This window comes from Lelliottia sp. RD5, assembly GCF_056032945.1.
Map to the genome: position 1 here is coordinate 115344 of NZ_JBVYHQ010000006.1, position 57671 is coordinate 173014.

General features: G+C 53.8%; 50 protein-coding genes and 1 riboswitch (2 of these 51 cut by a window edge). Of the genes, 29 read left to right on the forward strand and 21 right to left on the reverse strand.

What is annotated here, in order from left to right:
* The 5 genes from rapA to araB form a co-directional block, all read right to left on the reverse strand.
* Positions 1–2194: the 5' portion of an RNA polymerase-associated protein RapA gene (rapA, locus tag AC0LWE_RS17720; RefSeq protein ID WP_219347067.1), read on the reverse strand. Its footprint begins 713 nt before the window's first position; 2194 of the gene's 2907 nt are visible here — the first part of the coding sequence; the start codon lies at positions 2192–2194; its stop codon lies beyond the left edge, outside the window.
* Positions 2195–2323: 129 nt separating this feature from the next.
* Positions 2324–4681, reverse strand: a complete 2358-nt coding sequence (gene polB, locus AC0LWE_RS17725; RefSeq protein ID WP_219347066.1) for a DNA polymerase II — start codon at positions 4679–4681, stop codon at positions 2324–2326.
* Between the two features lie 120 nt (positions 4682–4801).
* Positions 4802–5497, reverse strand: a complete 696-nt coding sequence (araD, locus tag AC0LWE_RS17730) for an L-ribulose-5-phosphate 4-epimerase (protein WP_131487385.1) — start codon at positions 5495–5497, stop codon at positions 4802–4804.
* Positions 5498–5548: 51 nt separating this feature from the next.
* Positions 5549–7051 (reverse strand): L-arabinose isomerase, encoded by a 1503-nt coding sequence (araA, locus tag AC0LWE_RS17735; RefSeq protein WP_059180142.1) that lies wholly within the window; start codon positions 7049–7051, stop codon positions 5549–5551.
* A 10-nt stretch (positions 7052–7061) separates the two neighbouring features.
* The gene (araB, locus tag AC0LWE_RS17740; protein ID WP_219347065.1) at positions 7062–8771 is read right to left on the reverse strand and encodes a ribulokinase; all 1710 of its coding nucleotides are present in this window, start codon (positions 8769–8771) and stop codon (positions 7062–7064) included.
* A gap of 337 nt (positions 8772–9108) precedes the next feature.
* On the opposite strand from araB, the gene araC reads away from it, so the two are divergent.
* Complete coding sequence (gene araC, locus AC0LWE_RS17745; protein ID WP_059180140.1) at positions 9109–9951, forward strand: arabinose operon transcriptional regulator AraC; 843 nt, start codon at positions 9109–9111, stop codon at positions 9949–9951.
* Positions 9952–10079: 128 nt separating this feature from the next.
* Positions 10080–10847 carry a DedA family protein gene (locus tag AC0LWE_RS17750; protein WP_174342580.1) on the forward strand — a complete coding sequence of 256 codons (768 nt, stop codon included), beginning with the start codon at positions 10080–10082 and terminating at the stop codon, positions 10845–10847.
* Between the two features lie 178 nt (positions 10848–11025).
* Here AC0LWE_RS17750 and thiQ read toward each other — a convergent pair whose 3' ends face one another.
* The 4 genes from thiQ to sgrR all read right to left on the reverse strand — a co-directional run bounded on the left by thiQ (position 11026) and on the right by sgrR (position 16110).
* Entirely contained in the window at positions 11026–11733 is a 708-nt protein-coding gene (gene thiQ, locus AC0LWE_RS17755; RefSeq protein ID WP_202668175.1) for a thiamine ABC transporter ATP-binding protein ThiQ, read from the reverse strand.
* Complete coding sequence (gene thiP, locus AC0LWE_RS17760) at positions 11717–13327, reverse strand: thiamine/thiamine pyrophosphate ABC transporter permease ThiP (RefSeq protein WP_219347064.1); 1611 nt, start codon at positions 13325–13327, stop codon at positions 11717–11719. Before thiP ends, thiQ begins: the two co-directional genes overlap by 17 nt.
* On the reverse strand, positions 13303–14286 hold the full coding sequence (gene thiB / locus AC0LWE_RS17765; protein WP_219347063.1) for a thiamine ABC transporter substrate binding subunit: 984 nt from the start codon (positions 14284–14286) through the stop codon (positions 13303–13305). Before thiB ends, thiP begins: the two co-directional genes overlap by 25 nt.
* A 31-nt stretch (positions 14287–14317) precedes the next feature.
* Positions 14318–14418: riboswitch (TPP riboswitch) on the reverse strand.
* A gap of 36 nt (positions 14419–14454) precedes the next feature.
* The gene (sgrR, locus tag AC0LWE_RS17770; protein ID WP_216980493.1) at positions 14455–16110 is read right to left on the reverse strand and encodes an HTH-type transcriptional regulator SgrR; all 1656 of its coding nucleotides are present in this window, start codon (positions 16108–16110) and stop codon (positions 14455–14457) included.
* An 88-nt stretch (positions 16111–16198) separates the two neighbouring features.
* On the opposite strand from sgrR, the gene sgrT reads away from it, so the two are divergent.
* Together sgrT and AC0LWE_RS17780 are read left to right on the forward strand one after the other, a co-directional pair.
* Positions 16199–16351, forward strand: coding sequence for a glucose uptake inhibitor SgrT (sgrT, locus tag AC0LWE_RS17775; RefSeq protein WP_072241948.1), 153 nt, complete (start codon positions 16199–16201; stop codon positions 16349–16351).
* A 117-nt stretch (positions 16352–16468) separates the two neighbouring features.
* On the forward strand, positions 16469–17647 hold the full coding sequence (locus tag AC0LWE_RS17780; protein WP_059180240.1) for a sugar efflux transporter: 1179 nt from the start codon (positions 16469–16471) through the stop codon (positions 17645–17647).
* A gap of 71 nt (positions 17648–17718) precedes the next feature.
* Here the strand turns inward: AC0LWE_RS17780 and leuD are convergent, their stop codons facing one another.
* The 5 genes from leuD to leuL all read right to left on the reverse strand — a co-directional run bounded on the left by leuD (position 17719) and on the right by leuL (position 22577).
* Positions 17719–18324, reverse strand: a complete 606-nt coding sequence (gene leuD / locus AC0LWE_RS17785; RefSeq protein ID WP_059180134.1) for a 3-isopropylmalate dehydratase small subunit — start codon at positions 18322–18324, stop codon at positions 17719–17721.
* 10 nt (positions 18325–18334) lie between these two features.
* On the reverse strand, positions 18335–19735 hold the full coding sequence (gene leuC, locus AC0LWE_RS17790) for a 3-isopropylmalate dehydratase large subunit (RefSeq protein WP_474265963.1): 1401 nt from the start codon (positions 19733–19735) through the stop codon (positions 18335–18337).
* A 2-nt stretch (positions 19736–19737) separates the two neighbouring features.
* On the reverse strand, positions 19738–20829 hold the full coding sequence (gene leuB / locus AC0LWE_RS17795; protein ID WP_059180132.1) for a 3-isopropylmalate dehydrogenase: 1092 nt from the start codon (positions 20827–20829) through the stop codon (positions 19738–19740).
* Positions 20829–22400 (reverse strand): 2-isopropylmalate synthase, encoded by a 1572-nt coding sequence (leuA, locus tag AC0LWE_RS17800; RefSeq protein ID WP_202694396.1) that lies wholly within the window; start codon positions 22398–22400, stop codon positions 20829–20831. Before leuA ends, leuB begins: the two co-directional genes overlap by 1 nt.
* 90 nt (positions 22401–22490) lie before the next feature.
* The gene (gene leuL / locus AC0LWE_RS17805; protein WP_106379788.1) at positions 22491–22577 is read right to left on the reverse strand and encodes a leu operon leader peptide; all 87 of its coding nucleotides are present in this window, start codon (positions 22575–22577) and stop codon (positions 22491–22493) included.
* Between the two features lie 632 nt (positions 22578–23209).
* Between leuL and leuO the strand changes: the two genes are divergently transcribed.
* The 23 genes from leuO (at position 23210) to mutT (ending at position 50456) form a co-directional block, all read left to right on the forward strand.
* Positions 23210–24154 (forward strand): transcriptional regulator LeuO, encoded by a 945-nt coding sequence (gene leuO, locus AC0LWE_RS17810; RefSeq protein WP_059180239.1) that lies wholly within the window; start codon positions 23210–23212, stop codon positions 24152–24154.
* A gap of 386 nt (positions 24155–24540) precedes the next feature.
* Entirely contained in the window at positions 24541–26265 is a 1725-nt protein-coding gene (ilvI, locus tag AC0LWE_RS17815) for an acetolactate synthase 3 large subunit (protein ID WP_219347062.1), read from the forward strand.
* Between the two features lies 1 nt (position 26266).
* A complete protein-coding gene (gene ilvN, locus AC0LWE_RS17820) occupies positions 26267–26758 on the forward strand; it encodes an acetolactate synthase small subunit (protein ID WP_012016034.1) in 492 nt (163 codons plus the stop codon).
* Positions 26759–26936: 178 nt separating this feature from the next.
* On the forward strand, positions 26937–27941 hold the full coding sequence (gene cra, locus AC0LWE_RS17825; RefSeq protein ID WP_012016035.1) for a catabolite repressor/activator: 1005 nt from the start codon (positions 26937–26939) through the stop codon (positions 27939–27941).
* A 600-nt stretch (positions 27942–28541) separates the two neighbouring features.
* Positions 28542–29000, forward strand: coding sequence for a division/cell wall cluster transcriptional repressor MraZ (gene mraZ, locus AC0LWE_RS17830; protein ID WP_012016036.1), 459 nt, complete (start codon positions 28542–28544; stop codon positions 28998–29000).
* Positions 29001–29002: 2 nt separating this feature from the next.
* Positions 29003–29944: a 16S rRNA (cytosine(1402)-N(4))-methyltransferase RsmH gene (rsmH, locus tag AC0LWE_RS17835; protein WP_219347061.1), complete on the forward strand. Its 942-nt coding sequence runs from the start codon at positions 29003–29005 to the stop codon at positions 29942–29944.
* The gene (gene ftsL / locus AC0LWE_RS17840; RefSeq protein WP_014068894.1) at positions 29941–30306 is read left to right on the forward strand and encodes a cell division protein FtsL; all 366 of its coding nucleotides are present in this window, start codon (positions 29941–29943) and stop codon (positions 30304–30306) included. The genes rsmH and ftsL overlap by 4 nt, the downstream gene beginning before the upstream one ends.
* Positions 30307–30321: 15 nt before the next feature.
* The gene (locus tag AC0LWE_RS17845) at positions 30322–32088 is read left to right on the forward strand and encodes a peptidoglycan glycosyltransferase FtsI (protein WP_219347060.1); all 1767 of its coding nucleotides are present in this window, start codon (positions 30322–30324) and stop codon (positions 32086–32088) included.
* Positions 32075–33562 (forward strand): UDP-N-acetylmuramoyl-L-alanyl-D-glutamate--2,6-diaminopimelate ligase, encoded by a 1488-nt coding sequence (gene murE, locus AC0LWE_RS17850; RefSeq protein WP_059180127.1) that lies wholly within the window; start codon positions 32075–32077, stop codon positions 33560–33562. The genes AC0LWE_RS17845 and murE overlap by 14 nt, the downstream gene beginning before the upstream one ends.
* Positions 33559–34917: a UDP-N-acetylmuramoyl-tripeptide--D-alanyl-D-alanine ligase gene (gene murF, locus AC0LWE_RS17855; RefSeq protein WP_202668181.1), complete on the forward strand. Its 1359-nt coding sequence runs from the start codon at positions 33559–33561 to the stop codon at positions 34915–34917. The genes murE and murF overlap by 4 nt, the downstream gene beginning before the upstream one ends.
* Positions 34911–35993 (forward strand): phospho-N-acetylmuramoyl-pentapeptide-transferase, encoded by a 1083-nt coding sequence (gene mraY / locus AC0LWE_RS17860; RefSeq protein ID WP_012016042.1) that lies wholly within the window; start codon positions 34911–34913, stop codon positions 35991–35993. Before murF ends, mraY begins: the two co-directional genes overlap by 7 nt.
* A gap of 2 nt (positions 35994–35995) precedes the next feature.
* Complete coding sequence (gene murD, locus AC0LWE_RS17865) at positions 35996–37312, forward strand: UDP-N-acetylmuramoyl-L-alanine--D-glutamate ligase (RefSeq protein WP_202668182.1); 1317 nt, start codon at positions 35996–35998, stop codon at positions 37310–37312.
* A complete protein-coding gene (gene ftsW / locus AC0LWE_RS17870) occupies positions 37312–38556 on the forward strand; it encodes a cell division protein FtsW (RefSeq protein WP_059180124.1) in 1245 nt (414 codons plus the stop codon). Before murD ends, ftsW begins: the two co-directional genes overlap by 1 nt.
* Positions 38553–39617, forward strand: coding sequence for an undecaprenyldiphospho-muramoylpentapeptide beta-N-acetylglucosaminyltransferase (gene murG / locus AC0LWE_RS17875; protein ID WP_202668183.1), 1065 nt, complete (start codon positions 38553–38555; stop codon positions 39615–39617). Before ftsW ends, murG begins: the two co-directional genes overlap by 4 nt.
* Before the next feature lie 58 nt (positions 39618–39675).
* Positions 39676–41151, forward strand: coding sequence for a UDP-N-acetylmuramate--L-alanine ligase (gene murC / locus AC0LWE_RS17880; RefSeq protein WP_059180122.1), 1476 nt, complete (start codon positions 39676–39678; stop codon positions 41149–41151).
* Positions 41144–42064, forward strand: coding sequence for a D-alanine--D-alanine ligase (locus AC0LWE_RS17885; protein WP_202668184.1), 921 nt, complete (start codon positions 41144–41146; stop codon positions 42062–42064). The genes murC and AC0LWE_RS17885 overlap by 8 nt, the downstream gene beginning before the upstream one ends.
* 1 nt (position 42065) lies before the next feature.
* Positions 42066–42914, forward strand: coding sequence for a cell division protein FtsQ (gene ftsQ, locus AC0LWE_RS17890; RefSeq protein ID WP_059180120.1), 849 nt, complete (start codon positions 42066–42068; stop codon positions 42912–42914).
* Entirely contained in the window at positions 42911–44167 is a 1257-nt protein-coding gene (gene ftsA / locus AC0LWE_RS17895) for a cell division protein FtsA (protein WP_012016049.1), read from the forward strand. The genes ftsQ and ftsA overlap by 4 nt, the downstream gene beginning before the upstream one ends.
* Before the next feature lie 112 nt (positions 44168–44279).
* Positions 44280–45431 carry a cell division protein FtsZ gene (gene ftsZ / locus AC0LWE_RS17900; protein ID WP_006173842.1) on the forward strand — a complete coding sequence of 384 codons (1152 nt, stop codon included), beginning with the start codon at positions 44280–44282 and terminating at the stop codon, positions 45429–45431.
* A 101-nt stretch (positions 45432–45532) separates the two neighbouring features.
* On the forward strand, positions 45533–46450 hold the full coding sequence (gene lpxC, locus AC0LWE_RS17905; protein ID WP_131487545.1) for a UDP-3-O-acyl-N-acetylglucosamine deacetylase: 918 nt from the start codon (positions 45533–45535) through the stop codon (positions 46448–46450).
* Positions 46451–46727: 277 nt separating this feature from the next.
* Positions 46728–47231, forward strand: a complete 504-nt coding sequence (gene secM, locus AC0LWE_RS17910) for a secA translation cis-regulator SecM (RefSeq protein WP_219347059.1) — start codon at positions 46728–46730, stop codon at positions 47229–47231.
* Positions 47232–47291: 60 nt separating this feature from the next.
* Positions 47292–49997, forward strand: coding sequence for a preprotein translocase subunit SecA (gene secA, locus AC0LWE_RS17915; RefSeq protein WP_059180118.1), 2706 nt, complete (start codon positions 47292–47294; stop codon positions 49995–49997).
* A gap of 57 nt (positions 49998–50054) precedes the next feature.
* Entirely contained in the window at positions 50055–50456 is a 402-nt protein-coding gene (mutT, locus tag AC0LWE_RS17920; RefSeq protein WP_059180117.1) for an 8-oxo-dGTP diphosphatase MutT, read from the forward strand.
* Positions 50457–50489: 33 nt separating this feature from the next.
* Here the strand turns inward: mutT and yacG are convergent, their stop codons facing one another.
* The 3 genes from yacG to coaE are packed head-to-tail and all read right to left on the reverse strand — an operon-like array spanning position 50490 to position 52057.
* On the reverse strand, positions 50490–50684 hold the full coding sequence (yacG, locus tag AC0LWE_RS17925; protein WP_059180116.1) for a DNA gyrase inhibitor YacG: 195 nt from the start codon (positions 50682–50684) through the stop codon (positions 50490–50492).
* Positions 50685–50693: 9 nt separating this feature from the next.
* Positions 50694–51437 carry a cell division protein ZapD gene (gene zapD / locus AC0LWE_RS17930; RefSeq protein ID WP_059180115.1) on the reverse strand — a complete coding sequence of 248 codons (744 nt, stop codon included), beginning with the start codon at positions 51435–51437 and terminating at the stop codon, positions 50694–50696.
* On the reverse strand, positions 51434–52057 hold the full coding sequence (coaE, locus tag AC0LWE_RS17935) for a dephospho-CoA kinase (RefSeq protein ID WP_059180114.1): 624 nt from the start codon (positions 52055–52057) through the stop codon (positions 51434–51436). Before coaE ends, zapD begins: the two co-directional genes overlap by 4 nt.
* A 228-nt stretch (positions 52058–52285) precedes the next feature.
* On the opposite strand from coaE, the gene AC0LWE_RS17940 reads away from it, so the two are divergent.
* A complete protein-coding gene (locus tag AC0LWE_RS17940; protein WP_059180113.1) occupies positions 52286–53329 on the forward strand; it encodes a GMP reductase in 1044 nt (347 codons plus the stop codon).
* Positions 53330–53361: 32 nt separating this feature from the next.
* Here the strand turns inward: AC0LWE_RS17940 and hofC are convergent, their stop codons facing one another.
* The 4 genes from hofC to nadC all read right to left on the reverse strand — a co-directional run bounded on the left by hofC (position 53362) and on the right by nadC (position 57461).
* Positions 53362–54558 carry a protein transport protein HofC gene (gene hofC, locus AC0LWE_RS17945; RefSeq protein WP_059180112.1) on the reverse strand — a complete coding sequence of 399 codons (1197 nt, stop codon included), beginning with the start codon at positions 54556–54558 and terminating at the stop codon, positions 53362–53364.
* Entirely contained in the window at positions 54548–55933 is a 1386-nt protein-coding gene (gene gspE, locus AC0LWE_RS17950; protein WP_059180111.1) for a type II secretion system protein GspE, read from the reverse strand. Before gspE ends, hofC begins: the two co-directional genes overlap by 11 nt.
* A gap of 11 nt (positions 55934–55944) precedes the next feature.
* Positions 55945–56382 carry a prepilin peptidase-dependent pilin gene (gene ppdD / locus AC0LWE_RS17955; RefSeq protein ID WP_012016060.1) on the reverse strand — a complete coding sequence of 146 codons (438 nt, stop codon included), beginning with the start codon at positions 56380–56382 and terminating at the stop codon, positions 55945–55947.
* Positions 56383–56567: 185 nt separating this feature from the next.
* On the reverse strand, positions 56568–57461 hold the full coding sequence (gene nadC / locus AC0LWE_RS17960) for a carboxylating nicotinate-nucleotide diphosphorylase (RefSeq protein ID WP_059180110.1): 894 nt from the start codon (positions 57459–57461) through the stop codon (positions 56568–56570).
* Between the two features lie 87 nt (positions 57462–57548).
* On the opposite strand from nadC, the gene ampD reads away from it, so the two are divergent.
* A protein-coding gene (ampD, locus tag AC0LWE_RS17965; protein ID WP_059180109.1) for a 1,6-anhydro-N-acetylmuramyl-L-alanine amidase AmpD crosses the window boundary here: on the forward strand, positions 57549–57671 show its start. 441 nt of this gene lie beyond the right edge of the window; the window shows 123 of its 564 coding nt (coding positions 1–123); the start codon lies at positions 57549–57551; its stop codon lies off the right edge, out of view.

Below are 57671 nucleotides of genomic sequence, written 5' to 3' on the forward strand. Positions count from 1 at the left end.
CGTCCTGGTTAATCCCCACGATATCAAACAGGTTCATCGCGAAGCTGATCAGGCTGGTATCGTCATCTTGTTCTTCAATGCTTTCTGCCAGGGCTTGTGCTTTCTCGCCGCCGTTGGAGTGGATCTCCAGCAGACGGTCACGACCCTGCTCCAACTGAATTTTCAGCGCATCGTGTTTTTCGCGACAGGTTTTAATCAGATCGTCAAAGCCGTCGGTATTTTCCGGCGATGCCAGATAGCCAATCAAATCACTGTGCACCTGATCGTAAATGGTGCGTCCGGTCGGGCAGGTATGTTCAAACGCATCCAGCCCTTCGTGGAACCAACGCACCAGCACGGACTGCGCGGTATTTTCCAGGTACGGGACGTGGATTTGAATATCATGCGCCTGGCCAATACGGTCCAGACGGCCAATACGCTGTTCCAGCAGATCCGGGTTAAACGGCAGATCGAACATCACCAGTTTGCTGGCGAACTGGAAGTTACGGCCTTCTGAACCGATTTCGGAACACAGCAGTACCTGCGCGCCGCTGTCTTCTTCGCCAAACCATGCCGCCGCGCGGTCACGTTCGATGATAGACATCCCTTCGTGGAACACCGCCGCGCGAATACCTTCTCGCTCGCGCAGGACCTGTTCCAGCTGTAGCGCGGTGGCTGCTTTGGCGCAAATCACGAGCACTTTCTGCGAACGATGCGCGGTCAAATAGCCCATCAGCCATTCAACGCGTGGATCGAAGTTCCACCAGGTTCCGGTATCGCCTTCAAACTCCTGATAAATCTGCTCCGGATACAGCATATCGCGAGCGCGTTCTTCAGCACTTTTACGCGCACCCATAATTCCAGAAACTTTAATCGCCGTCTGATATTGCGTCGGCAGGGGCAGTTTGATGGTGTGCAGTTCGCGTTTCGGGAAACCTTTGACACCATTACGGGTGTTACGGAACAGCACGCGGCTGGTGCCGTGGCGGTCCATCAGCATGGAAACCAGTTCCTGACGCGCGGCTTCAGCGCCGTCACGATCGCTGTTGGCCGTCTGCAAAAGCGGCTCAATATCCTGTTCACCAATCAAATCGCTCAACGTATTAAGCTCATCGTTGGAAAGATGTTTGCCAGCCAGCAGCAGGGCGACCGCATCGGCCACCGGACGGTAATTCTGCTGTTCTTCAACAAACACGTCAAAATCGTGGAAACGGTTGGGATCGAGCAGGCGCAAGCGCGCGAAATGGCTTTCCAGTCCCAGCTGTTCTGGCGTTGCCGTCAGAAGCAGAATACCAGGGACGCGTTCCGCCAGTTGTTCAATCGCCATGTACTCGCGGCTTGGGGCGTTTTCGCTCCAGACCAGATGGTGCGCTTCATCGACGACCAGCAGATCCCACTCAGCATCGCAAAGATGCTCAAGGCGCTGCTTGCTGCGACGCACAAAGTCCAGGGAGCAAATCACCAGTTGTTCGGTTTCGAACGGGTTCTCAGCGTCGTGCTGGGCTTCGGCATAACGCTCGTCATCGAACAGGGAAAAACGCAGGTTAAAGCGGCGCAGCATTTCGACCAGCCACTGGTGTTGCAGGGTTTCAGGCACCACGATCAGCACACGTTCCGCGGCACCAGATAGCAACTGTTGGTGCAAAATCATGCCCGCTTCGATGGTTTTACCCAAGCCTACTTCATCCGCCAGCAGCACGCGCGGCGCGTGACGACGCCCTACGTCGTGAGCGATGTTGAGCTGATGCGGAATCAGACTGGTGCGCTGTCCACGCAGGCCGCTCCACGGCATGCGGTACTGTTCGCTCTGGAACTTGCGTGCGCGATAGCGCAGTGCGAAGCGGTCCATACGGTCAATCTGGCCGGCGAACAGGCGATCCTGAGGCTTGCTGAACACCAGACGGCTATCGAGCATTACTTCGCGCAGCATGACGTCTGCTTCATCGGTGTCTAAACGCGTTCCGATATAGGCGAGCAGCCCGTTTTCTTCTTTTACGTCTTCAATCTTCAGCTGCCAGTCTTCATGGCTGGTGACGGTGTCGCCCGGATTAAACATGACACGGGTAACAGGGGAGTCATTGCGTGCATACAGACGGTTTTCACCGGTTGCAGGGAACATAATAGTGACCATTCGCGCATCCAGCGCCACTACCGTTCCTAATCCGAGTTCGCTTTCTGTATCGCTGATCCAGCGTTGACCAAGTGTAAAAGGCATAGTTGTTCGGCTCTAATCTTTAATTGCAGGCAATAGTTCAACCGCCGTCGCAGAATGACGGCCATCGAAAAATGGGTCCGGGAATGGAAAGGGCGCTATGGTACTGGATGAAGGCGTTTTCGTCACGCGTCAAAATAGCCCAAGTTGTCCTGTCATGAGTGTAGCAAAATCATCGTCGACGAAAGGTAAAATTCCATCGGCGACGGGCATAAGCTGTCGCGTGAGGTAGTGATCGTAGTCGAGCGGCGACTGTTGATAATCCACGGGCTCCGGGCCGCTGGTGGTCCACACGTACTTAATGGTCCCCCGATTTTGATACTGCGGCGCGCGGCCACGGCGCACGTTTTCCTCATCCGCCAGACGCGCTGCGCGAACGTGCGGAGGCACATTACGCTGGTACTCTTCCAGCGGGCGGCGCAGGCGCTTGCGATAGACCAGTTGGCTGTCCAGCTCGCCGGCCATCAGGCTGGCAATCGTCTCGCGGACGTAATCCTGATACGGCTCGTTGCGAAACACGCGCAGATACAGCGTTTGCTGGAACTGCTGCGCCAGCGGCGTCCAGTCGGTACGCACGGTTTCCAGGCCTTTAAATACCATGCGTTGCTCTTTGCCTTCCTGAATTAACCCTGCATACCGTTTCTTGCTGCCCTGTTCAGTGCCGCGAATTGTCGGCATCAAAAATCGACAAAAGTGGGTTTCGAATTCCAGTTCCAGCGCGCTGGTTAAGCGCTCTTTTTGCAAATGGTTATGCCACCACTCGTTCACGAAAGAGACCAGATGTTTGCCGATTTTCGCGGCGTCCTCTTCGCTGTGCGCCCCTTTTAGCCAGACGAACGTCGAGTCGGTATCACCGTAAATCACGTCATAGCCCTGCGATTCCACCAGCGCTTTGGTCTGGCGCATAATTTCGTGTCCACGCATAGTGATCGACGAGGCCAGACGCGGATCGAAGAAGCGGCAGGCGCTGGTCCCCAGCACGCCGTAAAAAGCATTCATAATGATCTTCAGCGCCTGGGAGAGCGGTTTATTGCCGTGTCGTTTGGCTTCTTCGCGGCCGTGCCAGATCTGGCTGACAATTTCTGGCAGGCAGTTTTTCTCGCGCGAAAAGCGTGCGCCTAAAAATCCTTCGGTGCTGTGCGCCTCGTCGGGCTGCGCCATACCTTCCACCAGACCGACCGGATCGATCAGGAACGTGCGAATGATCGACGGATACAGACTTTTATAATCCAGCACCAGAACCGAGTCATACAGCCCAGGCCTGGAGTCCATCACATAGCCGCCAGGGCTGGCCTGAGGAGGGACTTCGCCAAGATTGGGGGCGACGTAACCGGCGCGGTGCATACGAGGAATATAGAGGTGACCAAACGCGGCGACCGATCCGCCGTGACGATCGACCGCCAGACCGTTGACGGTCGCGCGCTCTAACAGGAACGGCATAATCTCCGTTTTGTGGAAAATGCGCGTTACCAGCTCGCAGTCTTTCAGGTTATAAGTGGCCAGCGCCGGTTTATCTTCGTGAAAGCGTCGGTCGATCTCGTCCATGCGATCCCACGGATTATCGATCGATTTCCCTTCGCCGAGCAGCTCTCGCGACACCGCCTCCAGCGAGAAAGAGGAAAAACTCCAGAAAGCCGATTTCAGCGCGTCGATGCCGTCGATGATCAAACGGCCATTCGCCTGGGCGAAAAACACGCCGTTTTTGAAACCGTGCTCGCGCCACTCAAGCTCGCTATTGCCGCGCCCGAGGATCAGCGGAATGCGATAGCGTACGGCGTGTTTTTGCAGGACGCGCAAATCAAACTGCACCACGTTCCAGCCGATGAGCACATCGGGATCGTGTCTGGCAAACCACTGATTCAGCTTTTCGAGTAATTGCGGGCGGCTGTTAACGTACTCAAGCTCAAAATCCAGCCCGGAGGCATCGCCGTTTGGCGGCCCAAGCATATACACAATGCGTTGCCCGCAGCCTTCCAGCCCGATGCAGTACAGCTCGCCGTGGCGCGTGGTTTCGATATCCAGCGACACCCATTTCAAAGGGGGACGATAATGTGGATTGGGTTTCAGCCGGGCGTTGGTGAGCTTGCTGCCCTGCGGGGTACCGTCGACCCAAACGGGGGCGGTGATAAAACGCTCCATCAGGAAACGTTCAGGCGGGCGGATATCCGCTTCATACAGGGTAACGCCCGCTTCACGCAGCAGCTTTTCGAAACGCATCAGTTGGCGATGGGCGCGACAATAAAGGCCGTAAACGGGCTGACGGTGGAAATCTTTCAGGTCCAGCGGCGTGATGCGCCAGCCGTTTTCACCGCGCAGCACGTCCTTCGTTTTTTCGACGTGCTGTTCCGGTATAAACGCCACGGACTCCTGCGGCGGCAGCGTCACGTTCAGCGGACCGGTATCCGTCGCCAGCCAGAATTCGACCTCGGTGCCCTGAGCCGTGTCCCGCCAGTGCCGGGTCAGTAAAAAGCCTTCTTGCGCCTGCGCCACGCCGTTATCCCATCAAACAAAACCAGGCCTGATTATAGCCTGGTTAGGGATGTTGTGCTGGGATTTTATACAGGTGTTCTGGCGCGCGTTTTGCAGCCCTCTCACGGGGAGAGGGCACGATCACTGGCCGTAATAGGCCTTCGCGCCGTGTTTGCGCAGATAGTGTTTATCCAGCAGCGTTTGTTGCATATCCGGCAGTTGCGGAGATAACTGGCGCGTGAAGATGCCCATATAGGCGATCTCTTCCAGCACAATGGCGTTATGCACCGCATCTTCGGCGTTTTTGCCCCACGCGAACGGGCCGTGAGAGTGCACCAGCACGCCCGGCATCTGGGCAGCATCGAGCCCTTGTTTTTCAAAGGTTTCGACAATCACATTGCCGGTTTCCCACTCGTACTCGCCGTTGATTTCGCCGTCGGTCATTTTACGCGTGCAGGGCACCGCACCGTAGAAGTAGTCCGCGTGCGTGGTGCCTGTCGCGGGGATAGAAAGCCCGGCCTGGGCCCAGATAGTGGCGTGGCGAGAGTGTGTATGTACGATGCCGCCAATCGACGGAAATGACTGATACAGCAGGCGATGGGTCGGCGTATCCGAGGAGGGCTTTTTGTTGCCTTCCACCACTTCACCGGTCGCGAGACTGACGACCACCATATCGTCTGCGGTCATCACCGTGTAATCAACACCGGACGGCTTAATGACAAACACGCCTTTTTCACGATCGACGGCGCTCACGTTTCCCCAGGTCAGCGTGACGAGGTTATGTTTTGGCAGCGCCAGATTGGCGTCGAGTACCTGACGTTTGAGATCTTCTAACATGCAACCCTCCAGGAAAAAAAGCCCGCCCTGCGGCAGGCTAAAGGTTCCCTGTTAACGTTTTGAACCGTAATACACTTCGTTCCAGCGCAGCGCGTCTTTAAACGCTGGCAGACGGGTATCGTTGTCGATAACGGTCAGCTCGATGTCGTGCAGTTCAGCGAACTGGCGCATGTCGTTCAGATCCAGCGAATGGCTGAAGACGGTGTGGTGCGCACCGCCAGCCACGATCCACGCTTCGGACGCCGTTGGCAGATCCGGCTGGGCTTTCCACAGCGCGTTTGCCACCGGCAGTTTCGGCAGAGAGTGCGGGGTTTCGACGGTATCGACGCAGTTCACCAGCAGGCGGAAACGATCGCCCAGGTCGATGAGGCTGGCGTTAATCGCCGGGCCAGTACGGGTGTTGAAGATCAGGCGTGCTGGATCGGCTTTGCCGCCGATGCCCAGATACTGCACGTCGAGGATCGGTTTCTCTTCAACGGCGATCGAAGGACACACTTCCAGCATGTGCGAGCCCAGCACCAGATCGTTGCCGTTCTCAAAGTGGTAGGTGTAATCCTCCATAAATGAGGTGCCGCCCTGTAGACCGGTCGACATCACCTTCATGATGCGAAGCAGGGCGGCGGTTTTCCAGTCGCCTTCGCCCGCAAAGCCGTAACCCTGCTGCATCAGACGTTGTACCGCGAGGCCTGGAAGTTGTTTCAGGCCATGAAGATCTTCAAACGTGGTGGTGAACGCATGGAAGCCGCCCTGTTCAAGGAAGCGCTTCATGCCCAGCTCAATACGCGCAGCATCTAACACGTTCTGGCGTTTATCGCCTTTAACCTGAGCGGCCGCGGTCAGGCGATAGCTGCTTTCATACTCATCAACCAGCGCGCTCACATCGCCATCGCTGATTTCATTCACCACCTGCACCAGATCGCCGACTGCCCAGGTATTCACTGAGAAGCCAAATTTAATCTGTGCTGCGACTTTATCACCGTCGGTGACGGCCACTTCGCGCATGTTATCGCCGAAACGCACCACTTTCAGATGGCGGGTATCTTGTTTTGATACGGCCTGACGCATCCAGGAGCCGATACGTTTCTGCGCGTGTTGATCCTGCCAGTGCCCGGTCACTACCGCGTGCTGCTGGCGCATACGCGCACCGATAAAACCAAACTCGCGGCCGCCGTGCGCGGTCTGGTTCAGGTTCATAAAGTCCATATCGATGCTGTCCCATGGCAGGGACGCGTTGAACTGAGTATGGAACTGCAGCAGCGGTTTATTGAGGATGGTCAGGCCGTTAATCCACATTTTGGCCGGAGAGAAGGTGTGCAGCCACACCACCATACCAGCGCATTTATCGTCGTAATTGGCGTCGCGACAAATGTGGGTGATTTCGTCCGGCGTGGTGCCGAGCGGTTTAAGCACCAGTTTGCACGGCAGTTTAGCTTCTGCGTTCAGCGCATTAACAACGTGTTCCGCGTGTTGAGTCACCTGACGCAGCGCTTCCGGTCCGTATAAATGCTGGCTGCCAATCACAAACCACACTTCATAATTATTAAAAATGGTCATTATCGTGTCCTTAATGTGTCAGGGTTGCCGGTTTTTCCGCGCTGTTTTTGGCGGGGGCGGCGACAGGGAGATAGTGTTGTTCAGCGCTTTTCGACCATTGCAGGTAGCGCTGATAAAGTTGTTCAAAGCGTTGTGCTTGCTGAGGGCGCGGCTGAAGCGTGTTTTCAACTTTGCTCGCCATGTGCTGCTGCGCGGTCGGGATATCGGCGTGAATGCCTGCCGCGACGGCGGCAAAAATCGCCGCACCCAGCGCGCAGCACTGATCGGAGGCGACAATTTGCAGCGGACGATTCAGGACGTCGCAGCAGGCCTGCATGATCACCTGATTTTTACGGGCGATACCGCCCAGCGCCATCACCTCGTTTACGGCGATACCTTGTTCGGTGAAGCACTCCATAATCGCGCGCGCACCAAACGCGGTCGCCGCAATCAGGCCGCCAAACAGCGCAGGCGCATCGGTTGCCAGGTTGAGGTCGGTGATCACCCCTTTAAGACGCTGGTTGGCAAACGGGGTACGCCGACCGTTGAACCAGTCGAGCACCACCGGGAGATGATCAAGAGACGGATTTTTTGCCCACGCTTCGGTGAGCTGCGGGAGCAGCATTTTTTTGCTGGCATCAATGTGCGGTTTCAGTTCCGGATGCGTCGCGGCCAGTTGATCCAGCGGCCAGCCCAACACGCGTCCAAACCAGGCGTAGATATCGCCAAAGGCGGACTGCCCGGCTTCGAGACCGATAAAATCAGGGACAACGCTCCCGTCAACCTGGCCACAAATGCCTTTCACCGCGCGGTCACCCACGGTAGCTTTATCGGCGGTCAAAATGTCGCAGGTTGATGTGCCGATCACTTTGACCAGCGTATTCGGCTGCGCGCCAGCGCCAACGGCACCCATATGGCAGTCGAACGCGCCGCCGGAAATCGCGACATTTTGTGGCAGACCCAAGCGTTGCGCCCACTCTTCGTTGAGCGTGCCTACCGGGATATCGGCGGTGAAGGTGTCGGTAAAGAGCGGGTATTTCAGGCTCTGGTTGATAATCGGGTCGAGCTCATCAAAGAACGCAGCAGGTGGCAGGCCGCCCCAGCTTTCGTGCCAGAGCGATTTATGCCCTGCGCTGCAGCGCCCGCGACGGATATCCTCTGGTCGCGTGGTGCCGGACAGCAGCGCCGGAACCCAGTCGCACAGCTCGATCCAGGAGACAGCAGCTTGCGCCACGGCGCGGTCCGCGCGGGTGACATGCAGGATTTTTGCCCAGAACCATTCGCTGGAATAAATCCCACCGATGTAGCGCGAGTAGTCGGCTTTGCCCGGCTGATGGCATAAACGGGTGATGGCTTCGGCTTCTTCGACCGCGGTATGGTCTTTCCACAGCACGAACATGGCGTTTGGGTTGTCGGCAAATTCAGGACGCAGCGCCAGCACGCGGCCTTCAGCATCAACAGGCGCAGGCGTTGAGCCAGTGCTGTCCACACCGATTCCGACAATCTGCGCACGCTGTTCTTCACTCAACTCGGCCAGCACGGTTTTGATCGCCGCTTCCATCGATTCGATGTAATCACGTGGGTGATGACGGAACTGATTATTTGGCGCATCGCAGTAACGCCCCTCTTGCCAGCGCGGATACCATTCGACGCTGGTCGCTATTTCCTGCCCCGTACGACACTCCACCGCCAGAGCGCGTACCGAGTCACTTCCAAAATCGAGGCCAATCGCAATTGCCATTTCTGTTGCTCCATCAAAAAACGGGTATGAATCAACATTAGAGATTGAGGGAAAAAATCGTCAGGCAGGATCCGCTAATCTTATGGACTAAATTGCTGTTAAGGTTGAAAGTGTGACGCTGTGCAAATAATCAATGTGGACATTTCTGCCGTAGTTATAGACACTTTTGTTACTGCTGTTTCGCCTGAAGTGGCGGATAAATCTGGGATAAATGCTGAATTAAGGCGGATCGGAAAGCGCGCAGATGCAATGAACGTCTTTTAACGCCCCGTTTTTAGACCGCTTTTCTCGATATGGACAATTTGTTTCCTTCTTGACCGTTGGGAGTCACCAATTTATGGCCGAAATACAAAACGATCCCTTGCTGCCGGGTTACTCCTTCAACGCCCATCTGGTCGCGGGTTTGACCCCCATTGAAGCCGACGGTTATCTCGACTTTTTTGTCGATCGACCGCTGGGAATGAAGGGGTACATTCTGAATATCACCGTGCGTGGCGAAGGGGTGATCCACAATAACGATCGGCAATTTGTCTGTCGGCCAGGGGATATTTTGCTGTTCCCGCCGGGGGAAGTGCATCACTACGGACGTCATCCAGATGCCAAAGAGTGGTATCACCAGTGGGTCTATTTCCGTCCGCGTGCTTACTGGCAGGAGTGGCTGGCGTGGCCGGCGATTTTTGCTCACACCGGTTATTACCGCCCGGATGAGGCGCACCAGGCGCAGTTTCGCGAACTGTTTGCCCAGATTATTGATGCGCAGGTAGGGGGGCGTTACGCGGAACTGCTGGCGATAAACCTGCTGGAACAGCTGCTGCTGCGGCGCATGGAGGCGATCAACGCATCGCTTAACCCGCCGCTGGATCACCGCGTGCGCGACGCCTGCCAGTACATCAGTGACCATCTGGCGGACAGCCAGTTTGATATTGCGGGTGTCGCCCAGCACGTTTGCCTGTCGCCATCGCGTCTGTCGCACCTGTTTCGCCAGCAGCTTGGCGTCAGCGTGTTGAGCTGGCGAGAGGATCAGCGCATCAGTCAGGCCAAACTGCTGCTCAGTACAACGCGAATGCCGATCGCCACCGTCGGGCGCAACGTGGGCTTTGAAGATCAGCTCTATTTTTCGCGCGTATTCAAAAAATGTACCGGTGCCAGCCCCAGCGAATTCCGCGCCGGATGTGAATAAATAGTAAAAAAAATTAAACAAACAGGTGAAGTCCGGCAGTAACCAGTAAACTCTTCAGACAATTGTTGTCTTGACGCGGCAGGAAGCGCTTCGCAGAATCCCTGCTTCGTCATCTGACCGGAATCGTTATGCAGGCATTGCTGGAACATTTTATTACTCAATCCGTCGCGTATTCGCTGATTGCTGTCGCGCTGGTGGCCTTCCTGGAATCGCTGGCGCTGGTGGGATTGATTTTACCCGGGACAGTCATGATGGCGGGGCTGGGTGCCCTGATTGGCAGCGGGGAGGTTAACTTCTGGCAGGCATGGGCGGCCGGAATTATAGGCTGTCTGCTGGGAGACTGGCTGTCGTTCTGGCTGGGCTGGCGCTTTAAAAAGCCGCTGCACCGTTGGTCATTCATGAAAAAGAACAAGGCGTTGCTCGATAAAACGGAACATGCCCTGCATCAGCACAGCATGTTTACCATTTTGGTTGGGCGATTTGTCGGCCCCACGCGTCCGCTAGTGCCAATGGTTGCCGGGATGCTGGATCTGCCGGTTGCCAAATTTATCCTGCCCAATATCATCGGCTGCGTCCTTTGGCCGCCGTTCTATTTCCTGCCCGGGATCCTGGCCGGTGCGGCGACCGATATTCCCGTTGATGCCCAAAGCGGTGACTTCAAATGGCTGCTGCTAGCGACCGCGCTATTGCTGTGGGTGGGCGTCTGGCTGTGCTGGCGTTTATGGCGCAGCGCCAAAGCCGGGACGGATCGTTTGACGCACTATTTGCCGCGCAGTCGTTTGATCTGGCTTGCGCCGTTACTCCTGGGCGTTGCGGTAGTCGCGCTGGTGGCGCTGATTCGTCATCCGCTCATGCCGGTGTACGGTGAGATTTTACTGAAGGTGGTAAGTCGGTAATTTTTCTTCTTTTCGATCGCGGTTTTACCCTTCTCCCTGTGTGCATGTCGGCGGATTTTCTCCCTCTCATTGTGTGCAAGTCAGCAGATTTTCTCTTTCTCGCTGGGTGCAACTCGGCGGGTTTTCTCCCTCTCCCTGTGGGAGAGGGGCGGGGTGAGGGCATCAGACGATTCAGTGCCTAAACCGGCTGCGCATGTATCCCCAGCAGCGCTGAGGCGCTGGCGTTTCCGCTAAGCAGCGCTTGCGTTTCGCCATCCCAGGCGATGCGCCCGTCGGCAATCACCACCGCTCGTGGCGCAATGCTGGCGGCGTCTTCCACGCTGTGCGACACCATCAGCATGGTGAGTTGCTTCTGTTGACACACGTCCTTCACCAGCTGCAGCATCTCTTGTCGCAGCGCGGGATCGAGGGCGGAGAACGGCTCATCAAGCAGTAAAATCGGCTGCTCCCGAACCAGGCAGCGCGCCAGCGCCACGCGCTGACGCTGGCCGCCGGACAGCTCTCCCGGCAGGCGATCGCTCAATTCCGTCAACCCCATTTGCTGTGCAATAGCATCACATTTTTGACGTTGCCCCTCCGTCAGTTTCAGCCCCGGATCCATTCCCAGCCCAATGTTCTGGCGGACGGTCAGATGGGTAAACAGATTATTTTCCTGAAACAGCATCGACACCGGACGCTGCGAGGGGGGCGTGTGAGTATGATCTTGACCGTTAATCGTCATCTCTCCGCGCGCGGGCGGCAGGAAACCGGCAATCAGATTGAGCAAGGTGCTTTTGCCTGCCCCACTGGGACCGAGAATCGCGATCATTTCACCTTGCTTCGCGGTCAGGGTAAAACGCATTGGCAGGTGCTGGTAAAGCCAGGTTACATCAGTCAGTTTTAGCATCACGCCCCGGTAGTTTTTCGATAACGGTGAACAAGGTAAAGCACAGCAGCAGAAGCAACAGCGCCGTGACAGCGCCGTCCTGACTGCGATAGGAGCCTATTTGCTGGTAGAGCCAGAACGGCAGCGTGCGGAAATCGTCATTGCCAAACAGCGCCACGACGCCGAAATCGCCAATCGACAGCACGCTGGCAAAGGCCAACGCCTGAGCAATCGGGCGTTTTAGTGCGCGGAGTTCGACCACTTTCAACCGCTGCCAGCCGTGCATTCCCAGTGACTGACAAAGCAAAGTGTAACGGGCGCTGACGTCGCGCATCGGATTTTCCAGCACTTTGAGCGCGTAGGGGATCGCCATCAGCGCGTTGGTGAAAATCACGATGCCGTCCGCGTGAGCGGGCAGGCCGATAGTGCTGTTAAACAGTAAGAAGAAACCGGTCGCCAGCACAATGCCCGGCATCGCCAGAATCAGCATTCCGCTCAGCTCAAGCGCCTGTCCGGCGACTCTGGCCTGACGCGCGTACAGCTCACGGCTGCTCCACAACAGCATCATTGTCAGCAGGACGCACAGCAAACCGGCACCGATGGCAATGCGCAGCGAGGTGCCGGTTGCTTGCCACAGTACAGGCTGTTGCAGCACGGAAATCACATTCAGATTGAGGCCATCTACCACCACCGCGAGCAATGGCGGGAGCATCAGCAGCAACGCCAGCGCGATCAGTACGATGTCCGTAACCCGGCTGCGCCAGCGATCCTGCGGGTCACGCCAGCCGCTGACCTGATGGCTACCCACCGCGATCGCTTTGCTCAGGCGCTGGCTGAGCAGCACCAGCCCCAGACAGCAGAACATCTGAACCATCGCCAGGATCGCCGCACGGCCCGGATCGTAGTCAAAGCTGAGCGCCTGATATATCGCGAGTTCAATGGTTGTTGCCTGAGGCCCGCCCCCCAGCGACAGCACCGTTGCAAAGCTGGCGAAACAGAGCATGAAGATCAACGCGGCAACCGGGGGGATCTGGCGGCGCAGCCACGGCCATTCGACAAACCGGAAGAACGGCCAGCCGCGCATACCAAGCTGTGCGGCGAGCTGGCGCTGTTCACCGGGAATATTTTCCAGTGCCTGTAAAAACAGTCGCGTCGCCATCGGCATATTGAAAAAGACGTGGGCCAGTAAAATGCCCTGCAGACCGTAAGGCGAGAAGGTCCACTCGATACCAAAAACACTCAGTAGCGAAGCGATCCACCCCTGGCGGCCGTAAACGCTCAGAATGCCAAACACCGCGACCAGCACTGGTAAAATCAGCGTCATGGCGCAAAGGCGCAACAGGATTTGCCTGCCGGGGAAGCGTCGGCGGTACAGGGCGCGAGCCAGAAAAATCGCCGGCACGACGGAAATCAGCGCAGAGAGAAACGCCTGCCAGAAAGAGAAACGCACGACATGCCACAGATAGCTGTCATGCCAAAGCGCGACGAGATCGCTCTCTGGCGCGTTAAACCACAGCGCCAGAAAAGCACCCAGGCTGACGGCCACCATTAACGTGGCGGCAATCAGCCCCGGAATCAGCCAGCCGGGGATCAGCGGCTGACGGCGCGTTGCCATTCACTGATCCATGCTGCGCGCTGGCTGGAAACCTGCTGCGGGGTAAATTCCAGCGTCGTTTGTGGTTTGGTCAACTGATCAAAGCCCGCAGGCAGCGTCACGTTGGTCACCGGATACATCCAGTTGCCGGTCGGGATCGCATTCTGGAATGCCGGTGAAACCATAAATTTCAGGAACTTTTCAGCCAGTTCAGGCTGTTTGCTGGCTGCCGTACGTGCGGCCACTTCCACCTGCAAATAGTGCCCCTCAGAGAAATTCGCCGCCGCGTAATGGTCTTTTTTCTCTTCGATGAAGTGATATGCCGGCGAGGTGGTGTAGCTCAGAACCAGGTCGCTTTCGCCTTTGAGGAACAGGCCGTAGGCTTCGCTCCAGCCTTTGGTGACGGTAACGGTTTTCGCCGCCAGCTTCTGCCACGCTTCTGGCGCGTTGTCACCGTAGACTTTTTGCATCCACAGCAGCAGGCCCAGACCCGGCGTGCTGGTGCGCGGGTCCTGGTAAATCACGCGCCATTTCTGGTCGCTTTCAACGAGTTCTTTCAGGCTCTTAGGCGGATTCTTGAGTTTGTTTTTGTCATACACAAACGCGAAGTAGCCGTAATCGAACGGCACGAACGTGTCATTTTTCCAGCCGCCGGGAACGTTAACCGCCTCGGAGGGCACGCCGCTTTTGGCGAACAGTTTGGTTTGTGAGGCCGCGTCCAGCAGATTATTGTCGAGGCCCAGCACCACGTCGGCTTTGCTGTTTTTACCTTCCATGCGCAGACGGTTCAGCAGCGAGACGCCGTCTTCCAGCGCCACGAATTTCATCTCGCAGTTGCAGTCGGCTTCAAAGGCTTTTTTGACGACCGGTCCAGGGCCCCAGTCAGCGGCGAAGGAGTCGTAGGTGTAGACCGTTAACACGGGCTTGGCAAAAACAGGCAGCGCAAACAGCGCCAGCAGGGGGAGAACTTTTTTTAACACTTTGCACCTCAAAGTTGAGTGGCAAAGGATTTTGAGCGACAGCCTCAAATCCCTTCGCCGGCGTTATCCGGATCAGGTTCGACGGGTATTATCTCAGCGCACATCATTGATGCAGCACCCCGTTGAGAACAGCAGTAGTGTAATGACTTGGTGAATATTACGAAAGTGTTATGGTTCCGGCGGTGCAAACCAGGCTGATTTAAAGTCAAACCAGCCTAAGGTGTTCATTCTCAAACCGCGCATACTGCGCTGCCCCTGGATCATCAGCCAGTGGTGGATCAGCGGAACCATCGCCTGCTGCGACAGCAACTGCTGGCACCAGACGGCGAGATTCATCTCCCCGGCCCGCCATTGCGCGGCGTCCTGCTGCCAGTCGCGGGCAATACAGTGCTGGATCAGCGGAATTTCAAACAGATGTGAGAACAGGGAGAAGTCGAGCGGCAAGGTGAAATTCGCGCTGTTGAGCCAGATATCGCTCACCGCTTCGCCGCGATGCCACTCATCGTATTCCACTTCCTGAATCTCGAGCTTCACGCCCTCTGCCGCCAGCAGTTTGCTCATGATTCTGGCGATAAAACGGTGCTCAACGTGTTCGCGATAATAGGTCAGGGTGATGGATTCCAGCCCGGCGGGTTTCTCGCCGCGTCCGGGGCGGGCATGGTGCCAGCGAGGAAGCAGCCCATACGCCGGGAACCAGTAAGTCTGGTGCTGATCTTCCGCCTGATAAATCAGATTGGCGGGGGCGAGAATTTGGCTCACCCACTGGCGCACCTCTCGACTGGCTCCGCGATGCGTGCGGGCATCAAACAGCAGGTAGTAACAGCCCTCTTCAAGTCGGCTCTCAACGGCTTTTTCGCCTTCGGTGGGGCCTTCCAGCGTCAGGCCTGGACTGAACTCTTCGCTGATGTCGGGCAATACCCAGACATTCACTTCGTCAATCAGTGCGCGATAACCAAAGTAGTCATCAAAGGCGCGGATCTTGAGTTGATTATTGTTGTTGCGCGTCACCGCATAAGGGCCCGTGCCGACAGGCTGACTGGAGAAATGAGGCATCGATTGCCACTCGTGCGGCAAAATCATCGACGGCACATAGCCCATCAGCCATGGCAGCCACTGATCGGGCTGCGAAAGTTCGATGTCCAGCGTCCAGGCCGTTGGCGAGTGGATGCGCGAGATATGAGAATAGAGCGGCAGTTCGCGGGCACGTTGCAGCGACGCGATAACATCGTCCATTTCCAGCTCACGTCCATGATGAAAATGAATGCCTGGACGCAAAAAGAAACGCCAGTGCAGGGGCGAAAGCTGTTGCCAGTGGTGAGCAATATCGGCTTCCAGTTCCCCGTTTTCCTCATTTATGCGCGTCAGGCCACTAAAGATCTGCCTCGCCATGTGCGTTTCGGATCGACGTAATGCGCTGCCGGGTAACAAATTTTTCATCGGGCGATAGTAGAGAACGCGCAGAATATGGCGTCCCTGGCGGAAGCTACGCCCCAGATGGGACACCAGCATTTGACGCACCGCAGCCTTATCGCCGACCAGTTGCACCAGCTGATCAATCCGATCCTGCTCCAGCAGATCCTCGGCGCGCTGTTGTTGCAGGGCTAGGCCGGTATAGAGGAACGTCAAACGCGAGCGTTTACCGCGCCCGGCTTCGGCTTCCCAGTTGAGCCAGCCCTGCTGCTGCATGGTGTTGAGCAGCGTGCGCATATGGCGGCGTGAACAGTTCAGGAGTTCAGCCAGTTCGTTGAGCGTGGTCTCCCGCTCCAGGCCTTCGCAGCATTGCCAGAGGCGGATGAATTGTTGTTGCAGACGACCTGACGCCATAAAAGGGGAACTCCTGCCAAAAAATCATCAATTTATTAATCCCTATATTAAGCCAATAATCATTTCCGATGAAGCAAGGGAGTGAATGATGAAGAGGTCAACCGCACGTCAGTTTTATCAGCAGTACTTTTTAGCGACAAAAGGAGTGTCCTGGCTGGCCCGCCAGTGCGCCGAGCAGCGGCTGAAAATGCTGGAAGAATTGATGCAGTGGGAGGTTACGCAAACGACCTCGGATCGCTGACTTGCCTCGATCATGTGTGACTGAGTATTGGTGCTTATCACCCGCCAGCAAAATGTTTTTGCTGGCTTTTTTCGTTTACTATTCCCTCTGTTTTTTCGTTTTAACAAGGATCTGAGCATGCTCTGGTTGATGACGATGGGTCGGCGCCTGAATGGGGTGTACGCCGCTTTTATGCTGGTGGCGTTTATGATGGGCGTGGCGGGAGCGCTTCAGGCTCCGACGTTGAGCCTGTTCCTCAGCCGCGAAGTCGGCGCGCAGCCGTTTTGGGTTGGGCTCTTTTATACCGTCAACGCCATCGCCGGGATCCTGGTGAGCCTGTGGCTGGCAAAACGCTCGGACAGTCAGGGCGATCGCCGCAAGCTGATTTTGTTTTGCTGTGCGATGGCGATCGGTAATGCGCTGTTGTTCGCGTTCAACCGCCATTATCTGACGCTTATCACCTGTGGCGTGCTGCTGGCATCGCTGGCCAATACCGCTATGCCACAGCTCTTTGCCCTGGCGCGCGAGTATGCCGATAACTCGGCACGAGAAGTGGTGATGTTCAGCTCAGTAATGCGTGCGCAGTTATCCTTAGCGTGGGTCATCGGCCCGCCGCTGGCGTTTATGATCGCGCTGAATTATGGCTTTACCGTGATGTTTTCTATCGCGGCGGGGATTTTTGCGATCAGTCTGGTGCTGATCGCGTGCGTACTGCCGTCGGTTGCCCGGATAGAGCAGGCGACCGATAAACCCGTGACGCAGATTAGCGGCTGGCAGAACAAAAATGTGCGCATGTTGTTTATCGCCTCGACGCTGATGTGGACTTGCAACACCATGTACATCATCGATATGCCGCTGTGGATCAGTAACGATCTGGGTTTGCCGGACAAGCTGGCGGGGATCTTGATGGGGACGGCCGCCGGGCTGGAAATTCCCGCGATGATCCTGGCGGGTTATTACGTCAAACGCTTTGGTAAACGCCGGATGATGGTGGTGGCTGTGGCGGCAGGGGTGTTGTTTTATCTCGGGTTAATTATGTTTCACAGTCGCGAAGCGCTGCTGGCGCTCCAGTTGTTTAACGCGATTTTCATCGGAATTGTCGCCGGGATCGGCATGCTGTGGTTCCAGGACCTGATGCCTGGAAGAGCAGGGTCAGCGACGACGCTTTTCACCAACAGTATTTCAACCGGGGTGATTCTGGCGGGCGTGATTCAGGGCGCGCTGGTACAAAGCTACGGACATTTTGCGGTGTACTGGGTGATTGCGGCAATTTCTCTATTAACGCTGGCGCTCACCTGCCGGGTGAAGGATGTGTGAAAGGAGAAGGGGTAGTTTAAAGCCTGGTTTTGCACACTGATGAATGGCCCGCTTAACACGGGCCATTCATTTTAGTTCATAAATGCAGGCTGTTTGTTCTCGTAGGCCGCAATAGAATCTTCATGCTGGAGCGTCAGTCCGATGCTGTCCAGACCGTTGATCATGCAATGGCGGCGGAACGCATCAATACTAAAGGCGTAAGTTTTATCGCCCGCTTTGACGACTTCCGCTTCCAGATCCACTTCAAACGTGATGCCCGGATTGGCTTTTACCAGCGCGAACATCTCGTCGACCTGCTCGTCGCTCAGCGTCACGGGTAACAGCTGGTTGTTGAAGCTGTTGCCGTAAAAGATGTCGGCGAAACTCGGCGCGATAACCACTTTAAACCCGTAATCCGTCAGTGCCCACGGCGCATGCTCACGCGATGAACCGCAGCCGAAGTTTTCGCGCGTCAACAGAATCGAAGCGCCTTTAAATTCCGGGAAGTTCAGCACGAATTCTGGGTTCGGCTGCTGGCCCTGATCGTCAAGAAAACGCCAGTCGTTAAACAGGTGTGCACCAAAGCCAGTGCGGGTGACTTTCTGCAAAAACTGTTTTGGGATAATGGCATCAGTATCCACGTTTGCCGCGTCCAGAGGGACAACCAGGCCTGTATGCTGGGTAAATTTCTCTGCCATGATTGTCTCCTTATTTTAAAACACGAATATCGGCGAAATGACCGGTGACAGCCGCTGCTGCTGCCATCGCCGGGCTGACCAGATGCGTGCGACCGCCACGGCCCTGACGGCCTTCAAAGTTACGGTTGCTGGTCGAGGCGCAACGTTCACCCGGATTCAGACGGTCGTTGTTCATCGCCAGACACATGGAACAGCCCGGCAGACGCCACTCAAAACCGGCTTCGATAAAGATCTTATCTAAACCTTCTGCTTCCGCCTGCGCTTTCACCGGGCCAGAGCCTGGGACGACTAACGCCTGCACGCCAGGCGCCACTTTGCGGCCTTTGGCAATTTCGGCGGCAGCGCGTAAATCTTCGATACGGGAGTTGGTGCAAGAGCCGATAAAGACTTTGTCGATCGCCACTTCGGTCAGGGGAATACCGGGTTTCAGGCCCATGTACGCCAGTGCTTTTTCGGCGCTGGCGCGCTCAACCGGATCGGCAAACGAGGCCGGATCGGGAATATTGTCGTTCACGGAGATAACCTGGCCTGGGTTAGTTCCCCAGGTGACCTGCGGGGCGATCTCTTCTGCCCGCAGCGTGACGACGGTATCAAAGGTTGCGCCTTCGTCAGTTTGCAGGGTTTTCCAGTACTCAACCGCCTCATCAAAATCGGCGCCTTTCGGTGCGTGCAGACGTCCTTTCACATAGTTAAATGTGATCTCATCTGGCGCAACCAGGCCCGCTTTCGCACCCATTTCGATAGCCATATTGCACAGGGTCATGCGACCTTCCATGCTCAACTCGCGGATCGCATCGCCACAGAACTCGACAACATGGCCCGTTCCGCCAGCGCTCCCGGTTTTACCGATGATCGCCAGCACGATATCTTTGGCAGTAATACCCGGTGCGGCATGGCCTGTGACTTCGATTTTCATGGTCTTCGCGCGGCCCTGTTTCAGGGTTTGCGTCGCCAGAACGTGTTCAACTTCGGAGGTGCCAATACCAAACGCCAGCGCACCAAACGCGCCGTGCGTGGCGGTATGGGAGTCGCCGCAGACGATGGTCATGCCCGGCAACGTGATGCCTTGTTCCGGGCCCATAACGTGGACGATGCCCTGATACGGGTGATTCAGGTCGTACAGTTCAACGCCGAACGCGTTGCAGTTTTTGATCAGCTCCTGCATCTGGATGCGGGCCATTTCGCCAGACGCATTGATATCTTTGGTCTGGGTGGAAACGTTGTGATCCATGGTCGCGAAGGTTTTGCCCGGCTGGCGAACCTGGCGGTTATGCGCCCGCAGGCCGTCAAACGCCTGTGGAGAGGTGACTTCGTGGACCAGATGGCGGTCAATGTACAGCAGCGGGGTTTCATTTGACGCTTCGTACACGGCGTGGGCATCAAACAATTTTTCGTATAACGTCCTGGACATGATTACACCCCCTCTGCGACATAGCGGGCAATGATATCGCCCATTTCATCGGTACTGACTGCCGCCGTGCCGCGCGCTAAATCGCCGGTACGGATGCCTTCTTCTAACGCGCGGTTAATGGCGTTTTCAATCGCATCTGCTGCATCGTTTGCATCCAGGCTGTAGCGCAGCAGAAGCGCCAGTGACAGAATCTGCGCGATGGGGTTGGCAATATTTTTGCCCGCGATATCCGGAGCCGAACCACCTGCGGGTTCGTACAGACCAAAACCTTCTTCGTTCAGGCTGGCGGATGGCAGCATGCCCATCGAGCCGGTGATCATGGCGCACTCGTCAGAGAGAATATCGCCGAACAGGTTAGAACACAGCAGGACGTCAAACTGCGACGGGTCTTTGATCAACTGCATGGTGGCGTTGTCGATGTACATGTGCGCCAGCTCCACGTCCGGGTACTCGTTGGCGATTTCATTGACGATTTCACGCCATAAGATAGAGGACTGCAGGACGTTGGCTTTATCAATGGAGGTCACTTTGTGACGGCGTTTGCGCGCAGACTCAAACGCAATACGCGCAATACGTTCGATTTCAAAACGGTGATACACCTCGGTATCAAACGCTTTTTCGTGCTGACCGCTGCCTTCGCGCCCTTTTGGCTGACCGAAGTAGATACCGCCAGTTAATTCGCGCACGCACAGAATGTCGAAGCCGTTAGCGGCAATATCGGCACGCAGCGGGCAAAACTCTTCCAGGCCCTGATACAATTTTGCAGGGCGCAGATTGCTGAACAGTTTGAAGTGCTTACGCAGTGGCAATAACGCGCCGCGCTCAGGTTGTCCAGCGGGTGGCAGATGTTCCCATTTCGGGCCGCCGACGGATCCAAACAGGACCGCGTCCGCGTTTTCACAGCCTTCAACCGTGGCTTTCGGCAGCGGCGTGCCGTGGTTATCAATCGCGATACCGCCCACATCATAATGGCTTGTCGAGATTTTCATCGCGAAACGCGTGCGTACAGCTTCCAGGACTTTCAGGGCTTGTGTCATCACTTCCGGGCCAATTCCATCGCCCGGCAACACAGCAATATGGTAGTTCTTCGACATTACACGGTTTCCTTATTGTTCTCTTTATTCTGAGCTTTGCGTTGTAATTCTTTCTCGACTTCGGCGGCGCGCCAGATGTTGTTCAGCACATGCACCATGGCTTTAGCGGACGATTCCACAATGTCTGTTGCCAGGCCAACACCGTGGAAACGGCGACCGTTATAGGTGACAACGATGTCCACCTGACCCAGCGCATCTTTACCGTGTCCTTTCGCGCTCAGATCATATTTGACCAGTTCGACGTCGTATCCGGTGATGCGGTTGATTGCCTGATAAATGGCGTCTACCGGGCCGTTACCGTTCGCGGCTTCGGCTTTGACCTCATCGCCGCAGGCCAGTTTGACGGAGGCGGTCGCGATATCGCTGGAGCCCGACTGCACACTGAAGTAATCCATACGGAAATGTTCAGGTTCTTCCTGCTGCTTGTTAATAAACGCGATCGCTTCCAGGTCGTAATCGAACACCTGACCTTTTTTATCGGCCAGTTTCAGGAACGCGTCATACAGGTGATCCATGTTGTAGTCGGTCTCTTTGTAGCCCATCTCTTCCATGCGATGTTTTACCGCCGCACGGCCAGAACGGGAGGTCAGGTTCAGCTGCACCTGATTCAGGCCGATCGACTCCGGCGTCATGATTTCGTAGTTTTCGCGGTTCTTCAGCACGCCGTCCTGGTGGATACCGGAGGAGTGTGCGAACGCGCCGGTGCCAACAATCGCTTTGTTCGCCGGAATCGGCATGTTGCAAATCTGGCTGACGGTCTGGCTGGTGCGCCAGATTTCGCTGTGATTAATGCGGGTCTGCACATTCATAATGTCTTTGCGCACTTTAATCGCCATGATCACTTCTTCGAGCGAACAGTTCCCCGCACGCTCGCCAATCCCGTTCATCGCACCTTCTACCTGACGGGCACCTGCATGAACGGCGGCAATCGCGTTGCCGACGGCCAGGCCTAAATCGTCGTGGGTGTGAACAGAAATAATGGCTTGATCGATGTTTGGTACGCGCTCGTACAGGCCGGTAATGATGTTGGAGAATTCAAACGGCATGGTATAGCCGACGGTGTCCGGGATGTTGATGGTCTTCGCGCCCGCATTTATCGCGGCTTCGACGACGCGCGCCAGATCGGCAATGGGGGTACGACCGGCGTCTTCGCATGAGAACTCGACGTCATCGGTATAATTGCGGGCGCGTTTGACCATATAAACTGCGCGTTCGATGACTTCCTCCAGCGTGCTGCGCAGCTTGGTGGCGATATGCATCGGTGAGGTGGCAATAAAGGTATGAATGCGGAAGGCTTCGGCCACCTTCAGCGACTCTGCTGCAACGTCGATATCTTTCTCAACACAACGGGCCAGAGCACAGACGCGGCTATTTTTGATGGTGCGCGCGATGGTTTGTACGGATTCAAAATCACCCGGTGAAGAGACAGGGAAACCTACCTCCATTACGTCAACACCCATACGTTCGAGGGCCAGCGCAATTTGCAGCTTCTCTTTCACACTCAGGCTTGCCTGCAACGCCTGTTCACCGTCACGTAAGGTGGTATCGAAAATAACAACTTGCTGGCTCATGGGTTTGGTCCTTGTCTGTCCTGGGGCGCCTTGCTACGAGCATAAAAAAACCCGCGCACTGGCGCGGGTTTCTTGTTTACTGGAGACGATTCAACGTTGAATTTCGTTCGCCAGCCTACCGCGCAAATGGGATGCGTTTAGTAGTAGTAGGCTGAGAGAACGAACGGTACGAATCATGAATCATGCTCCAGATGAATGCGTTATGCCTTTAGTGGTACTGGATATGCCGATCCAAGTCAACCCCTGCGATGAAAAACGGCCTAAAGAAATGAAGGTATGTGGTTTTCTATTTTAGCGTATTGTGCTGGTTTTTATCGTTGCAGGTAATTAATTAGTCTAATATTGGACTCAAAATAAACTTTAAGAATTAATTTAATATAATTCGTTTCAATTCGATATTGCTTGATATGTTTTGTGAGTGTGGGTTTATTCTATTGAATTCATTAGGTTAGGGTTTCATCTCGTCCGGCTAAGGTGAATGAAAATCGCACAATGATCATGGGTTGTTAACTATCACGTATTGATGGTATTGAATAGTTTAATAAAGCTTAAATATGAGTTCATCATAAGGCTTATTGTTTATTCATTAGATTTATGGTTTCATTCCAATCCTAATGTTTTAGTTATCACTTTTGGCACTTATCGCTTAAGTATGTCTTTACATCTTCACGTTATTTGCCGTAAGTGTTTATATATTCCGAAATTTAAACCTTTCTCTTTCTCTGATTTTATCTGCATGATAAATAATATCTTTAGAGGTTATTACTGCACAAAGATAAAAGGAGTTTAGCGTGACGGTGGAGTTAGATATGTTAGAAAGCAAAATTGAACGGACTCACGTGGGTGACGGGACCCGTCCGCAATTACGGACGGTGGATCTTAACTTATTAACTGTTTTTGATGCTGTTATGCAGGAACAGAATATTACTCGCGCGGCGCAGTCATTAGGGATGTCGCAGCCTGCAGTGAGTAATGCTGTTGCTCGGCTTAAACTGATGTTCAATGATGAATTATTTGTCAGATACGGCCGTGGCATTCAGCCTACAGCAAGGGCCTGTCAGCTTTTTGGTTCGATACGGCAGGCATTGCAGTTGGTGCAAAATGAGCTTCCGGGATCGGGTTTTGAGCCTGTTAGCAGTGAGCGCGTTTTTCATCTCTGCGTGTGCAGTCCACTGGATAACTATTTAACTTCGGTTATCTATAATAAAGTCGAAGCCATTGCACCGAATATAAATCTGATATTTAAATCTTCACTTAATCAGAACACAGAACACCAGTTGCGTTATCAGGAAACGGAATTTGTGATTGGCTATGAAGAGTTCCGTCGTCCGGAGTTTTCTTGCGTGCCGCTGTTTAATGATGAAATGGTATTAGTCGCCAGCAGGACGCACCCGCGCATAAATGGGCCTCTCCTCGAAAGTGATGTGTATCAAGAGCAACATGCAGTGGTCGCGCTCGACAGATATGCCTCTTTCAGCCAGCCGTGGTATGATACACCCGATAAACAGTCAAAGGTGGCTTATCAAGGAATGGCGATGGTGAGCGTATTAAATATTGTTTCACAGACGCATCTGGTGGCTATTGCTCCTCGTTGGTTGGCGGAAGAGTTCTCAGATAGGTTAAATCTGCAAGTTATGCCGCTGCCGCTAAAATTAAATAGTCGTACCTGTTACCTTTCCTGGCATGAAGCCGCCGGGCGCGATAAAGGTCATCAGTGGATGGAAGAGCTATTAGCCAGTGTTTGCCGTCGTTAACACGGTTCGGGATAAATCGATGTGAAACATCTGGTTTATCCCGCTATTTATTTATAATGCAAAATTTTATCCCGTCGGCATTTTTTCTTAACGTTGTTTACCCCTCAAAAATAGATAATTTACTGACACTACGTCTTTTTTGACGATGAATTATCATCGGAAAAGCTTATCTCAGATGAATTCACTGAATTCTCACGTATCCCCTGTGTATTCTGCTTTCTAGCCTTTCTTCACGCCATGGTTTGCCGATTGCCTGCCTTAGGGCGAGCGGTTATGGTGAAAGCCACTCTGCAAAAATCTATGACAGGGGAAGCCCTGCTCAGCAAGACGACGAGGAAATGAATTCCTGTGTTCGTCTATAACAACAATAAGCCTGGAGGCAAACCATGGAGATGTTGTCTGGCGCCGAAATGGTCGTCCGGTCGCTCATCGATCAGGGCGTGAAGCAAGTATTCGGCTATCCCGGAGGCGCAGTCCTCGATATTTATGATGCGTTGCACACCGTAGGTGGCATCGATCATGTCCTGGTGCGCCACGAGCAGGCCGCTGTACATATGGCTGATGGTTTGGCGCGTGCCACTGGGGAAGTGGGCGTCGTGCTGGTGACGTCAGGTCCAGGCGCTACCAACGCGATAACGGGTATTGCTACCGCCTATATGGATTCCATCCCGCTGGTGATCCTTTCCGGACAGGTTGCAACCTCGCTGATTGGCTACGACGCCTTCCAGGAGTGCGACATGGTGGGGATCTCCCGCCCGGTGGTGAAACACAGTTTTCTGGTGAAGCAAACGGAAGATATTCCGGGGGTGCTGAAAAAAGCATTCTGGCTGGCGGCCAGCGGTCGTCCCGGCCCGGTTGTGGTCGATTTACCGAAAGATATTCTCAATCCTGCCAATAAATTACCTTACGTCTGGCCTGATTCGGTGAGCATGCGCTCATATAATCCGACCACGCAGGGCCACAAGGGACAGATTAAGCGGGCATTGCAAACGCTCCTTGCGGCTAAAAAACCGGTTGTCTACGTTGGCGGCGGCGCGGTAAACGCGCATTGTCACGAACAACTGCGTGAGCTTATCGAAAAATTAAATTTGCCTGTTGCCTCCTCATTGATGGGGCTAGGCGCGTTTCCGGCAACACATCGTCAGGCGCTGGGCATGCTGGGCATGCACGGCACGTTTGAAGCCAACATGACGATGCATAACTCTGATGTGATTTTTGCCGTTGGTGTGCGTTTCGACGATCGCACGACCAACAATCTGGCCAAGTACTGTCCGAATGCGACGGTGTTGCATATTGATATCGACCCGACGTCTATTTCCAAAACCGTGCCCGCTGATGTGCCTATTGTCGGAGATGCGCTACAGGTTCTGGAACAAATGCTCGAACTGCTGGCGCATGAAACTCCAACGCAGCCACTGGATGATATTCGAGACTGGTGGCAGCAGATTGAGCAGTGGCGTGCTCGCAACTGCCTGAAATACGACACGCAAAGCGAACATATTAAACCGCAGGCTGTTATCGAAACCATTTGGCGTCTAACCAAGGGGGAAGCCTATGTGACCTCTGATGTGGGCCAGCACCAGATGTTTGCGGCGCTCTATTATCCCTTTGATAAGCCTCGTCACTGGATCAATTCCGGCGGTCTTGGCACGATGGGCTTCGGCTTGCCTGCCGCGTTGGGCGTGAAGCTGGCGCTCCCGGACGAAATCGTCGTTTGTGTGACGGGCGACGGAAGTATCCAGATGAACATTCAGGAACTCTCCACGGCACTGCAATACGATTTGCCCGTGCTGGTGCTGAACCTGAATAACGGTTATCTGGGGATGGTGAAGCAGTGGCAGGACATGATTTATTCTGGTCGTCACTCCCAGTCGTACATGAAATCGCTGCCAGATTTTGTTCGCGTGGCAGAGGCCTACGGTCACGTGGGCATTCGTGTCAGCGATCCGGCGGAGCTGGAATCGAAGCTTGCCGAGGCGCTCGAGCATGTCAGGAATAACCGCCTGGTGTTTGTCGATGTCATCGTTGACGGAACAGAACACGTCTATCCGATGCATATTCGCGGCGGCGGTATGGATGAAATGTGGCTCAGCAAAACGGAGAGAACCTGATATGCGCCGGATATTATCTGTATTACTGGAAAACGAGTCTGGTGCGCTCTCCCGCGTGATTGGACTCTTTGCCCAGCGCGGCTATAACATTGAAAGCCTGACCGTGGCCCCGACTGACGATCCTACATTATCCCGCATGACCATCCAGACCGTTGGCGATGCGAAAGTGCTGGAGCAGATTGAAAAGCAGCTACACAAGCTGGTGGATGTGCTGCGAGTCAGTGAATTAGGGCAGGGCGCGTATGTTGAGCGCGAAGTCATGTTGGTAAAAATTCAGGCTAGCGGGTACGGTCGTGACGAGGTCAAACGCAACACGGATATCTTCCGTGGGCAGATTATCGACGTCACCCCTTCTATATATACGGTGCAGTTGGCCGGAACCAGCGACAAGCTCGATGCCTTCCTTGCTTCGATACGTGATGTCGCCAAAATCGTTGAGGTCGCGCGCTCCGGCATCGTGGGGTTGTCTCGCGGCGATAAAATAATGCGGTAGCCGTAAAAAAGTTCGCCTCTTTAAGCCTGGCCTGCAAAGTCAGGCTTTTTTTTATCGAAACGCAGCGTAAGCGAGATAAAAGCTATTGCCGCCAGGACTATTCTGCGCTTAGATGTAAAAAGGTATAACCATAAACCTGACAAGGCCATGGACTCTTTTTTTCTTTTAAGGGGCAATTGTGAAACTGGATGAAATCGCCCGGCTTGCGGGCGTGTCACGAACTACAGCAAGCTATGTGATCAACGGTAAAGCGAAGCAGTACCGTGTTAGCGATAAAACCGTTGAAAAAGTCATGGCGGTGGTGCGTGAGCATAACTACCATCCGAACGCTGTCGCCGCCGGTTTACGTGCCGGACGCACCCGCTCTATTGGTCTGGTCATTCCGGATCTGGAAAATACCAGCTACACCCGTATCGCTAATTATCTTGAACGCCAGGCGCGTCAGCGTGGTTATCAGTTACTGATCGCCTGTTCTGAAGATCAACCCGATAATGAAATGCGCTGCATTGAGCATCTGCTGCAACGCCAGGTGGATGCGATTATCGTATCCACTTCCTTGCCGCCAGAGCACCCGTTCTACCAGCGTTGGGCGAATGACTCGTTCCCGATTGTCGCCCTTGACCGTGCGCTGGATCGTGAACACTTTACCAGCGTAGTCGGTGCCGATCAGGACGACGCGGAAATGCTGGCTGCGGAACTGCGCACCTTCCCAGCGGAAACCGTGCTCTATCTTGGCGCGTTACCCGAGCTGTCCGTCAGCTTCCTGCGTGAGCAGGGATTCCGTACCGCCTGGAAAGACGATCCGCGTGAAGTCCATTATCTCTATGCCAATAGCTACGAGCGTGAAGCCGCTGCTCAGCTGTTTGAAAAATGGCTTGAGACGCACCCGATGCCGCAGGCACTGTTTACCACGTCGTTTGCACTTCTACAGGGTGTGATGGACGTTACGCTACGCCGCGAAGGCAAATTGCCGACTGAGCTGGCCATTGCGACGTTTGGTGATAACGAGCTTCTCGACTTCCTGCAATGCCCGGTGCTTGCCGTGGCACAGCGTCATCGTGACGTTGCGGAGCGCGTGCTGGAAATTGTCCTCGCGAGCCTTGATGAACCTCGTAAGCCGAAACCGGGTCTGACCCGTATCAAACGTAACCTTTACCGTCGCGGTGTGTTAAGCCGTCACTAAAACAGTCATCAGGGCAGCAATAGCAGCCCTGTTTTTTTCCGAATATTACGGGAAATAATAACCTGACTAAATTTAGGATAATTCCTTAAGAACCATAGCCTGCTATTCTTATTATTTCCTTTTCACCCTTCAGCGGCATTTTTAAGGTTATTAAGAGTTCGCTTATCACTATTTTTTGTATTGTTTTGTTACAAAGACTATTCCCTCGCTGAATTATCAGCCGTTTTTATCTTTCATATCTGACTTGCAGTGCCACCGCTTGCGCTTTCTGGCTTGTGCGTTGAATCTGGCGCTGTCATCCCCTGACGATATGTCTTAAAATGCCGCCCGCGTCGCAAACTGACACTTTATATTTGCCTGTATGGATAGAGAGTGAATTTTAACGCTCCTCTGAATATTCATTTTTTTCTTACAAATATTCATGACGTTAATTTGTCTCGTAAGTTGTGCAGTTATTAATCAAGTTGGGTTATGTCGGTAAATAGGGCGCTTTCGAGCCCTTAACGCGGCAGTCCCGGCTTGACAAGCTTTTCCTTCGCTCCGTAAACTCCTTTATGTGGGAATTTGTGGGTTAAAGTGGCGATAAGGGGTGGAGCTGGCATGTTCCGTGGGGCGACGTTAGTCAATCTCGACAGTAAGGGGCGTTTATCGGTACCAACCCGATACCGCGACCAACTGATCGAAAACGCGTCAGGTCAAATGGTGTGCACCATTGATATCAACCACCCCTGCCTGCTGCTTTACACCTTACCCGAATGGGAAATTATCGAGCAAAAGCTGTCGCGACTGTCGAGCATGAACCCGCAGGAACGCCGCGTGCAGCGGTTGTTGTTGGGTCATGCCAGTGAGTGTCAGATGGATAACTCGGGGCGCTTACTCATTGCGCCTGTGTTGCGACAACATGCTGGTCTAACAAAAGAAGTGATGCTGGTCGGGCAGTTCAACAAGTTTGAACTGTGGGATGAAACGACCTGGTATCAACAGGTCAAGGAAGATATCGACGCTGAACAATCTGATTCCGGTGTGTTATCGGATCGATTGCAGGACTTGTCTCTATAAATATGACGGAAAATTATAAACATACATCGGTGCTGTTGGACGAGGCCGTAAACGGTCTGAATATTCGTCCTGATGGCATCTATATTGATGGCACATTTGGTCGCGGTGGTCACTCGCGTCTGATCCTCTCCCAACTGGGAGCGGAAGGTCGCTTATTGGCAATCGATCGCGATCCGCAGGCAATTGCCGTTGCGAAGACTATCGATGATCCACGCTTTTCATTTGTTCATGGGCCTTTCTCCGCGCTGGCTGACTACGTTAGCGAGCGCGATCTCACGGGCAAGATCGACGGGATTCTTCTCGATCTTGGCGTTTCATCACCACAGCTTGATGATGCAGAACGCGGATTTTCTTTCATGCGTGATGGCCCGCTGGATATGCGTATGGACCCAACGCGTGGTCAATCCGCTGCCGAATGGCTGCTGAATGCTGAAGAAGCCGATATTGCCTGGGTGATTAAAACCTTTGGCGAAGAGCGTTTTGGTAAACGTATCGCGCGCGGCATCGTTGAGCGTAATCGTATTGAGCCGATGACACGCACGAAAGAGCTGGCAGAAGTGGTGACGGCGGCAACGCCGGTTAAAGACAAATTCAAACATCCCGCGACCCGTACCTTCCAGGCGGTCCGCATTTGGGTCAACAGTGAACTGGAGGAAATAGAGCTGGCGCTAAAAAGCTCGCTCGGCGTGCTGGCCCCAGGTGGGCGGTTATCCATTATCAGCTTCCATTCGCTGGAAGACCGTATTGTGAAGCGTTTTATGCGCGAACAAAGCCGCGGTCCTCAGGTTCCAGCAGGGTTGCCGATGACGGAACAGCAACTCAGTAAACTGGGCGGCCGTTATTTGCGAGTACTAGGCAAGATGATGCCGGGCGAAGAAGAGGTGGCAGAGAATCCACGCGCCCGTAGTTCAGTGCTGCGCATCGCAGAAAGGACGAACGCATGATCAGCAGAGTGACAGAGACCCTAAGCAAAGTTAAAGGATCGTTAGGAAGCAACGAGCGCCATGCCTTGCCTGGCGTGATCGGCGACGATCTTTTGCGGTTTGGGAAGCTGCCACTCTGCTTGTTCATTTGCATTATTGTGACGGCCGTGACGGTCGTTACAACCGCACACCATACCCGTTTACTGACCGCGCAGCGCGAGCAGATGGTGCTCGAGCGTGATGCGCTGGATATCGAATGGCGAAACCTGATTCTTGAAGAAAATGCGCTCGGCGATCACAGCCGGGTTGAACGGATCGCAACGGAAAAGCTGCAGCTGCAGCATGTTGATCCTTCGCAGGAAAATATTGTAGTACAAAAATAAGGGAACACGCGACGCATGAGAGCAGCGGCGAAAACGCAAAAACCGAAACGTCAGGAAGAACAGGCCAACTTTGTGAGTTGGCGTTTTGCGTTGCTTTGTGGCTGTATTTTACTGGCGCTGTGTCTGTTGCTCGGTCGCGCAGCGTGGTTACAGATTATCGCGCCGGACATGCTGGTGCGACAGGGGGATATGCGTTCCCTGCGCGTGCAGGAAGTGTCCACTTCGCGCGGTTTGATCACTGACCGTTCTGGTCGCCCGTTGGCGGTGAGCGTACCCGTTAAAGCGATCTGGGCCGATCCAAAAGAACTGCATGATGCTGGTGGCGTCACGCTGGATAACCGCTGGAAAGCGCTTGCCGATGCGTTGAAAATGCCGCTCGATCAAATGGCCGCGCGCGTCAATGCTAACCCGAAAGGGCGTTTTATCTATCTGGCGCGTCAGGTGAACCCTGATATGGCCGATTACATTAAGAAACTAAAACTGCCGGGGATTCATCTGCGTGAAGAGTCACGCCGCTATTATCCGTCAGGAGAAGTGACCGCTCACCTCATTGGCTTTACCAACGTCGATAGCCAGGGTATTGAAGGGGTCGAAAAAAGCTTTGATAAATGGCTGACCGGACAACCAGGCGAGCGTGTGGTACGTAAAGACCGTTACGGCCGCGTCATTGAGGATATCTCTTCAACGGACAGTCAGGCGGCGCACAACCTCGCGCTGAGTATTGACGAACGTTTGCAGGCGCTGGTTTATCGTGAACTGAATAATGCGGTGGCGTTTAACAAAGCCGAATCTGGCAGCGCCGTGCTCGTGGACGTCAGCACCGGCGAAGTTCTGGCGATGGCGAACAGCCCGTCTTATAACCCGAATAATCTTACCGGTACGCAGAAAGATATCATGCGTAACCGTACCATCACCGACGTGTTCGAACCGGGTTCGACTGTGAAACCGATGGTGGTAATGACCGCGCTGCAGCGTGGCATCGTTAATGAAAATACCGTTCTAAATACCATTCCTTACCGAATTAACGGCCACGAAATCAAAGACGTGGCGCGTTACAGCGAATTGACCCTGACCGGGGTTTTGCAGAAGTCGAGTAACGTCGGTGTTTCTAAACTGGCGTTAGCGATGCCGTCCTCAGCGTTAGTAGAAACTTACTCACGTTTTGGGCTGGGAAAGGCGACCAATTTGGGGTTGGTCGGAGAACGCAGTGGCTTATATCCTCAAAAACAACGGTGGTCTGACATAGAGAGGGCCACCTTCTCTTTCGGCTACGGGCTAATGGTAACACCGTTACAGTTGGCGCGAGTCTATGCAACGATCGGCAGCTATGGCGTTTATCGTCCCCTGTCGATCACCAAAGTTGATCCACCTGTTCCGGGCGAGCGTATCTTCTCGGAATCCACCGTTCGTACCGTGGTACATATGATGGAAAGCGTGGCGCTGCCTGGCGGCGGCGGCGTGAAAGCAGCGATCAAAGGCTATCGCATCGCCATCAAAACCGGTACAGCGAAAAAAGTGGGGCCGGACGGTCGCTACATCAATAAATACATTGCTTACACCGCAGGCGTTGCGCCTGCAAGCAATCCCCGATTTGCGCTGGTGGTCGTCATTAACGATCCACAGGCGGGTAAATACTACGGTGGCGCCGTCTCCGCGCCGGTGTTCGGTGCCATCATGGGCGGTGTTCTGCGTACCATGAATATCGAACCAGATGCGCTGTCGACGGGCGAAAAAAGTGAATTTGTAACTAATCAAGGCGAGGGAACAGGTGGCAGATCGTAATTTGCGCGACCTTCTTGCTCCGTGGGTGCAAAACGTACCTGCGCGGGCACTGCGAGAGATGGTACTCGACAGCCGTGTGGCTGCGTCGGGCGATCTTTTCGTTGCGGTAGTCGGTCATCAGGCGGACGGGCGTCGATATATCCCGCAGGCGATTGCGCAAGGTGTAGCTGCCATTATTGCTGAGGCAAAAGATGACGCAACCGACGGTGAAATCCGCGAAATGCACGGCGTGCCGGTCATCTACCTCAGTCAGTTGAATGAGCGTCTTTCCGCCCTGGCGGGACGTTTTTATCATGAACCGTCTGACCAGTTGCGATTGGTTGGCGTCACCGGGACCAACGGCAAAACCACCACCACGCAGTTGATGGCGCAGTGGGCCCAGTTGTTGGGTGAAACGGGCGCGGTGATGGGCACGGTGGGCAATGGTCTGCTGGGTAAAGTCAATCCAACGGAGAACACCACCGGTTCAGCGGTTGATGTGCAACATGTCCTTTCCGGCCTCGCAGGGCAGGGTGCGACGTTTGCCGCCATGGAGGTCTCTTCACATGGTTTGGTGCAACATCGCGTTTCAGCGCTGAAGTTTGCGGCGTCTGTGTTTACCAACCTGAGTCGCGACCACCTCGATTATCACGGGGACATGGAAAATTACGAAGCAGCAAAATGGCTGCTCTATTCCACGCATCACTGCGGTCAGGCGATCATCAACGCCGATGACGAAGTGGGCCGCCGTTGGCTGGCAAAATTGCCAGATGCAGTTGCGGTTTCAATGGAAGACCATATCAATCCGAACTGCCATGGCCGCTGGCTGAAGGCGACGGACGTGAATTATCACGACAGCGGCGCAACGATTCGCTTTGCTTCTTCATGGGGCGAAGGCGAAATCGAGAGCCGTTTGATGGGCGCATTTAACGTCAGCAATCTGTTGCTGGCGCTGGCCACGCTCCTGGCGTTGGATTATCCACTGGCCGAGCTGGTGAATACGGCCGCACGCTTGCAGCCTGTTTGTGGGCGGATGGAGGTCTTTACCGCGCCGGGCAAACCGACGGTGGTGGTTGATTACGCCCATACCCCGGATGCGCTGGAAAAAGCGCTCCAGGCCGCGCGTCTGCACTGTACCGGTAAGCTGTGGTGCGTTTTCGGCTGTGGTGGCGATCGCGACAAAGGTAAGCGCCCACTTATGGGGGCGATTGCTGAACAGTTCGCGGATATTCCTGTCGTGACCGATGACAACCCGCGTACGGAAGAACCGCGCGCCATTATCAACGATATCCTCGCCGGCATGATGGATGCGGGGCACGCTCGAGTGGTTGAAGGCCGCGCTGAAGCGGTCACCAATGCGATTATGCAGGCCAAAGAAAATGACGTTGTGCTGCTGGCTGGCAAAGGTCATGAAGACTATCAAATTGTCGGTGCACATCGTCTGGATTATTCCGACCGTGTGACGGCTGCGCGTCTGCTGGGAGCGTTGGCATGATTAGCATTACGCTACGCCAGGCTGCTACGGTGCTGAATGGCGAGCTGCAGGGGCCGGATCTGACTGTTGATGCGGTGACGACGGATACCCGTAAAATTACGCCGGGCTGTTTGTTCGTCGCGCTGAAAGGCGAGCGCTTTGATGCGCATGATTTTGCCGATCAAGCAAAAGAGAACGGCGCTGGTGCGTTACTGGTGAGTCGTAAATTGGACATCGATCTGCCGCAGTTGGTGGTGAAAGACACGCGCCAGGCGTTTGGTGAGCTGGCGGCCTGGGTTCGCCAGCAGGTCCCCGCGCGCGTTGTGGCGCTGACGGGCTCTTCCGGTAAAACCTCTGTCAAAGAGATGACGGCTGCGATCCTCAGCCAATGTGGCAATACGCTTTACACTGCCGGCAATCTGAATAACGACATCGGCGTGCCAATGACGCTGCTGCGTTTGACGCATGAACATCAATACGCCGTGATTGAACTCGGCGCCAATCACCAGGGTGAAATTGCCTGGACTGTTGATTTGACGCGTCCGGAAGCGGCATTAGTCAATAACCTCGCGGCAGCGCATCTTGAAGGATTTGGCTCGCTGGAAGGCGTGGCAAAAGCGAAAGGTGAAATTTATAGCGGCCTGCCGGAGAACGGCATTGCCATTATGAATGCCGATAACAATGACTGGCTGAACTGGCAAAGCACCATTGGCTCGCGTAAAACCTGGCGGTTCTCGCCAAATGCTGCGAACAGCGATTTTTCCGCGACAAATATCCATGTGACCTCACACGGCACGGAATTTACCTTAAAGACCCCAACGGGCGATGTGGACGTGCTGTTGCCTCTGCCGGGTCGTCACAATATTGCGAATGCACTGGCTGCTGCGGCACTGTCGATGGCCGTTGGCGCAACGCACGATGCAATCAAAGCGGGGCTGTTAAACCTCAAGGCCGTGCCAGGACGTTTGTTCCCCATCCAACTGGCTGAAAACAAGCTGCTGCTGGATGACTCTTACAACGCTAACGTCGGCTCCATGACCGCCGCGGTACAGGTGCTGTCAGAAATGCCAGGCTATCGTGTGATGGTTGTAGGCGATATGGCTGAGCTGGGTGACGAGAGCGAAGCGTGCCATGTGCAGGTGGGCGAAGCGGCAAAAGCATCCGGTATTGATTGCGTATTAAGTGCAGGAATTTTAAGCCAGGCCATCAGCCAGGCGAGCGGCGTCGGTGAACATTTTGCTAATAAAACTGCGCTGATTATACGTTTGAAAGAGTTAGTTACAGAGCATCAAATTGTGACTGTTTTAGTGAAAGGTTCACGTAGTGCCGCCATGGAAGAGGTTGTGCACGCATTACAGGAGAACGGAACATGTTAGTTTGGCTGGCCGAACATTTGGTCAAATATTACTCAGGCTTTAACGTCTTTTCTTATCTGACGTTTCGCGCCATCGTCAGCCTGCTGACTGCACTGTTCATCTCGTTGTGGATGGGCCCGCGCATGATTGCCCGTCTGCAAAAACTCTCTTTCGGCCAGGTTGTCCGTAACGACGGCCCAGAATCACACTTCAGCAAACGCGGTACGCCAACAATGGGCGGGATCATGATCCTCACCGCGATTGTGGTATCCGTATTGCTGTGGGCTTACCCGTCCAACCCGTACGTCTGGTGTGTACTCACTGTGCTGATTGGTTACGGCATTATTGGTTTCGTTGATGATTACCGCAAAGTGGTGCGTAAAGACACCAAAGGCCTTATCGCCCGGTGGAAATACTTCTGGATGTCGGTGATTGCGCTGGGCGTGGCGTTCGCGCTTTATCTAGCGGGTAAAGACACACCGGCAACTGAGCTGGTTGTCCCGTTCTTTAAAGACGTGATGCCACAGCTTGGATTGTTCTACATCCTGCTGGCGTATTTCGTGATTGTGGGCACCGGCAATGCTGTGAACCTGACCGACGGCCTCGACGGCCTGGCGATCATGCCAACCGTCTTTGTCGCAGGTGGCTTTGCGCTGGTGGCGTGGGCGACCGGTAACATGAACTTTGCCAATTACTTACACATTCCTTATCTGCGCCACGCCGGTGAACTGGTGATCGTCTGTACGGCGATTGTCGGCGCGGGGCTTGGCTTCCTGTGGTTTAACACCTATCCGGCTCAGGTCTTTATGGGTGACGTCGGTTCGCTGGCGCTGGGCGGCGCGCTGGGCATTATCGCCGTGTTGCTGCGTCAGGAGTTCTTGCTGGTGATCATGGGTGGTGTATTTGTTGTCGAAACGCTTTCGGTGATTTTACAGGTCGGTTCCTTCAAGCTGCGCGGTCAGCGCATCTTCCGTATGGCACCGATTCATCACCACTATGAACTGAAAGGCTGGCCGGAGCCGCGCGTGATTGTGCGCTTCTGGATTATTTCGCTGATGCTGGTGCTGATTGGCCTCGCAACACTGAAGGTGCGTTAATCATGGCAGATTACCAGGGTAAAAAAGTCGTTATCATCGGGTTAGGCCTGACGGGGCTTTCCTGCGTGGACTTTTTCCTCGGACGGGGCGTGACGCCGCGTGTGATGGATACGCGTGTTTCACCGCCGGGTCTGGATAAACTTCCGGAAGAGGTTGAACGCCACCTTGGTGGTCTGAATGATGACTGGCTACTGGCCGCCGATTTGATTGTGGCAAGCCCGGGGTTTGCTCTGGCGCACCCTTCGTTAAGTGCCGCAGCCGATGCGGGCGTCGAGATTGTTGGCGATATTGAGTTGTTCTGCCGCGAAGCGCAGGCACCGATTATCGCTATCACTGGCTCCAACGGCAAAAGCACCGTCACCACGCTGGTGGGTGAAATGGCGAAAGCCGCGGGCATGAACGTGGGGGTCGGCGGCAATATCGGTTTACCTGCACTGATGCTGCTGGATCAGGAACGTGAATTGTACGTGCTGGAACTCTCTAGCTTCCAACTGGAGACCACGTCGAGTTTGCACGCCGTTGCTGCGACGATCCTGAACGTGACTGAAGATCACATGGACCGTTACCCGTTTGGCTTACAGCAATATCGTGCGGCCAAACTGCGCGTCTATGAAAATGCCAAAGTGTGCGTAGTGAACGCCGACGATGCGCTGACCATGCCGGTGCGTGGTGCGGACGAACGTTGCGTGAGCTTTGGCATCAATATGGGTGACTATCACCTGAATCATCAGCAAGGCGAAACCTGGCTGCGTGTGAAAGGTGAGAAAGTGTTGAACGTGAAAGAGATGAAACTTTCTGGACAACATAACTACACCAATGCGCTGGCGGCGCTGGCGCTGGCAGACGCTGCGGGTCTACCGCGTGCATCAAGTCTGAAAGCATTGACCACGTTTACTGGCCTGGCGCATCGCTTCCAACTGGCGCTTGAGCATAACGGCGTTCGCTGGATTAACGACTCTAAAGCCACTAACGTCGGCAGCACAGAAGCCGCGCTGAACGGATTACGCGTCGATGGCACGTTGTATCTGCTGCTCGGCGGCGACGGTAAATCGGCGGACTTCTCATCTCTCAAGCCCTATCTGTCAGGCGATAACATCCGCGTGTACTGCTTTGGCCGTGACGGTGCTGAGCTGGCCGCGTTACGCCCGGACATCGCGACACAAACCGAAACATTGGAACAGGCGATTCGCCTGATTGCACCGAATGTTCAGCCGGGCGATATGGTGCTGCTGTCTCCAGCCTGCGCGAGTCTCGATCAGTTTAAGAATTTCGAACAGCGTGGCGATCTCTTCGCCCGCCTGGCGAAGGAGTTAGGCTGATGCGTTTATCTCTCCCTCGCCTGAAAATACCGCGCCTGCCTGGATTTGGGATCCTGGCGTGGCTCTTTGCGGCATTGAAGGGCTGGGTGATGGCCTCCCGGGATAAAGATTCCGATAGCCTGATTATGTATGACCGTATGCTGCTCTGGCTGACGCTGGGGCTGGCTGCGATCGGTTTTATCATGGTGACCTCCGCCTCCATGCCGGTTGGACAGCGTCTGGCAAACGATCCCTTCCTGTTCGCTAAACGTGATGGTTTGTACATTATTCTGGCGTTCTGCCTGGCGTTGATCACGCTGCGTTTGCCAATGGAATTTTGGCAGCGCCACAGCACCGCCATGCTGATCGCCTCGATTATTATGCTGCTGATCGTGCTGGTGGTGGGGAGTTCGGTCAACGGTGCATCGCGCTGGATTGCCTTTGGCCCGCTGCGTATTCAGCCTGCTGAATTTACCAAGCTGTCGCTGTTCTGCTATCTCGCAAACTACCTTGTGCGCAAGGTTGATGAGGTGCGTAACAACCTGCGCGGCTTCTTAAAGCCGATGGGTGTGATTCTGGTACTGGCGATTTTACTGCTGGCGCAGCCGGATCTCGGTACTGTCGTGGTGTTGTTCGTTACGACGCTGGCGATGCTCTTCCTGGCGGGTGCAAAACTGTGGCAGTTTATCGCCATCATCGGCATGGGAATCTCGGCGGTCGTGCTGCTGATCCTCGCCGAACCGTATCGTATCCGCCGCGTGACCTCTTTCTGGAACCCGTGGGAAGATCCGTTTGGCAGTGGCTACCAGCTGACCCAATCGTTAATGGCCTTTGGCCGTGGCGAAATCTGGGGGCAGGGTTTAGGTAATTCCGTACAAAAACTGGAGTATCTGCCCGAGGCTCATACCGACTTTATCTTCTCCATCATCGGGGAGGAGCTGGGTTATATCGGTGTGGTATTGGCACTTTTAATGGTATTCTTCGTCGCTTTCCGCGCCATGTCGATTGGCCGAAAAGCGCTGGAAATCGATCATCGCTTCTCCGGTTTCCTGGCCTGCTCAATTGGTATCTGGTTTAGCTTCCAGGCATTGGTCAACGTTGGCGCAGCAGCCGGTATGCTGCCGACTAAGGGCCTGACGTTGCCGTTGATCAGCTACGGTGGTTCGAGCCTGTTGATTATGTCGACCGCCATTATGTTTTTGTTGCGCATAGATTATGAGACGCGTCTGGAAAAAGCCCAGGCGTTTACACGAGGTTCACGATGAATCAACCGAAGCGGTTAATGGTGATGGCGGGCGGTACCGGCGGACATGTGTTCCCGGGACTGGCGGTCGCGCACCATTTAATGGATCAGGGCTGGCAAGTGCGCTGGCTAGGAACCGCCGATCGTATGGAAGCGGATCTGGTACCAAAACACGGTATTGAGATCGACTTTATCCGCATTTCAGGCCTGCGCGGCAAAGGCATCAAAGCGATGTTGCTCGCGCCGGTGCGCATCTTTAATGCCTGGCGACAGGCGCGCGCCATCATGAAGCGGTTTAAGCCTGATGCTGTTTTGGGTATGGGCGGTTATGTCTCCGGTCCTGGCGGTCTCGCGGCATGGTCGCTGGGTATTCCGGTTATTCTGCATGAGCAAAACGGCATCGCCGGACTGACCAACAAATGGCTGGCGAAAATCGCCACCAAAGTGATGCAGGCTTTTCCTGGAGCATTTCCGAATGCGGATGTTGTGGGGAATCCAGTGCGTGTTGACGTGTTGGCTTTGCCTCTCCCGCAGGAACGTCTTATGGGACGTGACGGCCCGGTTCGCGTGTTGGTTATCGGCGGCTCGCAAGGCGCGCGGGTATTGAACCAGACGCTTCCGCAGGTGGCTGCAAAGCTGCGTGATGCCGTGACTATCTGGCATCAAAGCGGCAAAGGGGCGCAGCAAACCGTGGAACAGGCTTATGCTGAAGCGGGTCAACCTCAGCATAAAGTCACTGAATTCATTGATGACATGGCCGCGGCATATGCCTGGGCGGATGTCGTGGTGTGTCGTTCTGGCGCGCTGACGGTGAGTGAAATTGCCGCGGCAGGTTTGCCAGCGGTGTTTGTGCCTTTCCAGCACAAGGATCGTCAGCAGTACTGGAATGCGTTGCCGCTCGAAAAAGCCGGCGCCGCCAAAATTTTTGAACAGCCGCAGTTTACCGCAGAAGCGGTCGCCACCACTCTGGCGGGCTGGAATCGAGACACATTGCTGGAAATGGCTGAACGCGCGCGCGCGGCAGCGATTCCTGATGCGACCGAACGGGTGGCAAATGAAGTGAGCCTGGCAGCAAAGGCTTAACCCTTGTAGCGCGTTTTGCGTTGCGCGAATTTTAAGAAGTATCGATGGCGGTTAGAGAATGAATACACAACAACTGGCGAAACTGCGTTCAATCGTGCCCGAGATGCGTCGCGTCCGGCACATCCACTTCGTTGGCATTGGCGGCGCAGGTATGGGCGGTATTGCCGAAGTTCTGGCTAACGAAGGCTATCAGATCAGTGGTTCCGATCTGGCACCGAACCCCGTTACGCAACAGTTGGCGTCGCTTGGGGCGACAATTTATTTCAACCATCGCCCGGAAAACGTACGCGATGCGAGTGTGGTCGTGGTCTCTAGTGCGATCTCATCTGATAACCCTGAAATTGTAGCGGCACATGAAGCGCGCATCCCGGTGATTCGCCGTGCAGAAATGCTGGCAGAACTGATGCGTTTTCGTCACGGAATTGCGGTTGCGGGTACGCATGGCAAAACGACGACCACGGCGATGGTATCCAGTATTTATGCGGAGGCTGGCCTTGATCCAACTTTCGTCAATGGCGGTCTGGTCAAAGCGGCAGGCGTGCACGCTCGTTTGGGCCACAGCCGTTATCTGATTGCAGAAGCGGATGAGAGCGATGCGTCGTTCCTGCATCTGCAACCGATGGTGGCGATTGTCACCAATATCGAAGCCGACCATATGGACACTTACCAGGGCGACTTTGAAAATTTAAAACAGACATTCATAAACTTTCTGCACAATCTGCCGTTTTATGGTCGTGCGGTAATGTGTGTTGACGATCCGGTGATTCGCGAGCTTTTGCCGCGCGTCGGGCGTCAGACAACGACTTATGGTTTCAGTGAAGACGCTGACGTACGTGTCGAAAACTACACGCAAACCGGCGCACAAGGGCATTTCACCCTGGCGCGTCAGGATAAAGAATTATTGCATGTGACGCTGAATGCGCCGGGTCGCCACAATGCGTTGAATGCCGCTGCCGCTGTTGCGGTGGCAACAGAAGAAGGCATTGAAGACGACGATATTTTACGCGCGCTTGAGAGCTTCCAGGGGACCGGGCGTCGTTTCGACTTCCTGGGTGAATACCCGCTGGAGCCCGTAAACGGTAAATCCGGCACGGCGATGCTGGTCGATGACTACGGTCACCATCCGACGGAAGTGGATGCGACGATCAAGGCAGCCCGTGCGGGCTGGCCGGATAAAAATTTGGTCATGCTTTTCCAGCCGCACCGTTATACCCGTACGCGCGATCTGTATGACGATTTCGCCAATGTGCTTTGCCAGGTGGACGCACTACTGATGCTGGATGTCTATCCTGCAGGCGAAGCGCCGATTCCGGGCGCGGATAGCCGGTCATTGTGCCGCACGATTCGCGGTCGCGGTAAAGTTGACCCGATTTTGGTTTCCGATCCTGCTCAGGCCGCTGAGATGCTGGCGCAGGTATTAACGGGTAACGATTTGATTTTGATACAGGGTGCGGGAAATATCGGCAAAATCGCGCGTAACTTATCTGAAATCAAACTGAAGCCGCAAACCTCAGGGGATGAACACCATGGCTGATAAGATTGCAGTCCTGATGGGTGGCACCTCTGCGGAACGTGACGTCTCGCTCAATTCCGGCGCAGCCGTTTTGGCTGGACTTCGTGAAGGTGGCGTTAATGCCCATCCGGTTGATCCGAAAGAAATTGATGTAACGCGTTTGAAAGAGATGGGCTTTGATAAAGCCTTTATCGCGTTACATGGTCGCGGTGGTGAAGACGGCACGTTGCAAGGCTTGCTGGACTTAATCGGTATGCCTTATACCGGTAGCGGTGTGATGGCCTCCGCAATTTCCATGGATAAGTTGCGCAGTAAATTGCTGTGGCAGGGGGCGGGTTTGCCTGTTGCACCGTGGGTTGCAGTCACGCGTCGCGAGTTCGAATCAGGACTGGAAGTTAGCGTTAATCAGCGTATTGAACAGCTGGCGTTACCGGTTATTGTAAAGCCCAGCCGTGAAGGCTCAAGCGTCGGCATGTCGAAAGTTGCTAAAGCTGATGATTTAACATCTGCTTTAGCATTGGCTTTTCAACATGATGAAGAAGTTCTGATTGAAAAATGGCTAGGCGGTCCAGAATTTACCGTGGCGATGCTTGGTGAAGAAATTTTACCGTCAATTCGCATCCAACCGGCTGGAACCTTCTATGATTATGAAGCGAAGTATCTCTCTGATGAGACGCAATATTTCTGCCCAAGTGGTCTGGAAGCAGAACGTGAAGAAGAATTAAAGGCCCTGGTGCTCAAAGCCTGGACTGTTTTGGGTTGCCGTGGCTGGGGGCGTATCGATGTGATGCAGGACAGCGACGGTCAATTTTATCTGCTGGAAGCCAATACCTCCCCGGGTATGACCAGCCACAGTCTGGTGCCAATGGCTGCACGTCAGGCCGGTATGAGCTTCTCGCAATTAGTGGTTCGTATTCTGGACCAGGCGGGCTGATATGTCTCAGGCTGCATTGAACACGCGGAACCGTGAACGTGAAGAAGAAGAGGAATATTCTTCTTCAGGGCGGAGTAATGGAACGCGTCTTGCAGGGATTATTTTCCTGCTGGGTGTGCTGTGTACCGTGTTTATCAGCGGCTGGATGGTGTTGGGCTGGATGGAAGATGCGCAGCGGTTACCTCTGTCAAAACTGGTGGTGACCGGGGAGCGGCATTACACGCGCAACGATGATATTCGCCAGTCAATTCTGGCTTTGGGATCGCCTGGGACCTTCATGACTCAGGATGTCAATATCATTCAGAGTCAGATTGAACGTCTGCCATGGATAAAACAGGCGAGCGTAAGAAAGCAATGGCCTGATGAATTGAAGATTCATCTGGTTGAATTTGTGCCGATAGCGCGTTGGAATGATCAGCATATGGTTGACGTAGACGGAAATTCGTTCAGCGTCCCGGCCGATCGTGTTAGCAAGCAAAGTTTACCGATGCTGTATGGCCCGGAAGGCAGCGAAAACGAAGTCCTGCAAGGTTTTCGTGAGATGGGTCAGGTGCTGGCGAAAGACAGATTTACGTTAAAAGATGCAGCAATGACCGCTCGTCGCTCGTGGCAACTGACGTTAACGAATGGGATTAAGCTTAATCTTGGTCGCGGTGACACGATGAAGCGTTTGGCGCGTTTTGTAGAACTTTACCCCGTTTTACAGCAGCAGGCGCAGACAGACGGCAAACGGATAAGCTACGTTGATTTGCGCTACGACTCAGGCGCAGCAGTCGGCTGGGTGCCGGCTCCGGTTGAGGAACCTAATCAGCAACAGAATCAGGCACAGGTACAGGCAGAACAACAATGATCAAGGCGACGGACAGAAAACTGGTAGTTGGACTAGAGATTGGCACCGCGAAGGTTGCCGCTTTAGTAGGGGAAGTTCTGCCCGACGGTATGGTCAATATCATTGGCGTGGGCAGTTGCCCTTCCCGTGGTATGGATAAAGGTGGGGTAAACGACCTTGAGTCGGTGGTGAAATGCGTACAGCGTGCTATCGATCAGGCAGAGTTAATGGCAGATTGCCAGATCTCCTCCGTTTATCTTGCGCTTTCTGGTAAGCATATAAGCTGCCAGAACGAAATTGGGATGGTGCCGATTTCCGAAGAAGAAGTGACGCAAGAAGACGTTGAGAATGTTGTGCACACGGCAAAGTCGGTGCGCGTGCGCGATGAGCATCGTGTGCTGCATGTGATCCCGCAGGAATATGCGATCGATTATCAAGAGGGTATTAAAAACCCCGTCGGTCTTTCCGGTGTGCGTATGCAGGCAAAAGTGCATTTGATCACCTGTCACAACGATATGGCGAAAAACATCGTTAAAGCTGTTGAACGTTGTGGCCTGAAAGTAGACCAACTTATTTTTGCAGGACTGGCAGCCAGTTATTCGGTCCTGACGGAAGATGAACGCGAACTGGGCGTTTGTGTGGTCGATATTGGCGGTGGAACAATGGATATCGCCGTGTACACTGGTGGTGCCTTGCGTCATACCAAAGTGATCCCGTACGCTGGGAACGTCGTGACAAGTGATATTGCTTACGCCTTTGGTACGCCACCGAGCGATGCAGAGGCGATCAAAGTCCGTCACGGTTGCGCATTGGGCTCTATCGTGGGCAAAGATGAGAGCGTTGAAGTGCCAAGCGTGGGCGGGCGTCCGCCGCGTAGTCTGCAACGGCAGACCCTGGCTGAGGTGATTGAGCCGCGTTACACAGAGCTGCTTAACCTCGTCAACGAAGAGATTTTACAGTTACAAGAACAGCTTCGTCAGCAGGGTGTGAAGCATCATCTTGCGGCGGGGATTGTATTAACCGGCGGCGCAGCGCAAATTGAAGGTCTAGCGGCCTGCGCGCAGCGGGTGTTCCATACACAAGTTCGTATTGGTGCACCGCTGAATATTACCGGTTTAACGGATTATGCTCAGGAGCCGTATTATTCAACGGCTGTGGGGCTGCTTCACTACGGGAAAGAGTCCCATTTGAGTGGTGAAGCGGAAGTGGAAAAACGTACCTCAGTCGGGTCGTGGGTCAAACGACTCAATTCCTGGCTGCGAAAAGAATTTTGATTTTTTAAAGAGACCGGAGAAAATTAGCGGTCTCAGGCGACAGGCACATACGCGAAGTCCTTCAAAACGTTTTTACAGCGTGAAGGATGAAGTGTAAAAACGGAGAGAAACCATGTTTGAACCAATGGAATTAACCAACGACGCGGTGATTAAAGTCATCGGCGTCGGTGGCGGCGGCGGTAACGCTGTTGAGCATATGGTGCGTGAGCGCATTGAAGGCGTTGAATTCTTTGCAGTCAACACCGACGCACAGGCATTACGCAAAACGGCTGTAGGCCAGACTATTCAGATCGGTGGTGGTATCACCAAAGGTCTGGGCGCTGGCGCTAACCCAGAAGTGGGTCGTAATGCAGCTGAAGAAGACCGAGAAGCACTGCGTGCTGCGCTTGATGGCGCGGACATGGTGTTTATTGCAGCGGGCATGGGCGGTGGTACCGGTACTGGTGCAGCACCTGTTGTCGCTGAGGTTGCTAAAGATTTAGGTATTCTGACCGTTGCTGTTGTGACTAAGCCTTTCAATTTTGAAGGCAAGAAGCGCATGGCATTCGCGGAACAGGGTATCACCGAGTTGTCCAAACATGTGGACTCTCTGATCACCATTCCAAACGACAAACTGCTGAAAGTCTTGGGTCGCGGCATTTCTCTACTTGACGCCTTTGGTGCAGCAAATGACGTGCTGAAAGGCGCAGTCCAGGGGATCGCTGAACTGATTACGCGCCCAGGCCTGATGAACGTTGACTTTGCAGACGTGCGCACCGTGATGTCCGAAATGGGCTACGCGATGATGGGTTCTGGCGTGGCGAGCGGTGAAGACCGTGCAGAAGAAGCGGCTGAAATGGCCATCTCTTCCCCGCTGCTGGAAGATATCGATTTGTCGGGTGCGCGTGGCGTTCTTGTCAACATTACCGCTGGCTTTGACCTGCGTCTTGATGAGTTCGAAACGGTGGGTAACACCATCCGTGCGTTCGCGTCAGATAATGCGACTGTGGTTATCGGTACTTCCCTTGACCCGGAAATGAACGACGAACTGCGTGTGACTGTTGTTGCAACCGGTATTGGCATGGACAAACGTCCAGAAATTACCCTCGTGACGAACAAACAGACTCAGCAGCCTGTCATGGATCGTTACCAGCAGCATGGTATGGCTCCGCTGACTCAAGAGCAGAAACCAGCCGCTAAAGTGGTTAACGATAATACGCCGCAAACAGCGAAAGAACCGGATTATCTGGATATCCCAGCGTTCCTGCGCAAGCAAGCTGACTAAGAATTGGCTGGAATTTGGGGATTTTCGCTCTTTGTGCTAAACTGGCCATCCGTTAGTGATATACACTCTCGGTTGGATAAGTAATTTGGCGAGATTATACGATGATCAAACAAAGGACACTTAAACGTATCGTTCAGGCGACTGGTGTCGGTTTACATACCGGCAAAAAAGTCACACTGACGTTGCGCCCTGCGTCGGCCAATACCGGGGTCATCTATCGTCGCACCGACTTGAATCCACCGGTAGATTTCCCGGCCGATGCCAAATCTGTGCGTGATACTATGCTTTGTACCTGTCTGGTCAATGAGCATGACGTGCGGATTTCTACCGTAGAGCACTTGAACGCCGCCCTCGCGGGTCTGGGTATCGACAACATCGTTATTGAAGTCGATGCGCCAGAGATTCCGATCATGGATGGTAGTGCTGCTCCGTTCGTTTATTTGTTGCTGGACGCTGGCATCGAAGAACTGAACTGTGCGAAGAAATTTGTTCGTATCAAAGAGACGGTTCGCGTTGAAGATGGCGACAAGTGGGCTGAATTCAAACCGTTTAATGGTTTTTCGTTGGACTTTACCATCGACTTTAACCATCCAGCGATTGATGCCAGTACCCAGCGCTACGCGATGAACTTCTCTGCTGATGCGTTTATGCGTCAAATCAGTCGTGCCCGTACTTTTGGTTTCATGCGTGATATCGAATATCTGCAGTCCCGTGGCCTGTGCCTGGGCGGCAGCTTCGATTGTGCCATCGTTGTTGACGATTATCGCGTACTGAACGAAGACGGCCTGCGTTTTGAAGATGAATTCGTTCGTCACAAAATGCTGGATGCGATTGGCGACCTGTTCATGTGTGGTCACAATATTATCGGTGCATTTACCGCGTTTAAATCCGGTCACGCACTGAATAATAAATTATTGCAAGCCGTCCTGGCAAAACAGGAAGCCTGGGAATATGTGACCTTCGAAGACGAAGCTGAATTGCCTCTGGCATTCAAAGCGCCGAACACGGTCCTGGCGTAACGGTAAAAGCCGTTTCGTAAAATCGACTGGTTAACCTGGTACTCTCTCCGGCCAGGAAGACCAGTCGTTTTTGTTTCTACAGTTATGTCGTGATTTTCCTGCCTGATGTTTACCCTGCCAGAGCACACTATGTTCGTGCGTTCGCTGCATTCTTGACCGTTTTTACCTGCTGTAATACGTCATTCCTGCTGCTGTGTTCGAGCTTTAATGGTAATATCTGGACGCTAAAAAAAATTTATGTAAGCCACTCAAGGCTTATCATGCGATGGTGGATTAATTGAGCGGGATTCTAACGCGCTGGCGACAATTTGGCAGACGTTACTTCTGGCCGCATCTCTTATTTGGGATGGTTGCGGCGGGCTTCGGCTTGCCTGTGCTCAGCGCAAATGCTGAGACGTCCACCCCCGCCAAGACCACCACAGCTCGACACGATTTATCCACGCGAGTCAATTTTACAAATCTCGCGTTGTTAGAAGCTTCTCGTCGTCCAAATTTCACTGTCGATTACTGGCATCAGCATGCAATCCGTACTGTCATTCGTCATCTCTCTTTTGCGATGGCACCTCAGACATTGCCTGTTGCAGAAGAGTCGCTGCCTGTACAGGCGCAGCATCTGGCATTGCTGGATACGCTAAATGCTTTGCTGACTCAGGAAAGTAAGCCGCCTGTCATTGTCCGTCAGCAAACAAATATCGTTTTTATCCCCCACGCTACTTTCTCCGTCTCTGCCTGGATTAGCCAGGTACAGGGCATCCGCGCCGGACCTCAACGCCTCAGCTAAATTAACCGTTTTTCGATACTTTAATTTATCTGCCCATCATGGGGCGTGTGAGAATTTATTATGTTAATCAAATTATTAACCAAAGTTTTTGGTAGTCGTAACGATCGTACCCTGCGCCGCATGCGCAAAGCCGTCACCGTCATCAATGCCATGGAACCGGAGATGGAAAAACTCTCCGACGACGAACTGAAAGCAAAAACCGTTGAGTTCCGTGCACGTCTGGAGAAAGGTGAAACAGTAGAAAGCCTGATTCCAGAAGCATTCGCCGTGGTTCGCGAAGCGAGTAAGCGTGTGTTTGGCATGCGTCACTTTGATGTGCAGCTGCTCGGCGGTATGGTGCTGAACGAACGTTGCATCGCTGAAATGCGTACTGGTGAAGGTAAAACCCTGACTGCAACCCTGCCTGCCTATCTGAACGCACTGTCCGGCAAGGGCGTACACGTCGTAACCGTCAACGACTATCTGGCGCAGCGTGATGCGGAAAACAACCGTCCGTTATTCGAATTCCTGGGCATGTCCGTTGGCATCAACATGTCTGGTTTACCTGCACCGGCTAAGCGTGAAGCCTACGGCGCGGATATTACCTACGGTACCAATAACGAATACGGCTTTGACTACCTGCGCGACAACATGGCGTTTAGCCCAGAAGAACGTGTACAGCGTAAACTGCATTATGCGTTGGTCGATGAGGTGGACTCCATTCTGATCGATGAAGCGCGTACCCCGCTTATCATTTCTGGTCCGGCGGAAGATAGCTCGGACATGTACCGCAAAGTCGACAAAATCATTCCACATTTGATTCGTCAGGAAAAAGAAGATTCCGACACATTCCAGGGCGAAGGCCACTTCTCCGTGGATGAAAAAGCACGTCAGGTGAACCTCACTGAGCGCGGTCTGATTCAGATCGAAGAGCTTTTGGTCGAGCAAGGCATCATGGAAGAGGGTGAGTCGCTGTACTCCCCAACCAATATCATGCTGATGCACCATGTGACCGCTGCACTGCGTGCGCACGCGCTGTTTACCCGTGATGTGGATTACATCGTCAAAGACGGTGAAGTTATCATCGTTGATGAACACACTGGCCGTACCATGCAGGGGCGTCGTTGGTCTGATGGTCTGCACCAGGCGGTTGAAGCCAAAGAAGGCGTGGATATTCAGAACGAAAACCAGACGCTGGCTTCTATCACTTTCCAGAACTATTTCCGCCTGTATGAAAAACTGGCAGGTATGACCGGTACTGCTGACACCGAAGCGTTTGAGTTCAGCTCCATCTACAAACTGGACACCGTGGTTGTTCCGACTAACCGTCCAATGATCCGTAAAGATATGCCGGATCTGGTGTACATGACCGAAGCGGAAAAAATTCAGGCGATTATCGAAGATATCCGCGAGCGTACCGCAGCAGGCCAGCCGGTTCTGGTGGGTACGATTTCCATCGAGAAGTCCGAAGTGGTTTCTCGTGAACTGGAAAAAGCAGGGATTAAGCACAACGTTCTTAACGCCAAATTCCACGCTAAAGAAGCGGATATCGTTGCACAGGCGGGTTACCCGGCAGCAGTGACCATCGCGACCAACATGGCGGGTCGTGGTACCGATATCGTGCTGGGTGGTAGCTGGCAGTCAGAGTTGGCTGAGATTGAAAACCCAACGCCTGAGCAGATTGCACAAATTAAAGCTGACTGGCAGGTGCGTCACGATGCCGTCCTGGCTTCCGGTGGTCTGCATATCATCGGTACTGAGCGTCACGAATCTCGCCGTATCGATAACCAGCTTCGTGGTCGTGCGGGTCGTCAGGGTGATGCCGGTTCTTCACGCTTCTATCTGTCTATGGAAGATGCGTTGATGCGTATTTTTGCTTCTGACCGTGTGTCAGGCATGATGCGTAAGCTGGGTATGAAACCAGGCGAGGCCATCGAACACCCATGGGTGACTAAAGCGATTGCCAATGCGCAGCGCAAAGTAGAGAGCCGCAACTTCGATATCCGTAAGCAGCTGCTTGAATATGATGATGTTGCTAACGATCAGCGTCGTGCAATCTACACTCAGCGTAACGAACTGCTGGATGTAACTGATGTGAGCGAAACCATCAACAGCATTCGCGAAGATGTGTTCAAAGCAACGATCGATGCCTACATTCCGCCACAATCACTGGAAGAAATGTGGGACGTCGAAGGTCTGCAAGAACGTCTGAAAAATGACTTCGATCTCGAACTGCCGGTCAAAGAGTGGCTGGACAAAGAGCCGGAGCTGCATGAAGAAACCTTGCGCGAGCGTATTCTTGAAAACGCGATTGAAGTTTATAAGCGTAAAGAAGAAGTCGTCGGCACCGAGATGATGCGCCACTTCGAGAAAGGCGTGATGTTGCAAACGCTGGATTCCCTGTGGAAAGAGCATCTGGCGGCGATGGACTACCTGCGTCAGGGTATTCACCTGCGTGGTTACGCGCAAAAAGATCCTAAACAAGAATACAAACGTGAATCCTTCGCGATGTTTGCGACGATGCTCGAATCACTGAAATACGAAGTGATCAGCACCCTGGGCAAAGTACAGGTTCGCATGCCGGAAGAAGTTGAAGCAATGGAGCAGCAGCGTCGTGAGGAAGCTGAGCGTCTGGCGCAGATGCAACAGCTGAGTCACCAAACTGACGAAAATGAAGCGGCTGAGGCAATCGCTGCCCAAACGGGCGATCGCAAAGTGGGTCGTAACGATCCGTGTCCTTGTGGCTCCGGTAAAAAATATAAGTCGTGCCACGGCCGTTTAAGCTAAGCACAGAGTAAATCGAAAAGGCGCAGATCTCTGCGCCTTTTTTATGGACATAACATTATGAAAATACTGCAAATAGCCGTCGGAATTATTCGCAATCCGTTAAATCAACTCTTTATTACCCAGCGGGCGGCTGATGCCCACATGGCAAATAAACTGGAGTTTCCTGGCGGTAAAATAGAAGCGGGTGAAACGCCCGAAGAGGCGTTGGCTCGTGAGCTTCAGGAAGAGGTTGGGATTACACCGTGCAACGCGACATTATTCGATAAACTCGAGTATCAGTTCCCGGATCGTCATATCACGCTGTGGTTCTTTATGGTTGAGCGCTGGGAAGGTGAACCCTGGGGTAAAGAGGGGCAATTCGGGATGTGGGTAGAGCAAGGCGAACTGGAGGCTGACAAATTCCCGCCAGCCAATGAACCCATTATTACCAGACTGATTCAGGGTATGAAGGCCTGCTAATCGAACCGTCAGCAGGCCCAGCGGAGAACATAATTACTTCTGTTCTTCGCTCCAGTCATCACTATCTGACAGATTGCCCTCGCTCGGGATACGTTTCTCTTCTGCCGCCCATTCACCCAGATCGATGAGCTGACAGCGTTTACAGCAAAACGGGCGAAACGGACTGATTTCGCCCCAGACAACAGCTTTGCCACAGGTTGGGCAATTAACGGTGATTACTTCAGACATTGGCACTCCTTAGCAGCAAGCCAGTTCAAAATCGAGACGTTCCGGCACGCTTCCGTTCTCGCTATCCAGCGGCATAAATCGAATCGCAAAGCGGCTTTTATGGCCTGAAATTTGTGGATAAAGCTGATCGCCGAGTGATAGCTGCAGGCGCAGCAGGTCGGCATCATCGCCATTATCCTGATAAAAACCGTTCAGGCTCGTTTGCTTGCGAAACGGTGCTGAATTGCGAACCAGGTCGAGTATCAGGGTCAGCGCCTGATTCATGGGCTCAAGACTTCCCATCCAGTTTTTTACCTGTGTATCACGCTGTTCTTGCGGCATATGCAGCCAGATGTGTAATGTCGGCAGGTCAAAACTACAGCACCCACCCGGAATGCTCAGACGCTGGCGTACCAGCCCTATTAGCCGATCTTCTCGCAGAAATTGCCCAACGCGAGGGGCGGCCATCAAAATACTGCTGCTTTGCTTCAGTTTCAGACGGATTGAATCGATACGGTTCCGATCTACGCCCGGGACTTCAGCCCAACCCTGCAATTTTCGTTGCTGGCGTTCGAGTTCTTTGAGCAACTCAGTGCGAACATCACCCCGTTCAATGACATCCAGCAGATCGCCAACGTTGCGGAAAAAATGCAGCGCGGTCGCGTGCTCGGAGATCGGAAGATGGAAAGACATCTGCTGAATGAGAAATTCGATACGCAACCAGGTGCGCATTTTCTCATTCAGCGGGTGTTCAAAAAGGATATGAGAACTCATTGTGTTTTGTCCTGTGCTGCGGCCTGCGCGGCATATGCCAAATAATGTGCGTGCAGGCGGGCAACATCCGATGCAATTGTTTCGGGTGCGCCGTTATTATCAATAACGTCATCTGCGACGGCAAGTCGCGCTTCACGCGTTGCCTGCGCAGCAAGAATTTGTTCAGCATGTTGGCGTGTGACGTTATCGCGCAACATCGTTCGCTGAAGCTGTGTTTCGGGTAAAACATCGATGACCAGAATTCTGTTGGCTTTATGCTGAAGCTGATTTTCGACGAGCAATGGGATCACCCACAAAACATAGGGTGACGTGGCCGCAGATATCTGTCGTTGAGTTTCCTGGTGAATCATGGGGTGAAGAAGTGCATTGAGCCAGGTTTTTTCTTCGGGTCGAGAAAAAATGCGCTCCCGCAGCAAACGCCTGTTCAGAGTGCCGTCACTGTTGATGATGTCCTTACCGAAATGCGCTTCAATGGCTCTTAAGCCGGGGGTTTGAGGCTCAACTACCTGTCGGGCAATGATGTCAGCATCAACAATCACGATACCCAAGCGTGAGAAAGCGTCAGCAACAGTGCTTTTACCACTCCCGATGCCGCCCGTTAACGCAACAATGTACCCCATTAAACAAAATCCTGGGAATTATTCATCATTAAAATCATTGGCTTATAGTTTAAAATTACAGTGGCGTGGCTCTGCCTCTGATTACCCGCTTTATACCAGGTAAATTTATAGGATTGTAGCGTAAAAAAAGAGAAATTCGCAGTCTTGCGGAGCACGTATTAGTGCGTATGATAACGTCACTGGAGTTGTGCTTTACACATTTTTGCCTCTAACCCCAGGAATCCCCACATGCGTATCGAAGAAGATCTGAAGTTAGGTTTCAAAGACGTTCTTATCCGCCCTAAACGCTCTACGCTGAAAAGTCGCTCAGACGTTGAACTCGAACGCCAATTCACCTTTAAACATTCCGGTCAGACCTGGTCTGGTGTTCCTATCATTGCCGCCAATATGGATACCGTGGGTACCTTCGCGATGGCAACGGCGTTGGCGTCGTTCGAGATCCTCACCGCAGTGCATAAACATTACAGCGTTGAAGAATGGAATGCCTTTGCCGCTTCAGCTTCCGAAGATGTGCTCAAGCATGTGATGGTCTCAACCGGTACATCTGATACTGATTTCGAGAAAACCAAACAAATTCTGATTGCGAACCCGGCACTGAATTTCCTCTGTATCGACGTGGCAAACGGGTATTCCGAGCATTTCGTGCAGTTTGTTAGCAAAGCACGTGAAGCATGGCCTGACAAAACCATCATCGCAGGCAATGTCGTGACCGGTGAGATGTGCGAAGAGTTGATTCTGGCTGGCGCGGATATTGTGAAAGTCGGCATCGGCCCGGGCTCCGTCTGTACTACGCGCGTCAAAACGGGCGTTGGCTATCCTCAGCTGTCCGCCGTAATTGAATGTGCTGATGCCGCTCACGGCCTTGGTGGTCAGATCATTAGCGACGGTGGCTGCACCATGCCTGGCGATGTTGCTAAAGCCTTTGGTGGCGGCGCTGATTTCGTGATGTTGGGCGGGATGCTGGCCGGTCATGAAGAGAGCGGTGGCACAGTCGTTGAAGAAAACGGCGAGAAATTTATGCTCTTCTACGGCATGAGCTCTGAATCGGCAATGAACCGCCACGTCGGTGGTGTTGCGCAGTATCGTGCCGCAGAGGGGAAAACCGTGAAGCTGCCGCTGCGTGGCCCTGTTGAAAATACCGCCCGCGATGTTATGGGTGGACTGCGTTCTGCCTGTACCTATGTAGGGGCATCGCGACTGAAAGAGCTGACTAAACGTACAACGTTTATTCGCGTTCAGGAACAGGAAAACCGCATTTTCAACAGCTTGTAATTGCTTCGCTGGCGCACACTCGTGTGCCAGCTTTATCCTGCACTCATCGCATCTCCCAAATGGAAAATAGGCAGATACATCGCCACCACCAGCGTTCCGATAATTAACCCTGTCACAATGAGCAGTAAGGGTTCTAACAGCGAGGCGAGATCATCGGCCTGCTGGAAGGTTTGTTCATTATGATGGCGGGCAAGATTGGTCAGCATGCTATCAAGGGAACCGGATACCTCTCCCGTTCGTACAAGCTGGATGCATAAGGGCGTGAAGATCCCTGCTTTCGTTAATGACGACCATATAGGGTCCCCCTGCGTGACGCGATCCCTGACACCTTTCAGGACCTCCTGCCAGTACACCCCCTGAACGGACTCTTGAGAACTTTCCAGCCCCTGTAAAAATGCGATGCCCGCTTGCTGGGTCAGCGACAGCACGGTAAAGATCTGACTGAGTTTTTGTCCACGAGCCAGCGATCCCATAATTGGGAGGCGCAGTAAAGAGCGCTGACAGAATCGCTGCCAGCCGAGATGATGCCGTAGGCAACGCATCACGATGGCGGGTAAAAATAGCGCAAGGATGAGAGCAACAGCTTGCTGGCGTACGAAAGTCGCAAAACCCATCACCCACTGCGTCAGCATCGGAAGCGGTGTATTAAATGTTTTATAAATGGCGGCAAATTCCGGCAGGACAAACGTCACCATCGCGAGTACCACGACCACAGCCAGTGCGAGTATGATCGTCGGATAGCGCAGTGCTTTTTTCACCTTCGCGCTCAGCTGTTGCTGCAATTTTTGTTGCTGTGCTAACTGCCGGCAACATTCCTCAAGCTTGCCCGTCAGTTCCCCGGTTTTCATCATGGAGACATAAAGCGGGCTAAATACTTCCGGCCATTTTTTTAAGGCATCGGAGAAAGCACAGCCTTCACTGAGATCGTCAGCAAGGTTGTTAAGCAGCGCCTGCCACTGTTTAACGGGATGCTGCTCAGCCAACATTTGCAGACTATAGGCAAGCGTGAGGCCAGCCTGCAGCAGGGTGGCCAGCTGTCGAAATACTTCGTAGCAATGTTGAGCCTGCCATTGCTGGCGCAGAGGACTGCGCGCGAGCTGAAGTGGGTAAAGTGCTTTAAGTGATAATCGGATCAAAGCCGCCTGGCGGTCAGGGGCTAATAGCGTCCCTTGTTGAAGTTCGCCCTCGGCAGTCATCGCGCGCCAGCGCCAAAGATGGTTAGCTGCCATTCGGTAACCCCAACACGCGGATTAATTCTTCAAAGGTAGTTTGTCCTTTCTCGACGGCCATGCAGCCATGTTCGAACAGCGTTGTCATGCCGGTGTTTTTTGCCTTGATTTCGACCTCTTCAACGGAGGCACCCCCGGCAATGGCCTGGCGGATATCGCTATTAATGGCCAGTACTTCGAACAGGGCAACGCGGCCGTAAAACCCGTGATAACAACGATCGCACCCCGCCGCTTGCCAGTGGGGAAGCTGTCGCGGCCAGACGTTGTGCGGGATGAGTGTTTCCTGATGGGTCTCTTTCGTACAATGAGGACAAAGGCGGCGGACTAGCCGTTGCGCGATCACTAGCGTAAGCGCAGAGGAAACCATCCAGCGTGCAACGCCCATCTGCTGAAGCCGTATCAGCGTCTCAATGGTGGAGTTGGTATGTAACGTTGAGAGCACCAAATGACCTGTCTGGGCGGCATTGAGGGCAATCTCTGCCGTTTCGCCGTCGCGGATTTCTCCTACCATGATGATGTCAGGATCCTGGCGTAAAAGCGCCCGTAATACACTTTGAAAGGTTAAGCCCGCACGTGGGTTGATTTGTGTTTGATTCAGCCCGGCGAGAGGGATCTCAATGGGATCCTCTACGCTGCACAGATTTACGTCTTGTGTATTACGGGCTTGAAGCGCGCTGTAGAGCGTGACGGTTTTGCCGCTACCCGTCGGACCGGTCACTAAAAGTAATCCCTGCGGTTGCTGGAGCGCTTGCTCGAAAAGGGCACGCTGGGCGGCCGTCATACCTAATGCCTCAAGCTCAAGCGCCTGCTGCACCTGATGTAAAAGACGCAGCACAATTTTTTCTCCGCCGCGACAAGGTAGCGTAGCGATGCGAAAAGAGACCGAGACTCCCGACAACTCAACGGTAAACTGACCATCCTGCGGTAACCGCCGCTCCGCGATATCCAGATTACCTAGCACCTTTAATCGGGCAATCAGGGTGGTACCTGTCGCCGCAGTCAGCGGGGGCTGCGGATATAACACGCCGTCGATGCGCAGGCGGATTTGCCAGGCACTTCCGGCGGGCTCCACGTGGATGTCGGAGGCTCGCTGGCTGAGTGCCTGTAACAGCGTTCGGTTAAGAATATCCGCCGCCGGGCTTGTATCCTGCGAAATGGTGGGCAAATGCGATGACGAAGACATCTGCTGATGCTTTTCCATGCGCTCTGCCGTCCAGCATTGAATATCAATCCGTTTTTGTGTGGCGAAGCGCAGGGCCTCCATCATTTCCGCTGCAGGTGTACCCACTACGGCAATACTCACCATTTCAGCGTCACTACTGAGAATAAGCGCATGATGGCGATGGCACAGCATGACCAGTTGTTCCGAATTCATCATTCGCTTCCTCAATTGTTATCAAAGCGGAAGACATCTTCACAGGCCTGTTTGAGCGCACTGTCATCGCTGATATTACAGTTGCGCGTCCAGCCGGTGATGCCGTTGCCATTGTCCCAGATTGGCGTCATGACGACTTCCAGCCCGTTGAGACTTTCCTGGCCGGTTAACCCAACCGTGCCTTTCGCGACGCTCATTGCGGAGACATACCGTGTGGTGGTGGGCGAGGGGATACCGTTTACGCTGGCATCACACGTCTCGACACCGCCATGATCGAGAGCGCAAAGCTCGACTGCCGTGCGATAGGGGACAAAGGTTTGCAGCATGTCCGTAAGTGCCGCTTTGCGAAGATAGTTTTGGTATGCGGGCACGCCGATGGCGCTGAGAATGGCAATAATGCCGATGACCACCATTAGCTCAATGAGCGTAAATCCTTTTTGTCTGTTCATATCTGCTCCTTAAATAAGTGGAGCAAATGTGGCAGTTCAGAAAAGGAGAAACGAGCGGCAAAAAACGGATCGTGAAGGGGGATTCAGGAGAATTCGCGGTGGTTACATCGGGATGTAAAAATTATGCGAGCGGCATCGTGAACTTGTTTTGATCCTCTCCCGCAGGAGAGGATCAAAATGCTGAACTATTTGAAACGCATGGAGAGGTCAAGCGCCTGCACGTGCTTGGTCAGTGCGCCGACGGAGATAAAATCCACGCCTGTTTCTGCAAACGCGCGGAGGGTTTCCTGCGTGACATTACCCGAGACTTCAAGCTGCGCCTTGCCATTGGTCCGTTTTACCGCTTCGCGCATTTGTTCCGTTTCGAAGTTATCCAGCATGATGATGTCAGCACCGGCTTTGATGGCAGCATCAAGCTCTTCCAGGCTTTCAACCTCCACTTCGACCGGAACATCCGGATGCAGCCAGAAAGCTTTTTCGACGGCCTGACGCACGGACCCAGAGGCAATAATGTGATTCTCTTTAATCAGAAACGCATCGGATAAACCCAATCGATGGTTGGCGCCGCCGCCGCACAATACCGCATATTTCAGCGCTGTGCGCAGGCCTGGCAGCGTTTTACGGGTATCCAGCAGCTGCGTTTTTGTGCCTGCCAGCAAGTCAACGTAACGGCGAACTTCACTTGCCACGCCGGACAGCGTCTGGACAAAGTTTAACGCGGTGCGCTCACCTGTCAGCAGCACGCGGGAAGGGCCTTCGAGTTCAAAAAGAGGCTGATTCGCTGTGATGCTGTCGCCGTCTTCCACATGCCACGTCACGTTTACGTCATCGCCAGCCAGCTGAGTGAAGACTTCTTCTACCCAGCGTTTACCGCAAAATATGCCGTCCTCACGGGTGATGATCACCGCGTGCGAGCGTGTCTCTTTTGGCAACAATTGTGCGGTAATATCGTTATCTGCATTCACCTCACCACCCAAATCTTCGCGTAGCGCTTGAGCCACGCTTTCCGGGATATCGAGGTTAATACGTTCCAGAAGCGCGTCACGTCGGTGGTCGGGGTTGTAACGGCGAGGCGGCATGATAAAACTCCAAATTGGTAACGAATCATAAGATTGAAACATGCTACTCTGAACCGAGTATCAGCACCATATATAAGGAGAGCCAGCATGCAGTTACAAAACGGATGGCTGGTGGACGCGCGGCATGTACCTTCGCCGCACCATGATTGCCGCCCGGAGGACGAGTCGCCCTCACTGCTGGTGGTCCATAACATTAGCCTGCCGCCAGGC

Bases quoted from the DNA above. Each gene is read 5' to 3' on its own strand.
- leuB (WP_059180132.1), bottom strand. From the start codon at position 20,829: ATGTCGAAGAACTACCATATTGCTGTGTTGCCGGGCGATGGAATTGGC.
- ftsL (WP_014068894.1), top strand. From the start codon at position 29,941: ATGATCAGCAGAGTGACAGAGACCCTAAGCAAAGTTAAAGGATCGTTA.
- sgrR (WP_216980493.1), bottom strand. From the start codon at position 16,110: ATGGCGTCAGGTCGTCTGCAACAACAATTCATCCGCCTCTGGCAATGC.
- ftsA (WP_012016049.1), top strand. From the start codon at position 42,911: ATGATCAAGGCGACGGACAGAAAACTGGTAGTTGGACTAGAGATTGGC.
- leuD (WP_059180134.1), bottom strand. From the start codon at position 18,324: ATGGCAGAGAAATTTACCCAGCATACAGGCCTGGTTGTCCCTCTGGAC.
- AC0LWE_RS17885 (WP_202668184.1), top strand. From the start codon at position 41,144: ATGGCTGATAAGATTGCAGTCCTGATGGGTGGCACCTCTGCGGAACGT.
- ilvN (WP_012016034.1), top strand. From the start codon at position 26,267: ATGCGCCGGATATTATCTGTATTACTGGAAAACGAGTCTGGTGCGCTC.
- ftsZ (WP_006173842.1), top strand. From the start codon at position 44,280: ATGTTTGAACCAATGGAATTAACCAACGACGCGGTGATTAAAGTCATC.
- mraZ (WP_012016036.1), top strand. From the start codon at position 28,542: ATGTTCCGTGGGGCGACGTTAGTCAATCTCGACAGTAAGGGGCGTTTA.
- thiP (WP_219347064.1), bottom strand. From the start codon at position 13,327: ATGGCAACGCGCCGTCAGCCGCTGATCCCCGGCTGGCTGATTCCGGGG.
- lpxC (WP_131487545.1), top strand. From the start codon at position 45,533: ATGATCAAACAAAGGACACTTAAACGTATCGTTCAGGCGACTGGTGTC.
- araB (WP_219347065.1), bottom strand. From the start codon at position 8,771: ATGGCAATTGCGATTGGCCTCGATTTTGGAAGTGACTCGGTACGCGCT.
- araA (WP_059180142.1), bottom strand. From the start codon at position 7,051: ATGACCATTTTTAATAATTATGAAGTGTGGTTTGTGATTGGCAGCCAG.
- zapD (WP_059180115.1), bottom strand. From the start codon at position 51,437: ATGAGTTCTCATATCCTTTTTGAACACCCGCTGAATGAGAAAATGCGC.
- sgrT (WP_072241948.1), top strand. From the start codon at position 16,199: ATGAAGAGGTCAACCGCACGTCAGTTTTATCAGCAGTACTTTTTAGCG.
- mutT (WP_059180117.1), top strand. From the start codon at position 50,055: ATGAAAATACTGCAAATAGCCGTCGGAATTATTCGCAATCCGTTAAAT.
- murG (WP_202668183.1), top strand. From the start codon at position 38,553: ATGAATCAACCGAAGCGGTTAATGGTGATGGCGGGCGGTACCGGCGGA.
- AC0LWE_RS17750 (WP_174342580.1), top strand. From the start codon at position 10,080: ATGCAGGCATTGCTGGAACATTTTATTACTCAATCCGTCGCGTATTCG.
- leuC (WP_474265963.1), bottom strand. From the start codon at position 19,735: ATGTCCAGGACGTTATACGAAAAATTGTTTGATGCCCACGCCGTGTAC.
- yacG (WP_059180116.1), bottom strand. From the start codon at position 50,684: ATGTCTGAAGTAATCACCGTTAATTGCCCAACCTGTGGCAAAGCTGTT.
- leuL (WP_106379788.1), bottom strand. From the start codon at position 22,577: ATGATTCGTACCGTTCGTTCTCTCAGCCTACTACTACTAAACGCATCC.
- ppdD (WP_012016060.1), bottom strand. From the start codon at position 56,382: ATGAACAGACAAAAAGGATTTACGCTCATTGAGCTAATGGTGGTCATC.
- ilvI (WP_219347062.1), top strand. From the start codon at position 24,541: ATGGAGATGTTGTCTGGCGCCGAAATGGTCGTCCGGTCGCTCATCGAT.
- AC0LWE_RS17940 (WP_059180113.1), top strand. From the start codon at position 52,286: ATGCGTATCGAAGAAGATCTGAAGTTAGGTTTCAAAGACGTTCTTATC.
- nadC (WP_059180110.1), bottom strand. From the start codon at position 57,461: ATGCCGCCTCGCCGTTACAACCCCGACCACCGACGTGACGCGCTTCTG.
- murF (WP_202668181.1), top strand. From the start codon at position 33,559: ATGATTAGCATTACGCTACGCCAGGCTGCTACGGTGCTGAATGGCGAG.
- leuO (WP_059180239.1), top strand. From the start codon at position 23,210: ATGTTAGAAAGCAAAATTGAACGGACTCACGTGGGTGACGGGACCCGT.
- coaE (WP_059180114.1), bottom strand. From the start codon at position 52,057: ATGGGGTACATTGTTGCGTTAACGGGCGGCATCGGGAGTGGTAAAAGC.
- secA (WP_059180118.1), top strand. From the start codon at position 47,292: ATGTTAATCAAATTATTAACCAAAGTTTTTGGTAGTCGTAACGATCGT.
- AC0LWE_RS17845 (WP_219347060.1), top strand. From the start codon at position 30,322: ATGAGAGCAGCGGCGAAAACGCAAAAACCGAAACGTCAGGAAGAACAG.
- leuA (WP_202694396.1), bottom strand. From the start codon at position 22,400: ATGAGCCAGCAAGTTGTTATTTTCGATACCACCTTACGTGACGGTGAA.
- gspE (WP_059180111.1), bottom strand. From the start codon at position 55,933: ATGAATTCGGAACAACTGGTCATGCTGTGCCATCGCCATCATGCGCTT.
- murC (WP_059180122.1), top strand. From the start codon at position 39,676: ATGAATACACAACAACTGGCGAAACTGCGTTCAATCGTGCCCGAGATG.
- thiQ (WP_202668175.1), bottom strand. From the start codon at position 11,733: ATGCTAAAACTGACTGATGTAACCTGGCTTTACCAGCACCTGCCAATG.
- mraY (WP_012016042.1), top strand. From the start codon at position 34,911: ATGTTAGTTTGGCTGGCCGAACATTTGGTCAAATATTACTCAGGCTTT.
- ftsQ (WP_059180120.1), top strand. From the start codon at position 42,066: ATGTCTCAGGCTGCATTGAACACGCGGAACCGTGAACGTGAAGAAGAA.
- araD (WP_131487385.1), bottom strand. From the start codon at position 5,497: ATGTTAGAAGATCTCAAACGTCAGGTACTCGACGCCAATCTGGCGCTG.
- rsmH (WP_219347061.1), top strand. From the start codon at position 29,003: ATGACGGAAAATTATAAACATACATCGGTGCTGTTGGACGAGGCCGTA.
- hofC (WP_059180112.1), bottom strand. From the start codon at position 54,558: ATGGCAGCTAACCATCTTTGGCGCTGGCGCGCGATGACTGCCGAGGGC.
- araC (WP_059180140.1), top strand. From the start codon at position 9,109: ATGGCCGAAATACAAAACGATCCCTTGCTGCCGGGTTACTCCTTCAAC.
- murD (WP_202668182.1), top strand. From the start codon at position 35,996: ATGGCAGATTACCAGGGTAAAAAAGTCGTTATCATCGGGTTAGGCCTG.
- AC0LWE_RS17780 (WP_059180240.1), top strand. From the start codon at position 16,469: ATGCTCTGGTTGATGACGATGGGTCGGCGCCTGAATGGGGTGTACGCC.
- ftsW (WP_059180124.1), top strand. From the start codon at position 37,312: ATGCGTTTATCTCTCCCTCGCCTGAAAATACCGCGCCTGCCTGGATTT.